Source organism: Pseudacidovorax sp. DMC4, assembly GCF_056314265.1.
Window position 1 is genome coordinate 1 of sequence record NZ_JBQUYR010000016.1, and the last position, 55,488, is coordinate 55,488.

General features: G+C 69.4%; 50 protein-coding genes and 2 tRNA genes (1 of these 52 only partly in view). 26 read left to right on the top strand and 26 right to left on the bottom strand.

Annotated elements, in window-relative coordinates:
• Window positions 1-105 precede the first annotated feature (105 nt).
• The 5 genes from ACT54X_RS24470 to ACT54X_RS24490 are packed head-to-tail and all read right to left on the bottom strand — an operon-like array spanning window position 106 to window position 5,944.
• The gene (locus tag ACT54X_RS24470) at window positions 106-2,484 is read right to left on the bottom strand and encodes a GspE/PulE family protein (RefSeq protein WP_294369190.1); all 2,379 of its coding nucleotides are present in this window, start codon (window positions 2,482-2,484) and stop codon (window positions 106-108) included.
• A 7-nt stretch (window positions 2,485-2,491) separates the two neighbouring features.
• Window positions 2,492-3,304, bottom strand: a complete 813-nt coding sequence (locus ACT54X_RS24475; RefSeq protein WP_234192733.1) for a PPK2 family polyphosphate kinase — start codon at window positions 3,302-3,304, stop codon at window positions 2,492-2,494.
• A 24-nt stretch (window positions 3,305-3,328) separates the two neighbouring features.
• Window positions 3,329-3,760, bottom strand: coding sequence for an RNA-binding S4 domain-containing protein (locus ACT54X_RS24480; protein ID WP_114803393.1), 432 nt, complete (start codon window positions 3,758-3,760; stop codon window positions 3,329-3,331).
• 53 nt (window positions 3,761-3,813) lie between these two features.
• Window positions 3,814-5,232: a sensor histidine kinase gene (locus tag ACT54X_RS24485; protein ID WP_294369182.1), complete on the bottom strand. Its 1,419-nt coding sequence runs from the start codon at window positions 5,230-5,232 to the stop codon at window positions 3,814-3,816.
• 28 nt (window positions 5,233-5,260) lie between these two features.
• Window positions 5,261-5,944, bottom strand: coding sequence for a response regulator transcription factor (locus ACT54X_RS24490; RefSeq protein ID WP_294369179.1), 684 nt, complete (start codon window positions 5,942-5,944; stop codon window positions 5,261-5,263).
• Between the two features lie 112 nt (window positions 5,945-6,056).
• On the opposite strand from ACT54X_RS24490, the gene ACT54X_RS24495 reads away from it, so the two are divergent.
• The 3 genes from ACT54X_RS24495 to ACT54X_RS24505 all read left to right on the top strand — a co-directional run bounded on the left by ACT54X_RS24495 (window position 6,057) and on the right by ACT54X_RS24505 (window position 9,146).
• The gene (locus ACT54X_RS24495) at window positions 6,057-7,016 is read left to right on the top strand and encodes a Bug family tripartite tricarboxylate transporter substrate binding protein (RefSeq protein ID WP_294369177.1); all 960 of its coding nucleotides are present in this window, start codon (window positions 6,057-6,059) and stop codon (window positions 7,014-7,016) included.
• Window positions 7,017-7,086: 70 nt separating this feature from the next.
• Window positions 7,087-7,629 carry a tripartite tricarboxylate transporter TctB family protein gene (locus ACT54X_RS24500; RefSeq protein ID WP_294369175.1) on the top strand — a complete coding sequence of 181 codons (543 nt, stop codon included), beginning with the start codon at window positions 7,087-7,089 and terminating at the stop codon, window positions 7,627-7,629.
• 2 nt (window positions 7,630-7,631) lie between these two features.
• Window positions 7,632-9,146, top strand: coding sequence for a tripartite tricarboxylate transporter permease (locus ACT54X_RS24505; RefSeq protein WP_294369171.1), 1,515 nt, complete (start codon window positions 7,632-7,634; stop codon window positions 9,144-9,146).
• Window positions 9,147-9,222: 76 nt separating this feature from the next.
• On the opposite strand, the gene ACT54X_RS24510 is transcribed toward ACT54X_RS24505, so the two are convergent.
• The gene (locus ACT54X_RS24510; RefSeq protein WP_294369169.1) at window positions 9,223-9,453 is read right to left on the bottom strand and encodes a hypothetical protein; all 231 of its coding nucleotides are present in this window, start codon (window positions 9,451-9,453) and stop codon (window positions 9,223-9,225) included.
• Between the two features lie 280 nt (window positions 9,454-9,733).
• Here ACT54X_RS24510 and clpS point away from each other — a divergent pair, with 280 nt between their 5' ends.
• From clpS to ACT54X_RS24540, 6 genes are all read left to right on the top strand, one after another.
• Window positions 9,734-10,099, top strand: a complete 366-nt coding sequence (clpS, locus tag ACT54X_RS24515; protein ID WP_043113328.1) for an ATP-dependent Clp protease adapter ClpS — start codon at window positions 9,734-9,736, stop codon at window positions 10,097-10,099.
• Window positions 10,100-10,159: 60 nt separating this feature from the next.
• On the top strand, window positions 10,160-12,481 hold the full coding sequence (gene clpA / locus ACT54X_RS24520; RefSeq protein WP_017762185.1) for an ATP-dependent Clp protease ATP-binding subunit ClpA: 2,322 nt from the start codon (window positions 10,160-10,162) through the stop codon (window positions 12,479-12,481).
• 124 nt (window positions 12,482-12,605) lie between these two features.
• Complete coding sequence (gene cls, locus ACT54X_RS24525) at window positions 12,606-14,057, top strand: cardiolipin synthase (RefSeq protein ID WP_294369164.1); 1,452 nt, start codon at window positions 12,606-12,608, stop codon at window positions 14,055-14,057.
• A gap of 43 nt (window positions 14,058-14,100) precedes the next feature.
• Complete coding sequence (gene sbcB / locus ACT54X_RS24530) at window positions 14,101-15,546, top strand: exodeoxyribonuclease I (RefSeq protein ID WP_294369163.1); 1,446 nt, start codon at window positions 14,101-14,103, stop codon at window positions 15,544-15,546.
• A 130-nt stretch (window positions 15,547-15,676) separates the two neighbouring features.
• A complete protein-coding gene (locus tag ACT54X_RS24535) occupies window positions 15,677-16,729 on the top strand; it encodes a GGDEF domain-containing protein (RefSeq protein ID WP_294369161.1) in 1,053 nt (350 codons plus the stop codon).
• Window positions 16,730-16,782: 53 nt separating this feature from the next.
• The gene (locus ACT54X_RS24540; protein WP_294369158.1) at window positions 16,783-17,892 is read left to right on the top strand and encodes a GGDEF domain-containing protein; all 1,110 of its coding nucleotides are present in this window, start codon (window positions 16,783-16,785) and stop codon (window positions 17,890-17,892) included.
• 99 nt (window positions 17,893-17,991) lie between these two features.
• On the opposite strand, the gene ACT54X_RS24545 is transcribed toward ACT54X_RS24540, so the two are convergent.
• The 4 genes from ACT54X_RS24545 to ACT54X_RS24560 are packed head-to-tail and all read right to left on the bottom strand — an operon-like array spanning window position 17,992 to window position 20,581.
• Window positions 17,992-18,825 carry an alpha/beta hydrolase gene (locus tag ACT54X_RS24545; protein ID WP_476349139.1) on the bottom strand — a complete coding sequence of 278 codons (834 nt, stop codon included), beginning with the start codon at window positions 18,823-18,825 and terminating at the stop codon, window positions 17,992-17,994.
• A complete protein-coding gene (locus ACT54X_RS24550) occupies window positions 18,822-19,682 on the bottom strand; it encodes a sterol desaturase family protein (RefSeq protein WP_476349140.1) in 861 nt (286 codons plus the stop codon). Before ACT54X_RS24550 ends, ACT54X_RS24545 begins: the two co-directional genes overlap by 4 nt.
• Window positions 19,683-19,698: 16 nt before the next feature.
• Complete coding sequence (locus ACT54X_RS24555; RefSeq protein ID WP_294369151.1) at window positions 19,699-20,010, bottom strand: EF-hand domain-containing protein; 312 nt, start codon at window positions 20,008-20,010, stop codon at window positions 19,699-19,701.
• Window positions 20,011-20,035: 25 nt separating this feature from the next.
• Window positions 20,036-20,581 carry a hypothetical protein gene (locus ACT54X_RS24560; RefSeq protein WP_476349143.1) on the bottom strand — a complete coding sequence of 182 codons (546 nt, stop codon included), beginning with the start codon at window positions 20,579-20,581 and terminating at the stop codon, window positions 20,036-20,038.
• Between the two features lie 250 nt (window positions 20,582-20,831).
• Here ACT54X_RS24560 and ompR point away from each other — a divergent pair, with 250 nt between their 5' ends.
• Both ompR and ACT54X_RS24570 read left to right on the top strand, forming a co-directional pair.
• A complete protein-coding gene (gene ompR / locus ACT54X_RS24565; protein WP_354322340.1) occupies window positions 20,832-21,560 on the top strand; it encodes an osmolarity response regulator transcription factor OmpR in 729 nt (242 codons plus the stop codon).
• Window positions 21,557-22,924: an ATP-binding protein gene (locus ACT54X_RS24570; protein WP_476349146.1), complete on the top strand. Its 1,368-nt coding sequence runs from the start codon at window positions 21,557-21,559 to the stop codon at window positions 22,922-22,924. Before ompR ends, ACT54X_RS24570 begins: the two co-directional genes overlap by 4 nt.
• Before the next feature lie 67 nt (window positions 22,925-22,991).
• On the opposite strand, the gene pbpC is transcribed toward ACT54X_RS24570, so the two are convergent.
• The 7 genes from pbpC to ACT54X_RS24605 all read right to left on the bottom strand — a co-directional run bounded on the left by pbpC (window position 22,992) and on the right by ACT54X_RS24605 (window position 30,620).
• A complete protein-coding gene (pbpC, locus tag ACT54X_RS24575) occupies window positions 22,992-25,205 on the bottom strand; it encodes a penicillin-binding protein 1C (protein WP_476349148.1) in 2,214 nt (737 codons plus the stop codon).
• On the bottom strand, window positions 25,202-25,597 hold the full coding sequence (locus tag ACT54X_RS24580; protein ID WP_476349150.1) for a PIN domain-containing protein: 396 nt from the start codon (window positions 25,595-25,597) through the stop codon (window positions 25,202-25,204). Before ACT54X_RS24580 ends, pbpC begins: the two co-directional genes overlap by 4 nt.
• A 16-nt stretch (window positions 25,598-25,613) precedes the next feature.
• Window positions 25,614-25,859: a type II toxin-antitoxin system VapB family antitoxin gene (gene vapB / locus ACT54X_RS24585; protein ID WP_294369139.1), complete on the bottom strand. Its 246-nt coding sequence runs from the start codon at window positions 25,857-25,859 to the stop codon at window positions 25,614-25,616.
• A gap of 60 nt (window positions 25,860-25,919) precedes the next feature.
• Entirely contained in the window at window positions 25,920-27,374 is a 1,455-nt protein-coding gene (locus ACT54X_RS24590; RefSeq protein ID WP_354322336.1) for an amidase, read from the bottom strand.
• A gap of 71 nt (window positions 27,375-27,445) precedes the next feature.
• A complete protein-coding gene (locus ACT54X_RS24595) occupies window positions 27,446-28,195 on the bottom strand; it encodes an aspartate/glutamate racemase family protein (protein WP_476349152.1) in 750 nt (249 codons plus the stop codon).
• Window positions 28,192-29,115 carry a polysaccharide deacetylase family protein gene (locus tag ACT54X_RS24600; protein ID WP_476349154.1) on the bottom strand — a complete coding sequence of 308 codons (924 nt, stop codon included), beginning with the start codon at window positions 29,113-29,115 and terminating at the stop codon, window positions 28,192-28,194. Before ACT54X_RS24600 ends, ACT54X_RS24595 begins: the two co-directional genes overlap by 4 nt.
• Window positions 29,112-30,620: an amidohydrolase family protein gene (locus ACT54X_RS24605; RefSeq protein ID WP_476349156.1), complete on the bottom strand. Its 1,509-nt coding sequence runs from the start codon at window positions 30,618-30,620 to the stop codon at window positions 29,112-29,114. The genes ACT54X_RS24600 and ACT54X_RS24605 overlap by 4 nt, the downstream gene beginning before the upstream one ends.
• Before the next feature lie 38 nt (window positions 30,621-30,658).
• On the opposite strand from ACT54X_RS24605, the gene ACT54X_RS24610 reads away from it, so the two are divergent.
• Window positions 30,659-31,165: a nucleoside deaminase gene (locus ACT54X_RS24610; RefSeq protein ID WP_476349158.1), complete on the top strand. Its 507-nt coding sequence runs from the start codon at window positions 30,659-30,661 to the stop codon at window positions 31,163-31,165.
• Window positions 31,166-31,224: 59 nt separating this feature from the next.
• Here the strand turns inward: ACT54X_RS24610 and ACT54X_RS24615 are convergent, their stop codons facing one another.
• From ACT54X_RS24615 to ACT54X_RS24625, 3 genes are read right to left on the bottom strand one after another with little or no spacing between them, the layout of a single operon-like run.
• On the bottom strand, window positions 31,225-32,100 hold the full coding sequence (locus tag ACT54X_RS24615; RefSeq protein WP_476349160.1) for an ABC transporter permease: 876 nt from the start codon (window positions 32,098-32,100) through the stop codon (window positions 31,225-31,227).
• The gene (locus ACT54X_RS24620) at window positions 32,093-32,950 is read right to left on the bottom strand and encodes an ABC transporter permease (protein ID WP_017762100.1); all 858 of its coding nucleotides are present in this window, start codon (window positions 32,948-32,950) and stop codon (window positions 32,093-32,095) included. The genes ACT54X_RS24615 and ACT54X_RS24620 overlap by 8 nt, the downstream gene beginning before the upstream one ends.
• Before the next feature lie 5 nt (window positions 32,951-32,955).
• On the bottom strand, window positions 32,956-34,047 hold the full coding sequence (locus tag ACT54X_RS24625; protein WP_476349162.1) for an ABC transporter ATP-binding protein: 1,092 nt from the start codon (window positions 34,045-34,047) through the stop codon (window positions 32,956-32,958).
• A gap of 279 nt (window positions 34,048-34,326) precedes the next feature.
• On the opposite strand from ACT54X_RS24625, the gene ACT54X_RS24630 reads away from it, so the two are divergent.
• The 3 genes from ACT54X_RS24630 (at window position 34,327) to ACT54X_RS24640 (ending at window position 36,952) form a co-directional block, all read left to right on the top strand.
• Window positions 34,327-35,382 carry an ABC transporter substrate-binding protein gene (locus ACT54X_RS24630; RefSeq protein ID WP_083715768.1) on the top strand — a complete coding sequence of 352 codons (1,056 nt, stop codon included), beginning with the start codon at window positions 34,327-34,329 and terminating at the stop codon, window positions 35,380-35,382.
• A 74-nt stretch (window positions 35,383-35,456) separates the two neighbouring features.
• Complete coding sequence (locus tag ACT54X_RS24635) at window positions 35,457-36,158, top strand: maleate cis-trans isomerase family protein (RefSeq protein WP_476349262.1); 702 nt, start codon at window positions 35,457-35,459, stop codon at window positions 36,156-36,158.
• A 71-nt stretch (window positions 36,159-36,229) separates the two neighbouring features.
• Window positions 36,230-36,952 carry a GntR family transcriptional regulator gene (locus ACT54X_RS24640; RefSeq protein ID WP_114803412.1) on the top strand — a complete coding sequence of 241 codons (723 nt, stop codon included), beginning with the start codon at window positions 36,230-36,232 and terminating at the stop codon, window positions 36,950-36,952.
• A gap of 306 nt (window positions 36,953-37,258) precedes the next feature.
• On the opposite strand, the gene ACT54X_RS24645 is transcribed toward ACT54X_RS24640, so the two are convergent.
• The 4 genes from ACT54X_RS24645 to ACT54X_RS24660 all read right to left on the bottom strand — a co-directional run bounded on the left by ACT54X_RS24645 (window position 37,259) and on the right by ACT54X_RS24660 (window position 40,943).
• Window positions 37,259-38,131, bottom strand: a complete 873-nt coding sequence (locus ACT54X_RS24645) for an LOG family protein (RefSeq protein ID WP_114803413.1) — start codon at window positions 38,129-38,131, stop codon at window positions 37,259-37,261.
• Window positions 38,132-38,255: 124 nt separating this feature from the next.
• Complete coding sequence (gene efp / locus ACT54X_RS24650; RefSeq protein WP_043117915.1) at window positions 38,256-38,810, bottom strand: elongation factor P; 555 nt, start codon at window positions 38,808-38,810, stop codon at window positions 38,256-38,258.
• Window positions 38,811-38,976: 166 nt separating this feature from the next.
• Window positions 38,977-40,053: an elongation factor P maturation arginine rhamnosyltransferase EarP gene (gene earP / locus ACT54X_RS24655; protein WP_476349165.1), complete on the bottom strand. Its 1,077-nt coding sequence runs from the start codon at window positions 40,051-40,053 to the stop codon at window positions 38,977-38,979.
• Window positions 40,050-40,943 carry a LysR family transcriptional regulator gene (locus ACT54X_RS24660; protein ID WP_294369103.1) on the bottom strand — a complete coding sequence of 298 codons (894 nt, stop codon included), beginning with the start codon at window positions 40,941-40,943 and terminating at the stop codon, window positions 40,050-40,052. Before ACT54X_RS24660 ends, earP begins: the two co-directional genes overlap by 4 nt.
• A gap of 129 nt (window positions 40,944-41,072) precedes the next feature.
• Here ACT54X_RS24660 and ACT54X_RS24665 point away from each other — a divergent pair, with 129 nt between their 5' ends.
• Genes ACT54X_RS24665 through ACT54X_RS24680 form a run of 4 tightly spaced genes read left to right on the top strand, consistent with a single transcriptional unit; the run spans window position 41,073 to window position 45,355 of the window.
• Window positions 41,073-42,296, top strand: coding sequence for a CaiB/BaiF CoA transferase family protein (locus tag ACT54X_RS24665; RefSeq protein WP_354322192.1), 1,224 nt, complete (start codon window positions 41,073-41,075; stop codon window positions 42,294-42,296).
• Entirely contained in the window at window positions 42,293-43,276 is a 984-nt protein-coding gene (locus tag ACT54X_RS24670) for a hydroxymethylglutaryl-CoA lyase (protein WP_476349168.1), read from the top strand. Before ACT54X_RS24665 ends, ACT54X_RS24670 begins: the two co-directional genes overlap by 4 nt.
• Before the next feature lie 37 nt (window positions 43,277-43,313).
• Window positions 43,314-44,315, top strand: a complete 1,002-nt coding sequence (locus ACT54X_RS24675; protein ID WP_294369091.1) for a Bug family tripartite tricarboxylate transporter substrate binding protein — start codon at window positions 43,314-43,316, stop codon at window positions 44,313-44,315.
• Window positions 44,316-44,371: 56 nt separating this feature from the next.
• A complete protein-coding gene (locus ACT54X_RS24680) occupies window positions 44,372-45,355 on the top strand; it encodes a Bug family tripartite tricarboxylate transporter substrate binding protein (protein ID WP_476349170.1) in 984 nt (327 codons plus the stop codon).
• 114 nt (window positions 45,356-45,469) lie between these two features.
• On the opposite strand, the gene ACT54X_RS24685 is transcribed toward ACT54X_RS24680, so the two are convergent.
• Complete coding sequence (locus tag ACT54X_RS24685) at window positions 45,470-47,452, bottom strand: gamma-glutamyltransferase family protein (protein ID WP_476349172.1); 1,983 nt, start codon at window positions 47,450-47,452, stop codon at window positions 45,470-45,472.
• Between the two features lie 154 nt (window positions 47,453-47,606).
• Between ACT54X_RS24685 and uvrC the strand changes: the two genes are divergently transcribed.
• The 6 genes from uvrC (at window position 47,607) to ACT54X_RS24715 (ending at window position 53,251) form a co-directional block, all read left to right on the top strand.
• Window positions 47,607-49,616, top strand: a complete 2,010-nt coding sequence (gene uvrC, locus ACT54X_RS24690) for an excinuclease ABC subunit UvrC (RefSeq protein WP_476349174.1) — start codon at window positions 47,607-47,609, stop codon at window positions 49,614-49,616.
• 74 nt (window positions 49,617-49,690) lie between these two features.
• Window positions 49,691-50,266: a CDP-diacylglycerol--glycerol-3-phosphate 3-phosphatidyltransferase gene (gene pgsA / locus ACT54X_RS24695; RefSeq protein WP_476349176.1), complete on the top strand. Its 576-nt coding sequence runs from the start codon at window positions 49,691-49,693 to the stop codon at window positions 50,264-50,266.
• Between the two features lie 219 nt (window positions 50,267-50,485).
• Window positions 50,486-50,758: an HU family DNA-binding protein gene (locus ACT54X_RS24700; RefSeq protein ID WP_017757574.1), complete on the top strand. Its 273-nt coding sequence runs from the start codon at window positions 50,486-50,488 to the stop codon at window positions 50,756-50,758.
• 14 nt (window positions 50,759-50,772) lie between these two features.
• Window positions 50,773-50,848: transfer RNA gene (locus ACT54X_RS24705), tRNA-Val, on the top strand.
• Between the two features lie 351 nt (window positions 50,849-51,199).
• Entirely contained in the window at window positions 51,200-53,128 is a 1,929-nt protein-coding gene (locus tag ACT54X_RS24710; protein ID WP_476349178.1) for a SurA N-terminal domain-containing protein, read from the top strand.
• A gap of 47 nt (window positions 53,129-53,175) precedes the next feature.
• Window positions 53,176-53,251: transfer RNA gene (locus ACT54X_RS24715), tRNA-His, on the top strand.
• Window positions 53,252-53,955: 704 nt separating this feature from the next.
• Here ACT54X_RS24715 and ACT54X_RS24720 read toward each other — a convergent pair.
• Window positions 53,956-54,591, bottom strand: coding sequence for a recombinase family protein (locus ACT54X_RS24720; protein ID WP_294369073.1), 636 nt, complete (start codon window positions 54,589-54,591; stop codon window positions 53,956-53,958).
• A 270-nt stretch (window positions 54,592-54,861) separates the two neighbouring features.
• On the opposite strand from ACT54X_RS24720, the gene ACT54X_RS24725 reads away from it, so the two are divergent.
• Window positions 54,862-55,488, top strand: partial view of a hypothetical protein gene (locus tag ACT54X_RS24725; RefSeq protein ID WP_294369071.1) — the 5' portion only. The gene runs 63 nt beyond the window's last position; only the first 627 of its 690 coding nucleotides appear in the window; the start codon lies at window positions 54,862-54,864; its stop codon lies off the right edge, out of view.

Below are 55,488 nucleotides of genomic sequence, written 5' to 3' on the forward strand. Positions count from 1 at the left end.
GTCTCCCAGCCGTGGGAGCGCAGATGCGCCAGCAGCATCGGCACCATCTGCCGCAGCTTCGCCGCCACCGCACTGCCGACCTGCGCCCTTGGCGGCGGCCTCGACTCAGCTGTTGCTGGTCGCCCTGACTTCCTCGATGGTCGTTTGTCCCGAAAGCACTTTCTCGATGCCGTCCTGGCGAAGTGTGCGCATGTCCTGTCGCACGGCCGTGGCAAGCAGCGCCTCCACGCGAGCACCGCCCTGGATCAGCTCCCGCAGTTCGCGAGAGATCACCATCAATTCATGCAGCCCCACGCGGCCCTTGAAGCCGGTCTTTTCGCAGACCGGACAGCCGGGACTGTGGTGGAACTGGAGTTGGCCCTCGATGCCGTAGCGAGTGCGCCAGCGGGCAAGCAAGGCCTCGCGATCCTCCACGTCTTGCGCAGCGCCATAGGCGTGGAGGTAATCGTGAACCAGTTCGTCGATTTCCGCGGGGGAAGCAGGCCTGCTGGTTCGACAGGATGGGCAGAGGCGCCGGACCAGACGCTGCGCCAGCACGGCCAACAGCGAATCGGCAAAGTTGAAGGGGTCCATGCCCATGTCGAGCAGACGCGTCACCGTCTCCGGGGCGCTGTTGGTGTGCAGGGTGGACAGCACCAAGTGCCCCGTGAGCGAAGCCTCGATCGATACCCGGGCCGTTTCTTCGTCGCGGATTTCCCCGACCATGATCACGTCGGGATCTGCTCGAAGAAAGGCGCGCAGCGCCCGTGCAAAAGTCCAATCGATGCGTGCGTTCACCTGCACTTGGCGAAGACCCGTCTGGGTGATTTCGATCGGGTCCTCGGCCGTCCAGATCTTGCGCTCGGGCGTGTTGATGTGGCTGAGCGCCGAGTGCAGCGTCGTGGTCTTGCCCGAGCCTGTCGGACCCACGCACAGCACCATGCCGTAAGGACGTTCGATGGCCGCGCGCAGACGCTGGTAGTTGCCGTCGGTCAGCCCCAGCTTGTCGAGCGGCAGTGGCTTGGCCGAAGCCAGGATCCGCATCACCACGTCTTCGAGGCCATTGTTGGTCGGGATCGTCGCGACACGCAGTTCGAGCCGGTGCTTGGGCGAAAAGCGCGCGAAGTTGATCTTGCCGTCCTGCGGCTTGCGTCGCTCGCTGATGTCCAGGTCGGCCATGATCTTGATGCGGGCGATCACGGCATTGCGGTAGTTGTGCGGCAACTCCAGGTAGGTCCGCAGAAGACCGTCCTTGCGGAAGCGGATGCGGATCTTCTCCTTGCCGGGATAGCTCTCGACGTGGATGTCGGACACCCCGCCGGTGAAGGCCTCCAGGATCATGCGGTTGATCATCCGCACGAGCGAGTTGTCGGACTGCTCGATCGGCCGGTCATCGTCCGATTCGAGGCCCGTCTGGTTCTCCTTTTCCAGCGATTCCAGCAGGCTGCTGGTGTCGGTGGTCTCGAACTCCATCGCCTGTGCCTGGGAGGGCGTCGGCTTCGCCTCCGAGGCCGCGCCGATCTTGTCGTAGGCGGCGAACACGCAGGCCTCGAAGTCCTCGCATTGGCCGAGCACCGGCGCGATCTTCATCTGGGCGATGAACTCCGCCTCGTCCAAGGCGCCGTGGCGGTTGGCGGGGTCGTCCATCGCCACGACCAGACGGCCATCCGCGACGATCAGTGGGAGCAGTTGCAGGCGCCGCGCCACGGCGTGGCTCAGGCGGGTCAGCGCATCGGGCTCGGACTCGAAAGCCTGAAGATCCACAACCGGATACCCCATCTTGCGGGTGAGCGCGACCTTGAGGTCGGCGGCCGACACGGCTCCCATCCGCACCAGGAGTTCGCCCAGCGGCAGGCCGTTGTCCATCTGCCGCTGCGCCGCGAGGGCTTCGTTGAGCTGCTCCTCGTTGATCATGCCCAGCGATATGAGCGCTTCCCCGATACGCACGATCGGGGCGCTGGCCTGGCGCTGCAGCGCCTGAAGCAGTTCACTGCGCCGGGTGGCCACCTGGGACAGCGTGCCGCCCGCAGCGGCGGCGTCCGTCTCGATGCGCTCATAGGCGGCATGGGGCACGAAGAGCCGCCGGACGCGGCCTTCCTCGTCGCCCGGGAAAAGGAACACACCGAATGGCGTCTGCACATGGCCGGCGCTGCGACCGCCCAGTTCGCCGCCATCGCCTTTCCACACGATGCGGTAATCGGCCCACTCGACCGGGGTGTCGTCCAGAGGACGCAGCGGATCCAGCAGCAGCAGTGACCGGAACTGGTCGAAGCGCAGTGGCACAGGCGCACGTGTGCGCAGCAGATGGATGTGGACCAGCTGCGCGGAGGGCGAGAACAGGTTCATCACCCCTTCGCCGTGGCGGCCTGCCAGATTGCTGATCTCGCAGCGGACGGTGCTGGTGTTGGGAACGCGGAAATGGCCTTGGGGCGGCAGAGGCCACGCGAAGGTGTCGGGCGCGACGGCGTCGGCAGTAGGGGAGACGGGGAGAGCGGGATTCGACATGACCGAGTCACTGGACCTTCAAGCCGGCATAGGCCGGGTTGGCAGGCGCAAGGCTGATTTTCATGTCCCGCAGCACCTTGATGAGCAGCCGGGCAATCATCAGATTGCGATGGTTCTTGTGGTTGGCGGGCACGATGTACCAGGGGGCGTGCGCGGTGGAGGTGGCGGCGATCGCGTGTTCGTAGGCCTGCTGGTAGGCGTCCCACTTCTGGCGTGCGGCCAGGTCGCCCATGCTGAATTTCCAGTGCTTGCTCGGATCGTCCAGTCGGGCCTGGAGGCGTTTGCGCTGCTCCTCCTTGTCGATGTGCAGCATGCACTTGACCAGGACGGTGCCGGTCTCGGCCAGCAGTCGCTCGAAGTCATTGATCTGGGCATAGCGCCGGCGCAATTCGGCCTTGCCGATCCAGCCCTCGACCCAGGGGACGAGCACGTCTTCGTAGTGGCTGCGGTTCCACACGGCGATTTCGCCGGCCCGTGGCACGACCGCATGGCAGCGCCACAGGAAGTCGCGCGCGCGTTCCTCATCCGTGGGTGCCTTGAAGGCGGCGACGCGAACGCCCAGTGGAGAGGTGCGCGAGAACACCCAGCGGATGGTGCCGTCCTTTCCGCTCGTGTCCGTGCCCTGCAGCACCAGCAGCAGCTTGCGCCGCCCTTCCGCATGAAGCAGGTTCTGCCAGTGGTCGAGTTCGTCGGCGAGCAGCTCCAGCGACTCGCGCTGGTGATGTTCCTCGGCTGGCAGGAAGGGCGTTTCTCCAGGATCGATGTCGGCCAGACGGAAGGGGGCGTCGGGCTTGACGCGATAGTGCTTGAGCCGGGTCATCCGCCGAGCCTAACGCATGACCTGTCAGCGCCCCGCGCCGTCGTCGTCGACCGAGGCGCTCCAGCGATCCCCCCAGCCCACCTCGCGGGCGGTGTCGAGGTGGCGCCGGTCCCGTTTGGTGGGGCGGCCCTGCACGATCGCATGGGCGGGCTCGCGGGCCAGGCGTCGCTCTTCCCGTGCGGCCGACAGAGCGGCGATGCTTTCTGCTGTTTCTTCGTAGAGCAACTGCGCCACCGGCGCCGGCCCGCGTTGCATCGACAGTCCCCGCACCCGCACCGTGCGCGTGTCCGGCCCCTGGCGCAGCTGCACGAGGTCGCCCGCCCGAACTTCGCGCGCCGGCTTGACCACATCGCCGTTGACCTGCACGCGGTGGCGGTCGACCTCTTCTGCGGCGAGCGAACGGGTCTTGTAGAAGCGAGCGGCCCACAGCCACTTGTCAATGCGCATGCGCTCCATGAATGTCGGAAGAATGAGAGGAGTTTCAAGCAAACAGCGCCTGGCTGGTGCTGTCAATCGGACGTGGCCGGATTCGCGGTGGGCAGCCGCACCCGCGCATCCAGCCCGACGACGCGGCCGTCCGCATCCAGGCGATTGTCCAGGTGGATGCTCCCGCCCAGAGTGAGCACGATCTCGCGGCAGATGGCCAGGCCGAGCCCCGAGCCGCGTGCCGTGTCGCCGGCCGCGAAGGGGGCGAAGAGCCGCTGCCGGAGTTCGGGCGCAATGCCGGGCCCCGCATCGCGCACGCACAGGTTGACAGCGCCCATGCCATCTGGAGAGACCTGCACGGTGAGCATGCCGCCGAGAGGGCTGTGGCGGATCGCGTTGTGGAGCAAGTTGCGGCTGAGTTCGAGCAGCATCCAGGCATGGGCGTCAACCTTGGCCGGGACCACGTCCAGCTCGAAGTCCAGGGCCTTGTCCGCGATCAGCGGCGAGACGTCCAGCGCCACCTGCCGCACCATCTCGGCCAGGTTCAGTTGCTGCAGTTCCGGCCGTTGGCGCAACTGCTCGATCTTGGCCAGGGCGAGCATCTGGTTGGCCAGCTGGGTGGCACGGTCGACGGTGGCATCGATTTCGCGCAGCGCCTGCGCCGCGGGCACGTCGCCCCGGCGCGCGGATTGCACCTGGGCCTTGAGCACGGCCAGCGGCGTGCGCAGCTGGTGGGCGGCATCGCGCACGAAGCGCTTCTGGTGATCGAGCAGGCCGCGCAGACGCGCCATCACCGCCGTGGTGGCATCCACCAGCGGACGCAGCTCGCGGGGCGCATCGGGTGCGTCGATGGGCGAGAGGTCGTCGGGCGCCCGCTCGGCGATGGCCTCGCCCAACCGCCGCACGGGGCGCGTGGCCTGCTGGACGACAAAGACGGTCACGCTGGCCACCACCGCAACCAGCAGCAGCTGCCGCCACAGCATGTCCACGAGCAGGCGGCGCGCCAGCGCCTCGCGCAGCTCCAGCGTCTCTGCCACCTGGACGACGGCCATGCCCAGGCCGCGTGCACTGGCCACCGGCTGCAGCAGCACGGCCATGCGCACCGGCTGGCCGCGGAATTCCGAGTCGTAGAAGTCCACGAGGGCGGCATAGGGCGGCTTGGCCGGGAGCGTGCCGCGCCAGAGAGGCAGCTCGGCGAAGCCCGAGATCATCTCGCCGTGGGTCGTGGAGACGCGGTAGTACATGCGGCTCTGCGCATCGGCCTCGAAGGCCTCGAGTGCCGAGTAGGGCACGGTGGAGCGCAACGAGGCCAGTTCGTCGTAGCCCTCGACGTCGAGCTGTTCGCCGATGGTCTTGGCCGAGGCGAGCAGCGTGCGGTCGTAGGCCGTGGTTGCCGCCGCCAGCGCCTGCCGGTAGACGCTCACGCTGTTGATGAGGATGAACAGCACGACCGGCGCCAGCAGGCCCAGCAGCAGCCGGAAACGCAACGAGCGCGACCTCATGCGGGTGGCGCAGGGCGGTCAAGCACCATCAGCGGGTCTGCTCTTCGCGCAGCAGGTAGCCCAGCCCGCGCAGGGTCATGAGCGTGCAGCCCGTGCCCGCGAGCTTCTTGCGCAGCCGGTACGCCACCACTTCGATGGCCTCGTACTGCACCTGGGTCTCGCCGGGAAAGACCAGTTCGAACAGCCGCTCCTTGGTCACCGCATTGCCCGGGCGGGCGGCCAGTGCGCGCAGCAAGGCGGCTTCGCGGGGGGTGAGTTCCAGGGCCTCGCCACGCAGGTAGAAGGCGCCGCTGGCCGGCTCCAGGCGCAGTGCGCCGATCTCCACCGGCGCGGCGGCGACGGCCGGATCGGCGGGCGAGCGCCGCCGCAAGGCGCGCAGGCGCGCTTCCAGCTCATCGAGGTCGAAAGGCTTGGGCAGGTAATCGTCGGCGCCGGCGTTCAGGCCCAGGATGCGGTCACCCACGGTGCCGCGGGCGGTGAGCATTAGCACGGGGGTGCGCAGGCCGCTGGCCCGTGCACGGGTGAGCACTTCCAGGCCATCCATGCCGGGCAGGCTGAGGTCCAGCGCCACCACGTCGGGCTCGATCGCCTGCCATTGGGCGAGCGCCTCGGCACCATCGTCGCAGACGCGGACATCGATCTGCCGGCGCCCCAGCGTGCGTTGCAGGGTGGACTGCATGGAGGGATCGTCTTCGACCAGCAGCAGCTTCATGAGGCTCCGGAGGCTCGGTGTTTACCCCGAGTGGCGCGACAGCCAACTGACAGCGGGGCCGCGCATCATAAGCCGCACCAAAACATCCATCGGAAGCAAGAAGGAGACCCCCATGCGCAGAGACGAGTTCCTCAAATCCCTGGCGGCACTGGCCGCCGTGGGCGCCTTGCCGCTGTCCGCCCAGGCGGCCACCAACATCAAGATGATGATCCCCGCCAATCCGGGCGGCGGCTGGGACACCACAGGCCGCGCTTTGGGCAAGGCCATGATCGACGCCAAGGCGGCCGACACGGTAAGCTACGACAACAAGGGCGGCGCCGCCGGCGCGCTGGGCCTGGCCCAGTTCGTCAACGGCTCCAAGGGCGATGGCAACGCGCTCATGGTGATGGGCGCCGTGATGCTGGGCGGCATCATCACCGGCAAGCCGCCGGTCAACCTGTCGCAGGCCACGCCCATCGCCCGCATCACCAGCGAATACAACGTGTTCGTGCTGCCGGCCAACTCGCCCTTCAAGACCATGGCCGACGTCGTCGCCCAGCTCAAGAAGGACCCGGGCAGCGTCAAGTGGGGCGGCGGCTCGCGCGGCTCCACCGAGCACATCGCCGCGGCCATGATCGCGCAGAAGGTGGGTGTCGATCCGTCCAAGATCAACTACGTCGCCTTCCGTGGGGGCGGTGAGGCCACGGCGGCCATCCTCGGCGGCAACGTGACCATCGGCGGCAGTGGCTACAGCGAGTTCGCGCCCTACATCGCCGACGGCAAGATGAAGCCGATCGCCGTCACCTCGGCGCAGCGGCTGCAGAGCGTCAACGTGCCCACGCTCAAGGAGTTGGGCATCGACGTCGAGATCGGCAACTGGCGCGGCGTGTACGGCGCGCCCGGCATCTCCGAAGAGCAGCGCAAGGCGCTGACCGAGCGCGTGCTGACGGCCGTCAAGAGCGCCTCGTGGGCCGAAGCCCTCAAGAAGAACGACTGGACGCCTGCCGTGCTCACCGGCCCGGCCTTCGACAAGTTCGTGGACGACGAATTCGCCAGCCTGCGCGCCATCATGACGCGCTCCGGCATGGTCTGAACGCACTTCCTCAGCGCCCCGCGCCGCCGCACTGCTCTCGGTGCCGCGGCGCGGCCGCATGGAGACCCGCATGACTGCTTCTTCCCCTTCCTCGCCGGGCGCGCCAGTGCGCGCCAACATGATGCAGACCCTGGTGGGCCTGGGCGTCGTGTTCGTCGGCCTGGCCATGGCCTTCGGCGCCATCGGCATTTCTTCCGAAGCCGGCTACGGCGGCGTCGGTCCCAACTTCCTGCCCTGGCTGGTCTCCGTCGGCCTGACCATCTGCGGCGCCTGGATCACCTGGGAAGCGCGCACCGGCGGCTTCCGGGCGATGGACGAGGCCGACGGTCCGGCCGAGCCGGCCAACTGGCCCGGCTTTGTCTGGCTGTCGGCCGGTCTTCTGCTCAACGCCGCGCTGATCGAGCACCTGGGCTTCATCCTCAGCTGCGGCCTGTGCTACCTGCTCGCGGTGCAGGGCCTGCGCCGCGCCAGCGGCCAGCCGGCGGCTGGCAAGCCGCGCACCTGGGCCATCGATCTGGTCACCGGGCTCGTCATCGCGGCACCCGTGTACTGGATGTTCACGCAATTCCTGGCGATCAACCTGCCGGGCCTCACCACCACGGGCTGGATCTGACCATGGACATCTTTGGCGCCCTGCTGCAGGGCTTCGCGCAGGCCATCACGGTCAGCAATCTGTTGTGGTGCCTGGTGGGCTGCGCCCTGGGCACGGCCGTGGGCGTTCTGCCCGGTATCGGCCCTGCCGTGGCGGTGGCCATGCTGCTGCCCATCACCGGCAAAGTCGACGTGACGGCCTCGATGATCTTCTTCGCCGGCATCTACTACGGCGCGATGTACGGCGGCTCGACCACGTCGATCCTGCTGAACACGCCGGGCGAGACGGCCAGCATGGTCACCGCCATGGAGGGCAACAAGATGGCCAAGAGCGGCCGTGCCGGCGCGGCACTGGCCACCTCCGCCATCGGCTCTTTCGTCGCCGGCACCATCGCCACCATCGTGGTCACGCTGTTCGCGCCCTATGTGGCCGAGTTCGCCGTCAAGCTCGGTCCCCCCGAGTACTTCATGCTGATGCTGCTGGCCTTCACCACGGTGAGCGCTGTGCTGGGCAAGAGCACGCTTCGGGGCATGACGGCGTTGCTGATCGGCCTGGCGGTCGGCTGCATCGGGCTGGATCAGATCTCGGGCCAGGGCCGCTACACCGGCGGCATCCCCGAGCTGCTGGATGGCATCGAGATCGTGCTGGTGGCCGTGGGCCTGTTCGCGGTGGCCGAGGTCATCTACGCCGTGCTGTACGAAGGCCGGGTGGTCGAGACGCAGAACACCATGAGCCGGGTGCACATGAGCGCGCGCGACTGGAAGCGCTCGATCCCCGCCTGGCTGCGCGGCACCGCCATCGGCGCGCCCTTCGGCTGCATCCCGGCCGGCGGCACCGAGATCCCGACCTTCCTGAGCTATGCCGCCGAGAAGAAGCTGACCAAGAATCCCGAGGACAAGGCCGAGTTCGGCACCACCGGCGCCATCGAAGGCGTGGCCGGCCCGGAGGCCGCCAACAACGCCACGGTGACGGCGGCACTGATCCCGCTGCTCACGCTGGGCATCCCCACGTCGAACACCACGGCCATCCTGCTGGGCGCCTTCCAGAACTACGGCATCCAGCCCGGGCCCCAGCTGTTCTCGACCTCGGCCGCCCTGGTGTGGGCGCTGATCGCCTCGCTCTACATTGGCAACATCATGCTGCTGGTGCTGAACCTGCCGATGGTGGGCCTGTGGGTGAAGCTGCTGAAGATCCCGAAGCCGCAGCTCTATGCCGGCATCCTGATCTTCGCGACCGTGGGTGCCTACGGCATGCGTCAGAGTTCCTTCGACCTGGTTCTGCTCTATGCCATCGGCGTGATCGGCGTGCTGATGCGCCGTTTCGACTTCCCGACGGCCCCGGTGGTGGTCGGCATGATCCTGGGCCCGCTGGCCGAGGCCCAACTGCGCAACGCCATGTCGATCGGCGAGGGCAGTGCGGTGATCTTCCTGCAACGGCCCATGTCGGTGGCGCTGATCATGGTCGTGCTGGCCGTGCTGGTGCTGCCGCGCCTGGCCAAGCGGCTGTCGGCCCGCAAGCTGCGGATGCAGACGGCCTGACACGCCGGCCCCGGCATCCTGGGCCCGCCACCGGGATCGGTGGCGGGCTTTTTTGTGGGCGCCCGCTCAAGGGCGGTCACGACAGCGGATCCACCTCCACCCACCCCTCGATGCCTTCCAGCGTGCACACCTTCTGCGTGTCCAGGCGCACCCCTTCGTAGCGGTGCCAGAACACCGGACGGCCGTGGAGGGTGTGCGTGACGAGCAAGGCGCCATCCGGTGAGTTCTCGATGCGAAAGCCGTCGAAAGGCAGGCGCTGGTCGGTCACCAGAGCGTCGGCCCAGGGAAGGATGGCGTGTGAGGTCATGGCGGGCTCCAGTGGCGCGTGTCGAGGCTTTGGCGGTGGCTTGCGTCATTCCGGTTCGGCGCCTCCGTTGGTTGGGGCGCCGGCCCATTGTTGGGCGGCACGTGGTGGTCTGCCCGGGCCGCGCCGGGAAGCCGGGAGGCGCGCCCCGGCATCACGTTTTCTCCCGGATCGCCTGCTTGGCGGTCCGCAAGCAGGGCGCGGCGGCACCTTTTTTGCGAGCAGGCCCCCTGCGGCGCGCTTGAATTCCGCCCCCACGCCACGAGTTTCAGTGCTCTATAGAATGAATTTCATGGCCACGAAAAATCCCTCGGCACCCCCTCCGGCGCCGGTTCGCCCCCAGAGGGACGACGGTGGCTCCGTGGTGGCAGAGCGGCGTCCGCAGCGGACGGCGCCCCCCCGGATGTACCAGGTCGTCATGCTCAACGACGACTACACCCCGATGGAATTCGTGGTGGTCGTCCTGCAGGAGTTCTTCAACAAGGACCGCGAGACGGCCACCCAGATCATGCTGAAGATTCATCTCGACGGCCGGGGCGTGTGCGGGGTCTACCCGCGCGATGTCGCGGCCACCAAGGTCAATCAAGTGATGGAAGCCGCCGTCCAGGCGGGCCACCCGCTCCAGTGCGTCAGTGAACCGGTTGAATAAACCGCGATCCGACCCATCTGAAGTCTTCAGAAGTATTCACAGCAAGGCAAAGGAAATCACATGATTGCCCAGGAACTGGAAGTCAGCCTGCACATGGCCTTCGTCGAGGCCAGGCAGCAACGCCATGAGTTCATCACCGTCGAGCACCTGCTGCTCGCCTTGCTGGACAACCCGAGCGCCGCCGAAGTGCTGCGAGCCTGCTCGGCCAACATCGACGACCTTCGTTCGTCGCTGACCAATTTCATCAAGGACAACACGCCCCAGGTCGCCGGCACCGACGATGTGGACACCCAGCCCACGCTGGGCTTCCAGCGCGTGATCCAGCGCGCCATCATGCACGTGCAGTCCACGGGCAATGGCAAGAAGGAAGTGACCGGCGCCAACGTGCTGGTCGCCATCTTCGGCGAGAAGGATTCGCACGCCGTCTACTACCTGCACCAGCAGGGCGTGACGCGGCTGGACGTCGTCAACTTCATCGCCCACGGCATCAAGAAGAGCGACCCGCCCGAGCAGCCCAAGAGTGGTGGCGAAGCGCCTTCCAGCGAAGGCGAAGAGGGCGGCGCCGAGAAGAACGAGAAGGCCTCGCCGCTGGAGCAGTTCACCGTCAACCTCAACGCCCAGGCCAAGGACGGCAAGATCGATCCGCTGATCGGCCGCGAATACGAGGTCGAGCGCGTCATCCAGATCCTGTGCCGCCGGCGCAAGAACAACCCGCTGCTGGTGGGCGAGGCGGGCGTGGGCAAGACGGCCATCGCCGAGGGCCTGGCCTGGCGCATCACGCAAGGTGATGTGCCCGAGATCCTGGCCGACTCGCAGGTCTATTCGCTCGACATGGGCGCGCTGCTGGCCGGCACCAAGTACCGCGGCGATTTCGAGCAGCGCCTGAAGGGCGTGCTCAAGTCGCTGAAGGAAAAGCCCAACGCGGTGCTGTTCATCGACGAGATCCACACGCTGATCGGCGCGGGCGCCGCCTCGGGCGGCACGCTGGACGCGTCCAACCTGCTCAAGCCGGCGCTGTCCAGCGGCCAGCTCAAGTGCATCGGCGCGACCACCTTCACCGAGTACCGCGGCATCTTCGAGAAGGACGCGGCCCTGTCCCGGCGTTTCCAGAAGGTGGACGTGGTCGAGCCGACCGTGGCCGAGACGGTGGAGATCCTCAAGGGCCTCAAGAGCCGCTTCGAGGAGCACCACAGCGTCAAGTACGCCACCGCGGCCCTGCAGGCAGCGGCGGAGCTGTCGGCCAAGTACATCAACGACCGGCACCTGCCCGACAAGGCCATCGACGTGATCGACGAGGCCGGCGCGGCCCAGCGCATCCTGGCGGCCAGCAAGCGCAAGAAGACCATCGGCAAGGCCGAGGTCGAGGAGATCGTCGCCAAGATCGCCCGGATTCCCCCGGCGAACGTCAGCAACGACGACCGCAGCAAGCTGCAGACCATCGAGCGCGACCTCAAGAGCGTGGTGTTCGGCCAGGACAAGGCGCTGGAGGTGCTCGCTTCCGCCGTCAAGATGTCCCGCTCGGGCCTGGGCAAGGGCGACAAGCCCATCGGCTCCTTCCTGTTCAGCGGCCCCACCGGCGTCGGCAAGACCGAGGCGGCCAAGCAACTGGCCTACATCCTGGGCATCGAGCTGATCCGCTTCGACATGTCGGAGTACATGGAGCGCCATGCGGTGTCGCGCCTGATCGGTGCGCCTCCGGGCTACGTGGGCTTCGACCAGGGCGGCCTGCTGACCGAAGCCGTCACCAAGAAGCCGCATGCGGTGCTGCTGCTCGACGAGATCGAGAAGGCGCATCCGGACATCTTCAACGTGCTGCTGCAGGTGATGGACCATGGCACGCTGACGGACAACAACGGACGCAAGGCCGACTTCCGCAACATCATCATCATCATGACGACGAACGCGGGCGCCGAGACCATGAACAAGGCCACCATTGGGTTCACCAACCCGCGGCAGGCCGGCGACGAGATGGCCGACATCAAACGCCTGTTCACGCCCGAGTTCCGCAACCGCCTGGACGCCATCGTCAACTTCAAGCCGCTGGACGAGCAGATCATCCTGCGCGTGGTCGACAAGTTCCTGCTCCAGCTGGAGACGCAACTGGCCGAGAAGAAGGTCGAAGTCTCCTTCAGCGACAAGCTGCGCAAGCACCTGGCCAAGAAGGGCTTCGATCCGCTCATGGGCGCCCGCCCGATGCAGCGCCTGATCCAGGACACCATCCGCCGGGCGCTGGCCGACGAACTGCTGTTCGGCCGCCTGACCGACGGTGGTCGCCTCGAGGTCGACCTCGACGACAAGGACGAGGTGCAGCTGGACATCACGCCGCTGCCCAAGAAGGAAGGCAAGTCCAAGCCCGAGGCCGAGGAAGCCGCCGCCGGCTGATCGACCACGCCAGCAAGGCGTCCGCCCCCACGGGCGGTGCCACACAAGGCCGGTAGCATCGCGCTCCCGGCCTTTTTTCTTGGCCGCTTCCCGCTGCATGGCCGGGAGCGTGCCGAGCCCCTGGATGACCCTGCCCGAGTTCCACCTCAGTCCCGCCTGGACCACCGGCCTGTCGCTCGCCTGGAGCGCCTACATCGCCGTGCTCTCGGTGTGGATCGTGATGCAGAAGCGCGCACCGGTTTCCACGATGAGCTGGATCCTGTCGCTGGCGCTGCTGCCCTACCTGGGCTTCTTCGTCTATTACTTCCTGGGGCCGCAGCGGCTGGCCAAGCAGCGGCTCAAGCGCTTGCGCAGCCGGGTGATGGCGCAGGCGCCCGCCGACATGGCGCTGCTGCGCGAAGCGGCCGAGGACGCGCCGCCCGCGCTGCACCAGCTGGCCACGCTCGGCCTGGCCGCCTGCGGCTTGCCGGTGTCCAGCGCCCGTTCGGTGCAATTGCTCTCGGGCGGCGCGGCGACGTTCGACGCCATCTTCGAAACCATCCGCGGCGCGCAGGACCACGTCCACCTCGAGTACTACATCTTCGAGCCCGACCGCATCGGCACCGCGCTGCGCGACCTGCTGATCGAGCGGGCCCGCGCCGGCGTGCAGGTGCGCCTGCTGATCGACGCGCTGGGCGCCAAGCGGGTGGGGCGGCGCTTCCTGGCGCCGCTGCGCGAGGCGGGCGCTCAGGTCGTGTTCTTCCACGACACGCGCATCGGCCGCCGCCTGCGGCCGGTGACCAACTACCGCACCCACCGCAAGATCGTGGTCTGCGATGGGGTCGTGGGCTTCACCGGCGGCGTGAACATCACGGACGAGGAAGACCGGCGCACCCGCCCCGACGCCTACCACGACGTCCATCTGCGCATCGAGGGCAGCGCCGTGCGCTGGCTGCAGACCACCTTCCTGGAGGACTGGGTCTATGCCACCGGCGAGCCCTTGCACGGCATCGGCAGCCTGATGGCGCGGCTCATGCCGCCCGTGGAGGCCGGCCCGGTGGCGGTGCAGATCGTCACCAGCGGCCCCGACACGCCCTTGGAGGCCATCCACCGCATGCATGTGGAGGCCATCCACGCCGCCACCGAGCGGGCCTGGCTCACCACGCCGTATTTCGTGCCGAGCGAGCCGGCGCTGATGGCGTTGACCAACGCGGCCCTGCGCGGCGTGGACGTGCGGGTGCTGGTGCCGCGGCGCAGCGATTCGCTGGTGGTGAGCGCGGCCGCCCGCTCCTACTACGACGAGCTGCTGGCCGCCGGCGTGAAGGTGTGGGAGTACAAGGCCCGCATGCTGCATTCCAAGACGCTGGTGGTGGACGACCACTGCGCCATGATCGGCACGGCCAACTTCGACAACCGCAGCTTCCTGCTCAACTTCGAGGTGATGGCAGTGGTCTATGGCCCCGCGCTGGCCGGGCCGCTCGTGGCGCAGTTCGAGACCGACCTGCAGAGTGCCTCGCCCGTGCGCACGCACCGCCACCGCAGCTTCTGGCTGCGGCTGGGCGAGGCCGTCGCGCGGCTCTTCTCGCCCTTGCTGTGAACCTGCTGGCCGACAATGGCCGGCTGCTTTCCGACCCCGACCCATGGCCGACGCTTCCCACACCTTCCTCTGGCACGACTACGAAACCTTCGGCGCCAACCCGCGCCGCGACCGGCCTTCGCAATTCGCGGCCGTGCGCACCGACGCCGAGCTCAATGAGGTGGGCGAGCCGATCATGCTGTACTGCCAGCCGGCGCCCGACTTCCTGCCCAGCCCCACGGCCTGCCTGCTGACCGGCATCACGCCCCAGCACTGCCTGGCCGAAGGCGTGCCCGAGCACGAATTCGCCGCCCGGATCGAGGCGGCCTTCTCCCAGCCACGCACCATCGGCGTGGGCTACAACACCATCCGCTTCGACGACGAGGTCACGCGTTTCATGTTCTGGCGCAACCTGATCGACCCGTATGCCCGCGAATGGCAGAACGAATGCGGCCGCTGGGACCTGTTGGACGTGGTGCGTCTGACCTACGCCCTGCGCCCCGAGGGCATCGAATGGCCGAAGCATCCCGACGGCAAGCCCAGCTTCAAGCTGGAGGACCTGACCCGCGCCAACGGCCTGGTGCATGAGGCGGCGCACGATGCGCTGTCGGACGTGCGCGCCACCATCGCCATGGCCCGGTTGATCCGCCAGAAGCAGCCGCGCCTCTTCGACTTCGCGCTCGCGCTGCGACGCAAGGAGCGTGTGGCGCAGGAGCTGGGCCTGCCGGCCTCGCCGCAGACGGCGCGGCCCTTCGTGCATGTCTCCGGCATGTTCGGCACCGAGCGCGGCTGTCTGGCCCTGATGTGGCCGCTGGCCAGCCATCCCACCAACCGCAACGAACTGCTGGCCTGGGACCTGTCGCACGACCCGGCCGAACTGGCCGATCTGGACCTGGAGACGATGCGGCTGCGCCTGTTCACCCGCAGCGCCGATCTTCCCGAGGGCGTGGCGCGGCTGCCCATCAAGTCGATCCACCTCAACAAGTCGCCCATGGTGGTGGGCAATCCCAAGATGGTGGAGATGGCCGCCGGCCGCTGGGGCATCGACCTGGCGCAGGCCGAGCGCCATGCCGTCACCGCCGCCGGCCTGCCTGATCTGAGCGAGCGCTGGCGCGAGCTCTTCGATCGGCCTCGCGGCCCGGCGCTGGATGTGGATGAAGACCTGTATGGCGGCTTCATCGGCCCGGCCGACCGCCGGCGCCTCAACCAGTTGCGCGCGCTGCCGCCCCAGGAGTTGGCCCTGGCGCGCGCTGGTTTCGACGATGCGCGGCTGGCCGAGCTCGTGCTGCGCTACCGGGCGCGCAACTTCCCGGCCACGTTGAGCCTGGAAGAAGCCGCCCAGTGGGAGGCGCTGCGCACCGCGCGCCTGGTGGAGGGCGAGGACGGCTGGTTGAACGTGGACCGCTATTTCGCTGAGATCGACGCGCTTGCCGAGAACGCCGACGAGCGTGCAGAGGCGCTGCTGGGCGAGCTCTACGACTACGCCGAGGCGGTTGTTCCCCAAGGATGAAACACCCTGGGGAAGCTGGCTGACACAGCGCGCCCCCGTTCCTGTCTAACTTGCGTCCGGCCATGCTGGAAACAAAGTTTTGACAATCAATGGTTCACATTCCCGGGGGGAGCGCTCGCTGGCGCACGCCTTGGCTGCACGCAGCCAGACCGGCGCGGCCGCGCAAAAGGCGCGCCGCCTGGACGACGACGTGGTGCTGCATCTGCGCAAGCCGGCCCGCGTGCTGGCCTGTGCCGCCGCTTTCGCCTGGCTCGTGTCGCTCTGGGTCTCCTGGCCTGTGCTGTCCGCCTTTGCGCTGCCCCTGTTCTGCTGGACCTTCGTGCAGGCGGTGGGGCTGGCGCTGTGCATGGGCGCGCGCGACGCCGCCGGACATGACAGTGGCGTGGGGCTGATGACCGTGGCGATGGCCGCCGGCTGCCGCTTCCAGCTCGACGTGCTGGGCGGCGGCGAACTCTGGGTGCTTCCGCTGTGCCTGATGCTGTCGCTGGTGCTGGGCCTGGTGCAGGTCCGCCTGCGCAGCTATGTGCTGTGCAGCCTGACGGTCTGGCTGGTGCTGCTGCCGGGCGCGGCCTTCGCCCCGTGGCCCGCGGGCCAGGCACTGCGTGGGGTACTGGTGGTGGGCGGCTTCACGTTGGCGCTGCTGCTCCACCGGGGCGTGGCGCTGGCGCGGCGTCGGCGCGTGGCGGCCGCCGCCTCGCTGGCCGTCCTGGCCTACCAGGACGCCCTGACCGGCGTGGCCAATCGCCGCGGGTTCCTGGAGGTGGCCATGGAGAAGCTACAGGCGTCCGGGCCGCAGGGCCTCATCGCGCTCGACGTGGACGACTTCAAGCGCATCAACGACCGCCATGGCCACGAGGTGGGTGACCGACTCCTGCATGCCGTGGGCCGGCTGCTGCAACGCCTGCCCGGCGAGGCGCTCGCGGGCCGCACCGGCGGCGAGGAGTTCTGCGTGCTGGTGCCCGCGGCCTCGCCAGCGGCGCTGCTGGCCTTTGCCGGCGGTGTGCTGGAGGCGGCGCGGCGCGTGTCGGCCCAGGGGGTGGGTCTCACGCTGAGCGCCGGCGCGGCGCTTGTGCAGCCCGGCGAGGCCCTCGAGCAGGCCATGCGCCGTGCCGACACGGCCCTGGGCGATGCCAAGCGGACGGGCAAGAACCGCGTGGTTCTGGCGCCCGAGGCGGCGGGGTGATGCCGCTGCGGATGCTGCTGTACCGGCGGGCGCGCCGCCTCTGGCGTTGGTTGGTGCCTTCGGTTCCCGCCGCGCAGGCCCAGGCGCTGCGGCGCGCGCTGCGCCAGGAGGTGCGTTCGCTCGCCCTGGCCTGCGAGGCGACGGGCGTGCTGATCTGGCTGATGACGCTGATGGTCTCCGTGCCGGGTGGCGGCGCGCATCTGTCCGCCGAGCTCCTCTGCACCGCCGCGGCGGGCCTGGGCATGCTGCTGTCGCTGCGGCCCCGGCCGGCCTGGCTGCTGAGCCTGGGTGGGCTGATGGTCACGGTGTCGTTGGCCATCGCCTTCCGGTTGAACCTGGAAGGCAGTGCGGCCCAGGCCTTCTGGACGCTGCCGCTGCTGATGCTCTTCGGCATGTGCCTGGCGCTGTGCCATGTGCGGCTGCGCGACTTCCTGGCCGGCATCGGGGCGGTGGGCCTGGTCTTCGTCGATGGCGCACTGATGCGCAGCGTCGCGCCGGCCCAGCGGCCGGTGCTGGCCTTCTTCGCGGCGGGCGCTCTGGCGCTGTGCCTGCTGGCCCACCTGGCGTTGTCGCGCGAGCGGCGCAGCGGCCATGTGCTGCAACTGCGGCTGGCGGCGCTGGCCTATGAGGACGCGCTCACCGGCCTGCCCAACCGGCGCGCCTTCCTCGAGCGGACCCAGGCGGCGCTGGCCGCCATGCCGGCGGGCGCGTTCAACGTCGTGCTGCTGGACGTGGACGACTTCAAGCGCATCAACGAGCGCCTGGGCCACGAGGGTGGCGACCGGGCATTGCGCGCGGTGGCGCAGGCGCTGCGTCGCGCCAGTGCGCCGCACCTGTGCGCCCGCCTGGGTGGCGAGGAGTTCTGCATCTGGATCGAGGACGCCTCGGCATCGCCGGCCGACGTGGCAGCGGCCTGCGTGTCGGCAGTGCATCACTTGCGCGTGGGCGGGCTGCGCCTGTCGGTGAGCGCCGGCGTGGCCACCGTCGAGCCGGATGTGCCCTTGCACCGCGCATTGGCCCTGGCCGACGAGGCGCTCTACCAGGCCAAGGCGCGGGGCAAGGACACGCTGGCGGTGGCGCCGCCTTCCGGCCGGATGCCGTTGATCCCTGCCGCGCCCGAACGGCGGACCTGGCGGCCCTGGCGCGCCATGCGGCGCCCCTGAACGGCGCCGCAGCCACCGGGATAGGGCAGCGCCGCCGCTTCAGCCCCCGGCCCGGTGCCTCTCCTGCCGACTCCGCGCCGGCGCCGGTCAACGGTGGGCTCAGCGCACCGGGGCGGCCAATCCTTCGATGAACCGGTCGACCGCCTGCGTGTAGCCGCCCGGCGTTCCGAGGTGCGCATTGATCTCGCCGTGCGACAGCGGCTGGGGCAGCACAGTGGCCTGGCCACCTCCTGTGCGCACCAGGGAGGCGAACCGGGCGCTCTGGCCGCACGAGTCGTCGCGACGTTCGCTGGCGCACACCAGCAGCATCGGCAGGCTGCCAGGGGCCAGACGTGCCGTGGGCGACACGGCGCGCCAGAGGGCCGGGTCGGCGCCGAAGGCCCGGTCGTAGAAGCGCAGATGCCGGCGTTGCATCAGCCCTTCGGTGTCCAGGGCCGCACTGTCGAGCACCACCGTGCCGCGCCAGCGGCGGGCGCGCTGCGCGGTTGCGAGTGATGGGTCGGCGCTCAGCAGCGCCACGAGGTGGGCACCGGCCGAGTGGCCCATCAGCACCAGCCGGTCCGCGTCCGCGTGCCAGCCCGGCGCCAGCCGCTGCACTTCGGCGAGCGCATGGGCCACGTCATGGGCCTGTGCGCGCACATCCACCTGCGGCACCAGCCGGTAGCCCACCGAGACGAAGACGAAGCCGCGCTCGCGCACCCAGTGGGCCACCTTGGCGTCCACCACGTTCGGCGCATCGGGCCGGCCGAACATCCAGGCACCGCCATGCACCATCACCAGGATCGGGGCACCGTGTGGCTGCGCGGGCAGGTAGACGTCCAGCCGCTGGGCGGGATCGGGGCCGTAGGCCAGCTGCCGGTCGGGGGCGGCATGGGCCAGGGCGGCGGTCAGCAGCAGGGCGATGGCGGGCAGCCAGCGTCGGATCGGGGTCATGGCTGGGCTCCAGGTGGGCCGAAGAGGATGCGCACCCGCTGCTTCAGGCCGCGGGCCTGGCGCAGGTCCTGCGCCAGCCGCGCCCATTCGTGGAAGGCGATGCGCAGCGGATTGTGGGTGTGCAGCGGCGTGGTCAGGCCGTAGCGGGGCGGCAGGTCTGCGCGCAGGTCGACGAAGGTGCCGAACAGCCGGTCGAAGACGATCAGCACGCCGCCGTAGTTGCAGTCCAGGTATTCCGGGTTGGAGGCGTGGTGCACCTTGTGATGGGTGGGCGTGTTCAGCACCCATTCCAGCGGCCCCAGGCGCGGCAGCCAGGGCGCGTGCAGCCAGAACTGGTAGAGCAGGTTGGCGGCCAGCGTCCCCATCACCGCCGTGTGCGAGAAGCCCAGCCACACCAGCGGGGTGAAGAACAGCGCCGTGCCGGTGAGCTTGCCCGTCCATCCCAGGCGCAGCGCCGCAGCCAGCGTCAACTCGTTGGGCGAATGGTGCACCGCATGCGTGGCCCAGAACCAGCGCACGCGATGGGCGGCGCGGTGATAGGCGTAGTAGCACAGCTCCTGCCCCAGGAAGAGCAGCGCAAAGGCCGTGGGGGTTGAGAGCGGCAGCGTGGTCAGCCGGTGCGTCCAGGCCAGCGCCAGCAGCGGCGCGGCGATGGACAGGCCCAGCGCATCCACGGCCCGGCGGCCTGCCGTGTCGGCCAGCGACGCCGCGTAGGCCCGCCAGTCGTAGGGCTGGCGGCGCACGAAGGTCTGTACCAGCCCTTCGGCCGTGGCCGCGACGAGCACCAGGCCCAGCAGGGCCAGCAGCCAGGGCAGGGCCTCCGGGCCCAGGGCGTGGCGAAGTAGGTCGGCCTGCATGGTGCGTGCGACGGCTTCAGGGGGCGCCCGCGCCGCGCTTGCCGCGCTGGCTGGCCAGGTGGGCCTCGATCTGCGCGAGGGTGATGCTGCCGGCATGCGTGCGGTCGATGGCGTCGAAGGCGCGGTAGACGCGCGGCATGCCGGCCTTGGCCTCGTCGCGGCTCAGGCGTCCGTCGCCGTTGGTGTCGGCGGCGGTGAAGCGCTGCGTCAACTCGCTGCGCAGGGCTTCTCGGCGCGAGGCGTCGGGCAGCGCGCTCTGGGCGTGTGCGGCGCCCACGACCAGGCAGGCCAGGGCGGTGGCGAGGCGGCGGGAATTCTGAGGGGTCATGGGAGCTCCTTCGGCGTGGCCGGCCTCAGCGGCAGGCGATGGTGGCACCGCTGGCGTCGAAGCAGGTGGCGCTGTGCGTGAGCCCGGTGCCGCTGCTGTACTGGGTGCTGCGCTGCACGCTGTTGCCGGTGGTGGCCTGGGTGGCGCTGCTGCTGCGGCTGGCCTCCACGGTGCCGTCGGCGCTGCGGGTGGCATTGCCGGTGGACTGCAGGCTGCCTCGGGCGTTGCTGGCCGACAGCGTGCCCTGATGCTGGGCGGAGCCGTCGGCATGCACCTGCGTCCTGCCAGCCCGCTGGGCCAGGCCGCCGGCGGGCCCATGCAGGCGGCTGGCGCTGCCGGCCACCACGTTGCCCCGGCCATCGGTCGCCACGCCGCGTGCAGCGCCGAAGCGGCCGCCCTCCGGCCCCTGGCGGCCCGCGAGCCGGGTGGCCGTGGTGCCGCCCGCGGCGTTGGGCCGCACGACGCGGCGGCCCTCGGCATGGGCCGCGGGGACCGCCGCCAGCAGGCTGGATGCGACCAGCAGGGCCGCGAGCGTCGGGGTGTGCGGCCGATGGGGCCGGACGGTGTTCATGGCAGGCATCCTTTCGGTGAGTGGATGCCGCCACTGTCGGGCCGGGTTGTCACGCACTCGTCACGGCGCAGCCCCCGCTCATGACCAGCCATGACGGGCGTCCAGGCCTGTCATCGTTTGTCATGATTTCGGGGGGCCGCCGGGACGCCAGCGCTGTCTACGATGCCGCCATGTCCCTGTTGCCGTGCCCGTTGCTTCCTGCCCTGCCGCCGTCCCGCGTCGCGGCGCGCCCTGCGCCGGTCGCCGTCTCATGACCGAGCCGCTTGCCCGCATCCTGGTGGCCGACGACGAGGCCGACCTGCGTGCGCTGCTGCAGCGCTACCTGGGCGACCAGGGCTACGCCGTGCGCACCGTCGAAGGCGCGGCCGCCCTGGACCGCCTGCTCGCGCGCGAGCGCTTCGACGTGCTGGTGCTCGACGTCATGATGCCGGGCGAGGACGGCCTGTCCGTCTGCCGCCGCCTGCGTGCGCAGGGCGAGACCATCCCCATCCTGATGCTCACGGCGCGGGGTGATCCGGTCGACCGCATCGTCGGCCTGGAGATGGGCGCCGACGACTACCTGCCCAAGCCCTTCAACCCGCGCGAACTGCTGGCCCGCATCCAGGCCATGGTGCGGCGCCAGCGCATGCTGGGCGCCCACACCGGCCCGGCACCCGACGAGGGCGAGTTGCGCTTCGGGGCCGACTTCGTGCTCGACCTCGGCCGCCGCCGCCTCAGCCGCGCGGGCCAGGATCTGCCGATGACCACGGGCGAGTTCACGCTGCTGGCCGCCTTCTGCCGCCACCCGGGACGCCCGCTCGGCCGCGACCGCCTCATCGAGCTGGCGCGCGGCCGCGAGCACGAGGCCACCGACCGCAGCATCGACGTGCAGGTGATGCGGCTGCGCAAGCTGATCGAGGCCGACCCGGCGCAGCCGCGCTTCATCCAGACCGTGTGGGGCGTGGGCTACGTCTTCGTACCGGATGGGGAGGCCCGATGAGCGCTCGCACCGCGGGCGACACCGAGGCAGGCGCGGTCGATGCCCGGGCCGCCATCGCGCGCTGGCCGCGCAGCCTGCTCGGGCGCCATGCCTTGCTGATCGTGCTGCTGATCCTGATCGGCCAGATCGGCAGCGCGCTGCTTCTGCGCGAGATGGTGCTCAAGCCGCGGCTCGCCCAGGCGGCCGATGGCGTGGCCACCAACCTGCTGGCCGTGCGCGCCGGGCTGGCCAGCCTGCCGCCCGCCCAGCGCGCGGCGTTCGTGACGGCCTTCAACCGCCGTCCGGATGGCGGAAACGTGGCCAGCGACGCGGACGCGTCCCCGCGGCTCACGGCCCTGGAACGGCGCTTCATCCGCCGGGTGTCGCAGCGCTTGGGCGAGGCCGGCATGCAGGCCCTGTGGCGCCGCGCAGGCGACGGTGGCCTGGCCCTGCGGGTGGCGCTGGACGGCGATGCCCACTGGCTGGTGCTGCCCGGCGTGCTGCCCGCGCGGGAGTTCACCGGGGCCTGGCTGGCCGTGAGCGCGGGCAGCGGCCTGCTGGCGCTGGCGGGTGCGCTGTGGCTGCAGCGTCGGCTCGATCGGCCGCTGTCCCGTCTGGTGCAGGCAGCGGGCAGCCTGGGCGCCGGCCGCAGGCCGCCGCCGCTGCCGGAGGACGGGCCCAGCGAGATCGCCACCGTCAGCCGCAGCTTCAACCGCATGGCCGACAGCCTGGCCCGCCAGGAGCGCGAGCGGGCGCTGATGCTGGCGGGCATCTCCCATGACCTGCGCACGCCCCTGACCAAGCTGCGCCTGGCCGTGGAGATCGTCGGCGACGCAGCCGACCCCGCCACCCGTGCCAGCATGGTGCGCAGCGTGGAGGAGATGGACGGCATCGTGGGCCAGTTCCTCGACTACGCGCGCGCCGCCGACGAGCCCGGCCTGCGCGAGCCGGTGGACCTGAATGCCCTGTGCGCCCGCGTGTGCGCCGACTTCGCCGACCACGGACAGCCCGTGCAGTGGCAGCCGGCCCGTTCCCTGCCGGCCGTCAGCGGCCGGCCGGCTGCCCTGCGGCGCATGCTGGCGAATCTGCTGGAGAACGCCCATCGGCACGGCGCACCGCCGGTGCTGCTGCGCACCTGCGCGCAAGGCGGCCGGGTGTGGCTGGAAGTGATCGACCATGGGCCGGGCATCGACCCCGCCCAGGCCGACTGGCTGCGCCAGCCTTTCCACCGTGCGGGCGATGCGCGCGCCGGTGGCTCGAGCGCCGGTCTGGGCCTGGCGATCGTGGAGCGCATCGCGGGCGAGCACGGCGGCGAGCTGGCGCTGCTGCCGGCAGAGCGCGGCGGGCTGTGTGCACGCGTGATGCTGCCGCGTGCCGAGCCCTGACGGCGGCGACTCCGGCGCCAGACACCGCGGCTCGCGACGGGACGCCCGCCGATGCGGCGGCCCTGCCTCAGCGACGCGGCGGCGGTCCCACCACGCCCGCACCGCGGACCTCGATGCGGATGCCGTCCAGCACCTGGCCGCGCGCATCGGCCAACTCCAGCCGGTGGCGGCCGGGCCAGGGTAGCCAGTCGGCCGCCGTGCCGCGCGCCAGCGTGCGGCCATCCAGCCGCCACTGCACGTCGTTCGGCGCGCCGTCGGCGACCAGGCGCACGCGCTGGTGGCGCGGCGGGATGTCCGGGTCCAGCGCGAGGATGGTGCCGTCGGCCGGGGCCGTGATGCGCGCTGTGCGGCTGGCCGCACCGTCGGTCGCACCGGCGCGGATGGCCGAGGGCGTGAACAGCGCCTGCTGCGTACCGGACAGGAACCATTCGCTGCGGGCGGCTTCGAGCGGCGTACCGCGCTCACTGCCGTCCGCGGCGGCGTAGCGCACGGCCTGCTGCACCACGCCCGGCGGCGGCGCGGGCGCGCGGCTGGGCTCGCGCTGGTGCAGCTGGCGCATCAGCTCGGCCCAGACCGGCGCCGCGCCGCTGGTGCCGCTCACGTCCCACATCGGCGAGCCGTCGGCATTGCCCACCCACACGCCCACGGTGTAGCGCTGCGACCAGCCGATGGCCCAGTTGTCGCGCATGTCCTTGCTGGTGCCGGTCTTTACCGCCGTCCAGAAGCGGGTGGCCAGCAGGCTGTCGGGGCCGAAGGTGCGTACGCGCGCGTTCGGGTCCGACAGGATGTCGCCCACGATGAAGGCGGCGCCGGCATCGAGCACCGGCCTGGGCGGCTCGGCCGCGGCCTCGGGCAGCAGGCGCGTGGGCGTGTAGCGCCCGCCATTGGCCAGCATGCGGTAGGCATTGGTCAGCGCCAGCAGGTTGACTTCGGCACTGCCCAGGGCCAGGCTGTAGCCGTAATAGTCCCCGCTCTCGCGCAGCGCGAGGCCGGTGGCCTGCAGGCGGCGCGCGAAGGCATCGGGCGAGACCATCACCAGCGTGCGCACCGCCGGCACGTTGAGCGAGGCGGCCAATGCGGTGCGGGCCGAGACCAGGCCCTTGAAATGCCGGTCGTAGTTCTGCGGGATGTACAGGCCGCCCGGCGTGGCGATCTGCGCGGGCGAATCCTCCAGCAACGAGGCGGCCGTCAGACGCCGCTCGGCAATCGCCTGCGCATAGAGCAGTGGCTTGAGCGTGGAGCCCGGCTGGCGCGGCGCCAGCACGGCATCGACCTCGGCCGCGCGGCTGTGCGCGCCCGAGGAGCCCACCCAGGCGAGCACCGCACCGCTGGCGTTGTCCAGCACCACGGCGGCGCCGTCCTGCACGTTGCGGCCGCGCAGTTCGCGCATCTGGCGGTCCAGCGCTTCGACGGCGGCGCGCTGCAGCGGCGCGCGCAGCGTGGTGCGCAGCGTCGGCGCATCGCCGCTGCGCTGGCGCAGCGCCTGGCGGGCGAAGTGCGGCGCGATGCCTTCGCTGGCGTCGAAGGCGCGGCGCTGCAGCGCGGCCTGGGTGAAGAAGGCCAGGGATTCGCAGTCCGGCGCCGGTGCCGGTTGCATGGCGCGCAGCACCTCGCAGGCGCGGCGCGCCACCTGCGCGGCCGAGGCGTTGGGCGCGCGCACCAGGGCCGCGGCGATGGCGCCTTCGCGCGTATCCAGGCCATGCGGGGCCTTGGCGAAGAGCGTGCGCGAGAGGGCGTCGATGCCCACCAGCTCGCCGCGGAAGGGCACAAGGTTGAGGTAGGCCTCCAGGATCTGGTCCTTGCGCCATTCACGCTCCAGCTGGGCAGCGCCGAAGACCTGCTCCACCTTCTGGCCCAGGCTGCGGCCGCTGGCGCCGCGGCGCAGGTCCTCGTCGAGCAGGCCGGCCAGCTGCATGGTCAGCGTGGAGGCGCCACGGGTGCGCGTGTTCCAGAGGTTGCCCCAGGCGGCGGCCGAGACGGCACGCCAGTCGACGCCGCTGTGTTCGTAGAAGCGCTGGTCCTCGCTGTAGATCAGCGCATGGCGCAGCGCGGGCGAGATGTCCGCCAGGCTGATCCACTGGCCGCGCCGCACGGTGGCATCGGTGCGCACCCGCTGCACCAGCGCGCCGCCCTGGTCCAGCACCTGCACGTCGGAGGGCCGGAAGTCGCGGCGGACGTCGTCGAAGCGGGGCAGGGCGAGGGCGGCGGCGGGCAGCAAGGTCAGCACGAGCACCAGAAGGCCTGTGCGACGTCGGGCACTGCCTGGCTTCACCGACTTCATGGCGCAAGGGTCCAGTTCTCGACCGCCAGGCCCGGATAGCCCATGAAGTCGGCCTCGTTGTTGGTCACCAGCGTCAGGCCCAGGCTGCGCGCATGGGCGGCGATCAGGCGGTCCAGCGCGTTGCGTCGGCGCTCTGGCACGGCAGCACGCAGTTCGCCGTAGGACGCCGCGGCGCGGTCTTCGAAGTGCAGCACGGGAATGCGTTCGGCCAGCAGGCCCAGCACTCGCTCGTCATGGGTGCGCAGGGCCGGCTGCATCTCCAGGCCCGCGCGCAGTTCGGCGAAGGTGATGGCGGACATGACCACGTCGCCCACCCGCTGGGTCCGCATGCGCCGCAGCACCTCGACGGGCTGGCCTTTGATGAGGTAGATGCAGATGTTGGTGTCGAGCATGTAGCGCACGGGCCGCTCACCCCTTCCCGCCCCACGGCCGGTCCTGCTCGGGGGCTTCTTCTCGGCCCCCCGCCATGTAGCCGGGGCTGAACTGGGCCAGCACGTCGCCCAGGTCCGCCAGGGTGGCCTGCTGGACAGGGCGCAGCATCAGGGCATCGCCCACGCGCTCGATCTCCACCTCCTGCACGTCGTCGGCAAAGGCCAACTCGCGCGGAATGCGAACAGCCAGCGAATTGCCGCTCTTGAAGATGCGCGTCTGCATGGCCCGCCTCCGGATGGTTGATGTATATACAGTATATACATCGCACGAGACCGCAAGACTTCAGTCGGTCGTCGTCTCCACCACCGCGGCGAAGCCCAGCACCCGCGCATCCTCGTAGCGTGGCGCCACCACCTGCAGGCCGACCGGCAGGTCGCGGACGGTGCCGGCGGGGACGGAGCAGGCCGGCACGCCGCAGTAGTTGAAGAGTGGCGTGAAGGCCGCATGGCCGCGCGGGCCGGCGGGCTGGCCGCCGATGACGGGTGGGCCCAGCTGTTCCAGCGGCCAGGCGGTGACCGGGGCGGTGGGGCACAGCAGCAGGTCGTAGTGCTCGAAGAAGCCCGCCAGCGCGTGCGCGATGCGCTCGCGCAGGCGCAGGGCGCGTGCGACATCGGCGGGCGCGATGCGGGCACCGGTCTCGATCTGCCCGCCCAGCACCGGATCGATGCGGGACGGGTCGGCGGCCCACTGCTCGCCGTGGAGTGCATGCAGGCCCGCATGCTGGAGGGCGATCAGCGGGTACTCGCGCGCCTCGGGCGGCCAGGGTGGATCGGCGTCGGCGATCTGCCAGCCGGCGGCGCGCAGGGCGTCGATGCGTGCCTGCAGTTGGGCCAGCACGTCGTCGTCGATGGCGAAGTCGCAGCCCAGGCGTGGGCTCCAGGCGATGCGCAGGTCGCGCTGCGGCGCCCCGGGCGCCGGCTGCGTGAGGCCGCTCGGGATCGGCACGCCCGCCGGATCGCCCGCGTCATAGGCCGCGAGCAGGTCGAAGGCCCAGGCGCAGTCGGCCACGCCACGCGCCAGCACGCCGATGACCGACAGGCCATAGTTCGGCTCGGCAAAGCCCCACGGATGCGGGATGAGCCCGGGGCTGGGCTTGAGCCCCACCAGCCCGCAGTGCGCGGCCGGCCGGCGCGTGGAACCGCCGGCATCGGTGGCCAGCGCGAGCAGGCCCAAACCGCTCGCCAGCGCCGACACGGCGCCGCCGGAGGAGCCGCCGGGCGTGAGCGATGGGTCGAGCGGATGGCGCGTCGCGCCGTAGAGCAGGTTGCTCGTCACCCCCTTGCAAGCGAATTCGGAGCAGTTGGTGATGCCCAGCACCACGCCGCCCAGCGCCCGCAGGCGGGCCACGGCCCAGGCATCGCGCGGGGCGACGAAGTCCTCGAACAGGCGCGAGCCCTGGGCGATGCGGTAGCCCTCGACCCAGAGGTTGTCCTTGACGGTGAAGGGCACGCCGGCCAGCGGCAGCGGCTCGCCCGCGGCCAGGCGCCGGTCCACCGCCTCGGCCTCGGCGAGAACGCGCGCCGGATCGAACTGGACGATGGCGTTGAGGGCGGGGTTGAGCGCCTCGACGCGGGCGATGAAATGGCGGGCGACGTCGGTGGCCGTCAGTTCGCGGCGTGCGACGCGGGCGGCCAGTTCGCGGGCGTCCATGTCGTGCAGCGGCGGGATCGACGCGGGTGCGCCCTCCTGCCCTTCGACGGGCTCAGGGCGAACGGAGGAGGCGGCGAGGCGGTTCACGTCCGTTGGACGACCTTGTGCTTCGACGGAGCCTGCGGCAGGCGCGCCTTGCGCAGTGGCAGGGCCGGCGCTCATGCCGCTGTGCCCCGGAAGCTCGCCGCCAGCGCCGGCGTCACGCCCGTCACGTCCCGCCCGCGCAGCGGCGCCAGGCTGCCGGCACGGGCGGCGGGCAGCGCCAGGTCCACGCGGGCCTGGGCCAGGGCGACGGCGCAGGCCACGCCGTCGAGCAGCGGCACGCTGGCGCGCGGCTGCAGCACCGGCGCCATCGAGGCCATGGCCGCGCCGGCCAGCAGCACGGCCTCGGCGCCGTCGCGCTGCACCAGCTGTTCGATGCCGGCGAGCACGGCCTCCTGCACGCGCAGCGGCGCCTCGAAGGTCTGCTGCGGTGTCACCTCCAGCGTCTCGATGCCGGCCAGGCGCGCGGCCATGCTGTGCTGCTCGACCAGCTCGCGGTACAGCGGCGCCATGCGCGCGCCATAGGTCAGCACGCCGATGCGGCCGGCCAGCGTGGCGCCCATCAGCAGGCCGGCCTCGGTCATGCCGACGACGGGCACATCGAAGAGCTCGCGGCAGGCCCACAGCGCACTGTCGAGCGAGACGCCGAGCACGATGGCGTCCACCTCGGGTGCGTGCTGGGCGGCCAGCTCCAGCACTTCCTGCTGGGCCAGCGCGTTCTCGGCGCGTGACGCAATGATGGCCGGGCCCTGCCGGCCGGTGACGGCCAGCAGCTCGGTGCCCGGACGGGCCGCCGTGCGCGCGGCCGCCAGCACCGCGTCGGTCACGGCCTGGGTGCGGTTGGGGTTGATCAGCAGCAGCTTCATGCAGCGTCCTTTGCAGCGGGCGGCGGCACCTCGGCCAGCCAGTGGCAGGCGATCTGCTCGCGCGTGGCGAGCCACACGCCCGAGGCGCCACGGATGTGCTCGACCAGCGCTTTCAAACCGCCGATGCGCCCGGGCCGGCCGATGATGCGGGTGTGCAGGCCGATGGACATCATGCGCGGTGCCTCGTGCGATTCGGCCCGCAGCCATTCGAAGGCATCGATGGCATAGCGCGCGAAGTCCTCGCCGGCCACGAAGGCATGGCTGTCGAAGAAGCGCATGTCGTTGGTGTCGAAGGCATAGGGCAGCACCAGGTGCGGCCGGCCGGCCACCTCACGGTAGTAGGGCAGGTCGTCGTTGTAGGCGTCGCTGTCGTAGAGAAAGCCGCCGTGCTCGACCAGCAGCCGGCGCGTGTTCACCGAGGGCGAGGACTTGGTGTGCCAGCCCACCGGCGCACGGCCCGTGAGGCGGGTGACGGTCGCCACCGTGCGGGCGATGCGCGCGCGCTCCTCGTCCTCGGCCAGGTGGGCATGCGACTCCCAGCGCCAGCCGTGGCAGCACAGCTCGAAGCCGCGGCGCATGGCGTCCTCGGCGATCCAGGGTGTGGCCTCCAGCGCGCGGCCGCAGCAGTTGAGCGTGAGCGGCACGCCCGCCTCGGCCAGCAGCCGCACGATGCGCCGGTAGCCCACGCGGCTGCCGTATTCGAAGTGGCTTTCCATGCACAGGTCGGGCACGCCGCGGATCTCGTTGTTGACCTCGTGGCAGCCTTCGTTGCGTTCGTCGCCCGCCGACAGCGCGAACTCCGCGCCTTCCTCGATGTTGAGCACGAAGGAGACGGCCAGCCCGGCGCCGCCGGGCCAGCGCATGGCGGGCGCGTCGTCACCGTAGCCGGCGAAGTCGCGGGGAGGCAGTGAAGGGCTCATGGCAGGCGTGCAGCAAAGGTGTCGGGCGCGATGGGCGTGGCCAGCCCCTCGCGGTGGATGCGTTCCATGGCCGCCAGCACTGGTGCCATGTCGGCTTCGGCGCGGGCGTACTGCGGCATCAACTCGGCGAATTCGTGCTGGATCTCGGCCAGCAGCGCGGCTTCGTCCACGCGCACCAGCCGGCCGTCCTGGATGGCGATCTCGCCATCGACCATCGAGAAGTCCAGCCCCGCGCCGCGTTCGGCATAGACGAGCTGGCGCACCGGGTCGCTCATCGGCGTGAAGGTGACGGTGTCGGTGCGATAGGCGACCAGGTCGGCCATGGCGCCCACGCGCAGGCTGCCCAACTGGTCGCCGAAGCCCAGGGCGCGTGCGCCCGCCACGGTGCCGGCATGCAGCGCTTCCTGCGCGCTGAGCCAGCGGGCATGGTCGTCACCGCGGATCTTGGAGAGCGCCGCGGCGCTGCCCAGCACGTTGAGCATGTTCACGGTGACTGTGGAGCAGGAGCCGTCCGAGCCCAGGCTCACGTTCACGCCCGCGTCCAGCAGTTCGCGCACCGGCTGGATGCCCGAGCCCAGCAGCAGGTTGCTCCAGGGGTTGTGCTGGGCCGTGGCGCCGGTGCGGGCCAGCGCCTCAATCTCGCGCGGGTTGAGCCACACCGCGTGGATCAGGCTGGTGGCCGGCTTGAGGAAGCCGATGCGGTCCAGGTACTCGACCATCGGGCAGCCGTAGAACAGCTGGCCGGTAACCACCTGCAGCCGCGTCTCCTGCACATGGGTGATGACCGGCAGCGCCAGCTCGTCGGCCAGCGCGCGCACCTGCATCAGGAAGGGCTCGGTGCAGCGCTGCGGGGCCGAGGCCGACACCAGCACGCCCACGCGCCGGCTGTGCGGATGGCGGCTCGCGGCCAGCTCGCGTACCAGGGCCAGGCAGTCCTGCGGGTCGGGCCGGCGGCCGGCGCGCATCTCCTCGGCCAGCGCGGGCGGCATGTGTTGCGCCAGAAAGGGAAAGTTGTCCACGATGGGCTTGTCCATCATCGCGAAGCCCACCAGCGCGCGGATGCCGGCATCGTCGTAGGCCTGCAGGCAGGCCTCGATGAGCGGGCGGTCGATGGCCGCGCCCAAGGCCATGTCATCCACCAGCGTGGTGCAGCCGGTGCGCAGCGACTCGATGGCGCCGATCATGGTGCGCAGGTAGACCTGGCGAGGCGTGAGCGGCACCGGCATGCGGGTGCGCACCAGGTGCATCCAGAGTTCCAGCGGCAGGTTCTCGGTGCGGCCGCGCTGGAAGTGCTCGTGTGAATGCTGGTGGCCGTTGACCAGGCCGGGCACCAGCAGGTGCCGCGACAGGTCGACTACACGGTCTGCACCGCCCAGCGTGCCCATTGGCTCGATCGCGGCGATGCGCCCGTCCTCGACCAGCACATCCAGCGGGCGCGGTTCATGCTGGTGCCGGTCGCCCAGCAAGGCCTGGGCGCCGCGCAGCAGGGTTCGCTTCTTGCTCATGCGTGTGTGTCTCCATCGAACAGAAAGGGAAGGACCCGATGCCCATTGCCGCCATGCCCGCGTCGCCGATGACGCAGGAGGCTGCCGACATCCACTGGATGCGTGCCGCACTCGCCGAGGCGCTCGATGCCCATGCCCGCGGCGACTGGCCGACGGGCGCGGTGCTGATCAAGCAGGGCCGCGTGCTGGCCTATGGGCAGAACCGCCAGAACACGCGCGGCGATCCCACGGCGCATGCCGAGACCGACGCGCTGCAGAGTGCCTTCCGCGCGCACGGCCCGCAGGCCGCCGAGGGGGCCACGCTGTACTGCACGATGGAGCCGTGCCCCATGTGCGCGGGCGCGCTGCGCATCGCCGGCGTGCAGACGCTGGTGCTGGCCCTGCGCCATGCGCGGCTGCGGCGGGTGGACCTGGGCGACTACAGCATCGAGCGCTTCTGCCACCTCACCGACTACCCGCTGGAACTGCGCGACGGCGTGCTGGAGGACGACTACCTGGCGCTGCGCCTGCGCTGGGGCGGCGACCGCGTGGCGCCCGCGCCCTGAGAGGCAGGGCGCGCCGGACATCGCACCGGTCGCGCCCTGCGCATGCCCGCAGGAGCCGCTCATCGCATGTGCCGCGAGATGCCGGCCACGCGCTCCATCACCACCATCAGCACGATGGTCGCGGCGATCAGCACGCCCGACACCGCCGCGGCCCGCACGTCCAGGCTCGACTCGATGATGTGCCACATGCGGATCGGCAGCACCTCGCTGCGCGCGTCCGACAGGAAGAGCGACACCGCCACGTTGTCGAAGGAATACATGAAGCCGATGAAGGCGCCCGCGGCCACGCCGGGCGCGATGAGCGGCAGCGTCACCGTGCGGAAGGCGAACACGCCCGAGGCGCCCAGCGAATGCGCACTCTCCAGCAGCGCGCCGTCCATCTGCGCCAGGCTGGCGGTGGTGGTGCGCAGGATGTAGGGCGCCGTGATGGCCACATGGCCCAGCACCAGCGTCGTGAACGACAGCCCCGTGCCCGCCAGGTTGAACAGCATCAGCAGCGACAGGCCGATGGCCAGCGCCGGCAGCATCAGCGGCGAGAGGAACAGTGCCTCGGCCGCCCGTGCCCAGGCCTCGCGCCGGCGGGCGAGCGCCAGCGCCGCAGCCACCGCCAGCACGATGGAGATGGCCGTCGCCGTGGCCGCCAGTTCGAGCGAGAGCACGAAGGCCTCGATCAGCTCGGGCGACTGGTCCCACAGCGCCTGGTACCAGCGGGTCGAATAGCCCGGCGGCGGGAACTTGAGCGAATAGCCGCTGGTGAAGGAGGTGATGACCACGATCACCGTCGGTGCCAGCAGCAGCAGCGCCGCCATCAGGCCCAGCAGCCCGAAGACCAGCGTGAACGACAGGCGCTCGGCGCGGCCGCGCGGGTCGGCCTTGGCCGTGGGCGCCGTCGGAGTGACGGGCACCGGCGTGCCGGAAACGAAAGCCTCAGCCATGGACGAACCCCTTGCTGCGCCGGCCCAGCGCGTTGATGGCGGCCACCACCCCCAGCACGCACACCAGCAGCAGCATGGCCACGGCAGCGGCAAACGGGTAGTTGTTGGCCTGGATGGCCTGCTGGTACATGTAGAAGGGCATGAACATCTGCTGCCCTCCGCCCACCAGCGTCTGCGTGACGAAGGCGCTCACGCTGCTGGCAAAGACCAGCAGGCTGCCTGCCAGCAGGCCCGGCATGGCCAGCGGCAGCGTCACCTGCCAGAAGGTTCGCCAGTGGCCCGCGCCCAGCGCCAGCGAGGCCTGGCGCAGGTTGCCGTCGATGTTGGCCAGCGCGGTGATCAGCGGCAGCACCATCAGCGGCAGCTCGATCTGCGCCAGCGCCACGGTCACCGCCCCGGGCGTGTAGAGCAGCTTGAGCGGATCGGCGATCAGCCCGAGGTCCAGCAGCACCGTGTTGACGATGCCCTGGCGCCCCAGGATCACCACCCAGGCGAAGGTGCGGACGACCGAGCTGGTGAGCAGCGGCAGCAGCACCAGCAGCAGGAGCACGCCCTGCCAGCGCGGCGGCGCCTGGGTGTAGAGGTAGGCGAGCGGAAAGCCCACCACCGCCGCCAGCAGCGTGACCTTGAGGCCCAGCCACAGCGTGCTGCCCAGGATGCCCAGGTTGAAGCCGTCGCCGAGGAACTTGGCGTACTGGCCGACGCCGAACTGCGTCATGGCCGTGTCGTTGTGCAGGCTCACCCAGGCCAGCAGCAGCATGGGCGCCAGCACGAAGACGGCGAAGAACAGGCCCAGCGGCAGGCCCAGGGCCAGCGGCGGCGTGAGGCGGGGATTGGCAGCGGCAGCCATGGCGATCACCCCGCGAAGACGCTGGCGGGCGAGCCCTGGCGCAGCCGCAGGCCCACGGCCTGGCCGGCCTCGAAGCGTGGCTGTTCGGCCGTGCGCGGCTGCGTCACCTTGGCGGTGGTGCCGCCGGGCAGGCGCAGCTCGTAGACCAGCGAGGGCCCGAGCGGCAGCACCATCTCGACCGTGGCGGGCAGGGCGTCGGCGGCCGGTGCACCCAGGGCCAGGTGTTCGGGCCGGGCGGCCAGCACCACGGCGCCCACGCGCGAGCAGGGCTGGGCCTCGGTCAGCGGCAGGCGGCCACCGCCTTCGCAGTCGACCGCGAAGCCGGCCTCGCCCTCGCGCGCCAGTCGCCCCGGCAGCAGGTTGGCCGTGCCGATGAAGGTGGCGACGAAGAGCGAGGCGGGCCGGTCGTAGATGGCCTCGGGCGTGTCGAACTGCTCGACACGGCCGGCATGCATGACGGCGATGCGGTCGGCCATGGACATGGCTTCTTCCTGGTCGTGGGTGACGAGGATGGTGGTGATGCCCAGCTCGCGCTGGATGCGGCGGATCTCGATCTGCATGTCCAGCCGCAGGTTCTTGTCCAGCGCGGCGAAGGGCTCGTCCAGCAGCAGCACGCGCGGCTGCACGGCCAGCGTGCGGGCCAGGGCCACGCGTTGCTGCTGGCCGCCCGAGAGTTCGCGCGGATGGCGCTGGGCGAAGGCGCTCATCTGCACCATCGCCAGCATGCGCTCGGCGGTGGCGCGGGCCTCTGCCGCGGCCACGCCGCGGGCACGCAGGCCGTAGGCCACGTTGGCCAGCACCGTCATGTGCGGGAAGAGGGCGTAGTTCTGGAACACGATGCCCGCGCCGCGTTCGTTGGTCGGCAGCGCGTCGACCACCTCGCCGCCGATGCGCACCTGGCCGCCGCTCTGGCGCATCAGGCCGGCCACGATGCGCAGCAGCGTGGTCTTGCCGCAGCCGCTGGGGCCCAGCAGCGCCACCAGCTCGCCGGGGCGGATCTGCAGCGAGACCGATTCGACCGCCACCGAGCCCGCATAGCGGTGATGGATCTGGTCCAGCTCGACGGCGGTGGCTGCGGCGGCGGGAGAAGAAGGCATGCGCATGGGTCCTGGTTTCGCGGGAAGGGCCGCGGCTGTCTTCTTCAAGATCCATGCCAATGACCGAGGCACAAAACCTCGATGAATTGGATACAAAACCAAGATTGACTGTGCACGAAATGGTGCGCGCCTGACCAAGTTGGCGCAGGCCGCCGCCCGAAATGGGGACGCCGGTATTGGATACGGCGTCTTTCGATGGCGTGGGTCCATGGCACGGAGCTTGCGCAGGCCAGCCGCATCCGGCCGAGGTGGCCGGCTCCGACTGAAAGGAAAAGATCCATGAGCCTGCTTCTGTCCCGCCGCCGTCTTCTGCAGGGTGCCGCCGGCGCCGGTGCCGTCCAACTCGCCGGACATGCCGGCCTGGCCCTGGCGCAGGGCAAGTCGATCTCGGCCACCACCTATCCGGGCGCCTGGGAATCGGCGCACCGCGGCATCCTGCTGCCGGCCTTCACCAAGGCCACGGGCGCCTCGGTGAGCCTGGTGCCCTCGCTGGCGGTGGACACGGTGTCGAAGGTCGCCGCCTCCAAGGCCAACCCGCCCTACGACGTCATCATCCTGGACGAGGGCCCGTACCTCGCCGCGCTGTCGCAGGACATCTTCGAGAAGATCCCCGCCGACAAGATGCCCTACCTCAAGGACGTGCCGGCCAAGCTGGTCGACCCGCGTGGCCTGGGTGTGTTCGTCTCGGGCCAGATCATCGGCATCGCCTACAACACCGAGAAGATCAAGACGCCCCCGAAGTCCTGGAACGACCTGCTCAAGCCCGAGTTCAAGGGCCGCGTCGGCCTGGCCGGCATGGGCTCGACGCTGATGTCGGCCTGGATGGTCGAGATGGCGCGCCTGAACGGCGGCAGCGAGGAGAACATGGAGCCCGCCTTCCAGTTCGTGAAGAAGCTGCTGCCCAACGTGAGTGCCGTGGCCAGCAACCCGGGCTCGCTGGCCACGTTGTTCCAGCAGGGCCAGATCGACATCTCGGTGCACTACAACAACAACGTGGGCGACCTGCAGGCCAAGGGCGTGCCGGTGGCGCTGGCCAAGCCGGACACGGGCTGGATCCACATCAAGAGCGTGATGCACATCGTCAAGAACACCAAGAACCCCGACCTGGCCGCCGCCTACATCAATGCCGCGCTCAGCCCCGAGGTGCAGACGAAGATGGCGGCCGAGCCCTACTTCGTGGCGCCGGTGAGCACCAAGGCCCAGTTCAGCCCCGGCCTGCAGGCCTACGCCAAGAACATGGCCGAGATCGAGCAGATGAACGGCGTCGACTGGGCCAAGCTCAACCCGCGCCGTGGCGAGTACATCGACCGCTTCAACCGCGAGATCAAGGTCTGAGCACGGTGAGCGACATCGCTTCGTTCACACCGCCCGCGGCGCCCGGGGCCGCGCCCCGGCGTGTGCTGTTGGGCATGCTCACGCCCTCGTCCAATACCGCGCTGGAGCCCATCACCTCGGCCATGGTGGCCGGCCTGCCCGAGGTGTCGGCGCATTTCGCGCGCTTCCGCGTCACCGAGATCTCGCTCTCCGACCAGGCCCTGGGCCAGTTCGACGAGACGCCGATCCTGGAGGCGGCGCGCCTACTGGCCGACGCGCGGGTGGACGTGATCGCCTGGAACGGCACCTCGTCCGGCTGGCTGGGCTTCGAGCGCGACGAGGCGTTGTGCGCGCGCATCACGGCCGAGACGGGCATTCCTGCCTGCACCTCGGTGCTGGCGCTGAACGAGGCCATGCGCCTGGCCGGACGCACGCGCTTCGGTCTGCTCTCGCCCTACCTGGCCGAGGTACAGCAGCGCATCGTGGCCAACTACGGCGCGAGCGGCTTCGACTGCGTGGCCGAGCAGCACCTCGGGCTGTCGGTCAACTTTGCCTTCTCCGAGGTCACGCCGGACCAGATCGAGGCCATGGCCCGCGCCGCCCTCGCCAGCGGCGACGTGCAATGCCTGACGACCTTCTGCACCAACCTGCGCGCCGCGCACCTGGTGCCGCAGCTGGAGGCGGCGCTCGGCGTGCCGGTCTACGACACCGTGGCCACGGCGGTGTGGAAGTCGCTGCGCATCGCCGGTGTGGACACGCGCCGCGTGACAGGCTGGGGCAGCCTGTTCGCGTTGTGAAGTGCGCCTGTAACGGTGTGCGCCTTGGTGCGCGCCCTTGCCTACACTCGCCGAACGCCCGAACCGACGCCATGCCCATCCCCACGCCCCGCCAGGTCCTGAAGGCCACCGGCAAGTCGGCCTCCAAGGCCGACATCTACCAGCGCATCTACGACGCCATCGTGGAGCACCGCCTCATGCCGGGCACCAAGCTGTCGGAGGAGCGTGTGGCCGAGCTGTTCTCGGTCAGCCGCACGCAGGTGCGTGGCGTGTTGCAGCGTCTGGCGGTGGAGCAGCTGGTGACGCTGATCCCCAACCGCGGCGCCTTCGTCACCACGCCCAGCGTGGACGAGGCGCACGACGTGCTGGAGGTGCGCCGAACGCTGGAGCCGGCCATCGTGCGCCGGGTGATGGACCGGATCGTTGCCGGCAAGGCGCCGCAGGCCATTAAGCAACTGCGGGCGCTGGTCAAGCGCGAGCAGCAGGCCCATGACAACGGCGACCGGCGCTCGGCGGTGCGGCTGTCGGGCGAGTTCCACGTGCTGCTGGCCGAGTTGTCGGGCAGCAGCCTGCTGACGCGGATGATGCGCGAGCTGACGCCGCTCACCTGCCTGGCCATCCTGACCTTCGAGGCGCCCACGGGCGCGGCCTGTCCCAACGACGAGCACACGCTGCTGATCGACGCCATCGAGGCGGGCCGCAGCGACGAGGCCCTGGCGCTGATGGCCGAGCACCTGCACCACATCGAGAAGTCGCTCAACCTGCATCAGGAGGAGGAGCCGGAGATCGACCTGGCGGAGGCGCTGCTGGGTTGAGCTCGTCGGGCAGGCGCTACATTGACCCTTCTCGACGCGGGCGCGTGCGGCGCGCATGTTCTGGCCGGCACGAGTGGTCCGGCCGCTGACCCGGCAGAGGACGCCGGCATGCGCGCTCCCGGTGCACGCTCGCGCTGACCGACTTGTTGCACAAGACGGGGTGCTCGCCTTCAACCGATGTGCCTGGGGCACTGCACGGCGCCGCGAATGGCACCTCCGCACGCATACCGGCATCCTCTGCCTTGACGTTGCGCCCGAGCGCTCCGCCCTTGCCCTGGTGGGTGTGCGGCGGGCAGCGCTCCTATTTCATAACTCGTAGAAGCGCTTGATCTCGGTCCACGCGTCTTCCGGCGTGTCGACATACCGGAACAGGTCGATGTCTTCCGGCGAGATCACGCCTTCGTCCACCAGGAACTCGAAGTCGATCAGCCGCCGCCAGTATTCCGATCCGAACAGCACGATGGGCACCGGCTTGGCCTTGCGGGTCTGCACCAGCGTGACCACTTCGAACAGCTCGTCCAGCGTGCCGAAGCCGCCGGGAAAGGCCACCAGCGCCTTCGCCCGCATCATGAAGTGCATCTTGCGGATGGCGAAGTAGTGGAACTTGAAGCTCAGCGCGGGCGTGACGTAGACGTTCGCGGCTTCTTCCATCGGCAGGGCGATGGCCAGCCCGACCGACAGGCCGCCGCCCTCGTAGGCGCCGCGGTTGGCCGCCTGCATGATGCCGGGGCCGCCGCCGGTGCAGACGAAGAGCTTGTCCTCGGGTTCCTTGTCGTTGCTGTAGTGCGCGACCAGCTTGCCGAAGGCGCGGGCCTGCTCGTAATAGTGGCTGCCGCGGGCCAGGCGCTTCCAGCGCGCGGCGGCCTTCTCGTCGCCGGCGGCCTCGGCCTGGGCGATGAGGGCCGTCATCTCCTCCTCGCTGCGGAAGCGCGCGCTGCCGAAGACGACCACCGTGTTCTCGATGCCGTGGGCACGCATCTCGATGTCGGGCTTCATCAGCTCGAGCTGCATGCGCAGGCCGCGGGTTTCGCGGCGCAGCAGGAATTCGGGGTCGGCGAAGGCGAGGCGGGAGGGGTCCGGGTCCAGCGGCAGGCCGCGGTCGGAATGGGCCTGAAGCGTGGCCCAGGCGTCGGCCAGGCGCTTGTTGTGAAGGTCGTGCGTGCTGTCTTTGGGGCTCATTCGGCGCTGTGGAAAGTGGCCAGGGGATTCTGCTCGCTGCAATCCTCGGGCCAGCGGCCAAAGAAAAAGGCCCCGGTGGGGCCTCGTGCTGCAGGAGCGATGCGGGAGTCTGCCGCCGGCAGGCTCAGACGCGCTTGCGGTATTCGCCCGTGCGGGTGTCGATTTCGATCTTGTCGCCCTGGTTCACGAACAGGGGCACGGCCACTTCGAAGCCGGTCGACAGCTTGGCGGGCTTGAGCACCTTGCCGGAGGTGTCGCCCTTGACGGCGGGCTCGGTCCAGGTGATTTCACGCTCGACGCTGGTGGGCAGTTCGACCGAGATGGCCTTGCCTTCGTAGAACACCACTTCGACCGGCATGCCGTCTTCGAGGTAGTTGAGGGCATCGCCCATGTTCTCGGCTTCGACTTCGTACTGGTTGTATTCGCTGTCCATGCAGACGTACATGGGGTCGGCGAAGTAGGAGTACGTGCACTCCTTCTTGTCCAGGACGATCTGGTCGATCTTGTCGTCGGCCTTGAAGACCACTTCGGTGTTGAAGTTGGCGATCAGGCTCTTCATCTTCATGCGCACGGTGGCGCTGTTGCGGCCGCCGCGGCTGTACTCGGTCTTGAGGACGACCATCGGGTCCTTGCCGTGCATGATGACGTTGCCGGCGCGGATTTCTTGAGCGATTTTCATAGGTGCTGGAGTTGAGGCCGCTCGGCGTGCCCCGGACCGTCACTCCCGCCCGGAAGGACGTCGGTGGCGGCGGCAAAAGCAGGTTCCCGCGGCGGGTTGGCGGCTCCGTGGGGGCGCACCGGCTGGTGCACGCGCCGCGGCGGAGATTTCCGCAAAGCCCGCGATTTTAGCTTTTTTGGGCAATGAAACGGAGGAGCCGGGTCAGCAAATCGTCCTGGGCGAGCAGCCGCGCGCGCGCCGCCTGCATCATGCGGGTCGCGTCGCCCAGCAGCGCGTCGTCCAGGGCCGGCAATGCCGGCGCGCCCGGCCGGTCGTTCCATGCGGCGTGGAAGGCACGGACCGAGGCGGGCGCGTCCAGCGCATCGAGCCAGGCGCCCAGCTTGTCGTGGTGCACGCCATCGTCCTGCGGGTAGATGTGCCAGACCATCGGCTTGCCGGCCCACAGGGCGCGCACCAGCGAATCCTCGCCGCGCACGGCGTTGAAGTCGGCGGCCCACAGCAGGTGGTCGAAGTCGGGCTGGGGCAGGTGCGGCAGCCAGTCGATGTGCAGGGCGCCCCGGTAGGCGGGTAACTGCGGCAGCACTGCGCGGACGGCCTCGGCCGTTCGGCCGGCCGCCACCAGCACCCGCGTCGGACGGGCGCCCCCGCACAGGCCCGCCAGCCAGTCGGCCAGCGCTGGCGGCTCGTAGCAGAACAGGCTGGCGATGCGCTCGCCCTGCCAGCCGACGCCTTGCGCCGCCAGCCAGGCGCCGCGGTCGAAGGCGGCCTGGCGCTGCGCCAGATCGGCTTCGCGCAGCAGCCCGCCCGTGCGATCCGTGAAGCCGGGATAGAAGAAATGCTTGGTGCAGCCGCGGCCCGGGCCGCTCATCACCGGTGAGGGCAGACCGTGCAGGCCTTCGACGAAGTCCTCGGCCGACAGGTATTCGAGGTTGAGCCAGATGCCGCCGGGCCGCGCGGCGAAGCGGGCGACGAGTTCGGGCGCGGGATCGCAGCCGAAGGCCTCGATCAGCACATCCGGATCCGGGCCGGCGGCCGCAGCGTCGCGTACGGCGGCGGGGTCGGACCAGTCGATCACCTGCACGCCCGGCTGGCCCTGCGGCGCCATCCAGGCGAGCGCGTTGGCGTCGTCCACCCACAGGCGCACCGGCTCGCCGCGCTCGACGGCGATCTGCCGGGCGAGCCGCCAGGTCACGCCCAGGTCGCCGTGGTTGTCGATCACGCGGCAGAAGATGTCCCAGTTCATGCCTGTGCCTCCGCGCGCAGGTGGTCGACCAGCAGTTGCGCCACGCTGGACAGGCCTTCGTCCGCCCGCACGCACAGCGCCAGCCGGCGTCGTGCCCAGGGCTCGGTGAGACCCACGATGCGCAGCGGCAACGCGCCGCGGAAGAGGGCGGCACTGCCGCGCGGCAGCACGCCCACGCCCAGCCCGGCAGCCACCATCTGGCACAGCGCGTCGTAGCTGCTGACCTGCATGCGCAGCCGCAGCGCCCGTCCGCGCTCGGCGGCGGCCCGGGTGAGCTGCTGGTTGATCGCGCTGCCTGGATGCATGCCGACGACGTCGTGGTCCAGCAGGGCACCGATGTCCACCTGGCGGCGCCGCGCCAGCGCATGGCCCTGCGGCACGACCAGCACGAGTTCATCCTCGCGGTAGGGCAGCAGGCGCACGGCATCGCCGTAGTCGCCGTCGTTCAGGATACCCAGGTCGGCCGCGTTCTCGGCCACGCTACGGGCCACGGCGCTGCTGATCTGCTCCTGCAGCCGCACGTCCACCTGCGGATGCCGAGCCAGGAAGGTCTGCAGCTCGCGCGGCAGAAACTGGGTGATGGCCGAGATGTTGGCCACCACCCGCACCTGGCCGCGCGTGCCGCGGCCGTAGTCGCGCATCTGCTGGGCGATGCCTTCCATCTCGTTGATCAGCCCGCGCGCCAGGTCGCGCAGCGCGAAGGCGGCCGGCGTGGGCGCCATGCCCTTGTTGCTGCGGGCGAACAGGGGCACGCGCAGCACGTCTTCCAGCTCGGCCAGGCGGCGGCTCACGGCCGAAGGCGCAATGTGGTGCTGCGCGCCGGCGGCGGCGATGGTGCCGTGCTCCATCACGGCCACGAACACGCGCAGGGAGACGGGGTCGAGGTTCATGGGAGGGGCGATGCTACCTGCCATGCCGGATTGCGATGGTGGCCTCGCGCAACGGCGCTTTGCGGGCGGATGTCCAGCCGCCATGATCCGCACCCGATCGGCCCGCCGGGCCTTGCCAGGAGACATCACGTGGACAGCGGCCCTCCATCCCTCTCCCTCATCGGCGGCGACGCGCTGCAGGGCGTCCGCATCGTCGAGATGGGCCAGCTCATCGCCGGGCCCTTCTGCGGCAAGACGTTGGGCGAATTCGGCGCAGAGGTCATCAAGATCGAACCGCCGGTCACCGGTGACCCGCTACGCAACTGGCGGCTGCTGCAGAAGGGCACCTCGGTGTGGTGGCAGGTGCAGTCGCGCAACAAGCGTTCGGTGGCGCTCGACCTGCGCGCGCCCGAGGGCCAGGAGGTGGCGCGGCGCCTGATTGCCGAGGCCGACGTGCTGATCGAGAACTTCCGCCCCGGCATGCTGGAGGAATGGGGCCTCGACCCCGAGTCGCTGCAGGCCGCCAACCCGGGACTGATCGTGCTGCGCATCTCCGGCTTCGGGCAGACCGGGCCTTACCGCGACCAGCCGGGCTTCGGCGTGATCGGCGAGGCCATGGGCGGCCTGCGCCACCTGACGGGCGAGCCGGGCCGGGTGCCCGTGCGAGTCGGCGTCTCGCTGGGCGACACCCTGGCGGCGCTGCATGGCGCCATCGGCGTGCTGGCGGCGCTCTATCACCGGCAGGCCCATGGCGGACGCGGGCAGGTGATCGACGTCGCGCTGCACGAGGCGGTCTACAACGTGATGGAAAGCCTGATCCCCGAATACAGCGCCTTCGGCGTGGTGCGCGAGGCCGCCGGCAGCGCACTGCCGGGCATCGCGCCCAGCAATGCCTATCCGTGCACCGACGGCTGGGTGCTGGTGGCCGGCAATGGCGACAGCATCTTCAAGCGGCTGATGCAGGCCATCGGCCGCCCGGACTTGGCCGCCGCGCCCGACCTCGCCAACAACGCCGGCCGCGTGGCCCGCGTGCAGGAGATCGACGCGGCCATCGCGCACTGGACCACGGGCCGCACGGTGCGCGAGGTGCAGCAAAGCCTGGCCGCCGCCCGCGTGCCGGCCGGCAAGGTCTACACCGCCCGCGACATTGCCGAAGATCCGCACTACCGCGCCCGCGACATGCTGCTGACCCAGCAGACGCGCGATGGCGACACGCTCACGGTGCCGGGCATCGTGCCCAAGCTTTCGGCCACGCCGGGCCGCGTGCGCAGCAGCGCGCCGCGCCTGGGTGATGACACCGACGCCGTGCTGGCCGAGGTGGGCCTGAGCGCCAGCCAGATCGCACAACTGCGCGAGAAGGGAATCATCCAATGACGGCCGTGCGCAGTGCCTGGCAGGGCGCCGGCCGCCGCATCCACATGCAGGAAGTCGGCCCCCGCGACGGCCTGCAGATGGAAGCCGCTTTCGTGCCCACCGCGGACAAGATCGCGCTGGTGAACCAGCTGTCGGCCGCGGGGCTGGACAAGATCGAGGTCAGCGCCTTCGTCTCGCCCGCGGCGGTGCCGGCGTTGCGCGACGCCGAGGTGGTGCTGCGCGAGATCGAGCGCCACCCCGGCGTCGTCTATGCCGCGCTAGTGCCCAACGTGCGCGGCGCCGAGCGCGCCATCGAGTCGAAGGTGGACGAACTCAACCTGGTGATGTCCGCCAGCGAAACCCACAACCTGGCCAACCTGCGCATGACGCGGGCGCAGTCCTTCCGCGCGCTGGCCGAGGTGGTGGCGCTGGGCCATTCGGCGCGGGTGGCGGTGAACGTGTCGCTGTCCTGCGTGTTCGGCTGCCCCATGGAGGGCGAGGTGGCGGTCGACGAGGTGTTCGACCTCATCGAGCGTTTCGACCAGTTGGGCGTGCACGGCCTCACGCTGTGCGACACCACGGGGATGGCCCATCCGGCGCAGGTGGTGCGCGTGGTGGCGATGGCGCGGCTGCGCTGGCCCTGCCAGACCTTCACGCTGCACTTCCACAACACACGCGGCATGGGCCTGGCCAATGTGCTGGCCGCCATCGACGCCGGCGCGGACCGCTTCGATGCCTCCATCGGCGGTCTCGGCGGTTGCCCCTATGCGCCGGGTGCCACCGGCAATGTCTGCACCGAGGAGATCGTGCACGCGCTGCAGTGCATGGACTTCCATGTGCCCGTGGATCTTGCGATGGTGATGCACGCTGCAGCCCGCCTGCCCGCCCTGGTCGGCCACGAGGTGCCCAGCCAACTGCTCAAGGCCGGCCCCCGGCTGCAGTTGCATCCGCCGCCGGCCGATTTCGCGGCCGTGCGCGAGCGCGCCCTGGCCCGCACCTGACGACCTGCCCGACCCTGACGACAACGGAGACAAGACCATGACGACGACCACCTTCCCCGCCATCGCCCGCCGCCGCATCGCGGCCGGCATCGGCACCGCGCTGCTCTGCGGCGCTGCCGTCCCGGCCGCCTGGGCCGAGGACGCCTACCCCAGCAAGCCCATCACGGTGGTCGTGCCCCAGGCCGCGGGTGGCGCCAACGACGTCATTGCCCGGGTGGTGGCGCAGCGCCTGTCCCAGCAGCTGGGCCAGACTGTGCTGGTGGACAACAGGCCCGGCGCAGGTGGCACCGTGGCCACGGCAGCGACGGCCCGTGCCAAGCGCGACGGCTACACGCTGCTGCTCACGGCCGACAGCGCGCAGGTGACGAGCCCGGCGCTCTACCGCAACCCAGGTTTCGATCCGGTCAAGGACTTCGAGCCCATCGCGCCCATTGCCACCGCCGGCTATGTGCTGGTGGCCAACCCGTCCTTTCCGGGCCAGAACATGGCCGACCTGATCCGGCTGGCCAAGGCGCAGCCGGGCGCGTATTCGTACGCGTCGGCCGGCAACGGCACGCTCAACCACCTGATCGGCGAGATGGTGCAGAAGGCCGCAGGCATCAAGCTGCAGCATGTGCCCTACAAGGGCTCGGCGGCAGCCGCGACCGATGTGGTCGGCGGGCAGGTGCCGCTGTCGGTTCAGAGCCTGCCCTCGGTCATCGCCTTCATCAAGTCGGGCAAGCTCAAGGTGCTGGGCGTGGTCAACCCGCAGCGCATCAAGGCGCTGCCCGATTCGCCCACCATCGGCGAGACGCTGCCGGGCTTCGGCCAGGCACCGTGGTACGCGCTTTTCGCGCCGGCCGGCACGCCCGTGCCCATCGTCACCCGGCTGCAGGCCGAGGTGAACAAGGCACTGGAAAGCCCGGACGTGTTGGAGAAACTGGCCAGCGTGGGCTGCGAGCCTTTCAAGGGCAGCTCGGCCCAACTGGCCGCGCTGGTGCAGTCGGACCTGCGCAAGTGGGCGCAGATCGTGAAGGACACGGGCGCGACGGTGGATTGATGCCGCGGCCGGGCGTTCCGGCCGCCCAGTAGCCAATCAAGAACATGGAGACACGCATGCACCTTACCCGCCAGCGCTTCCTGGCTGCCGCTGCAGCCGCCTGCCTGCTGCCCTTGCCGCTCGCCAGTCTGGCGCAGGGCGCCTATCCGTCGCGGCCGATCTCGCTCGTGGTGCCCACCGCCACTGGTGGCACCACCGACCTGTCGGCACGCATGCTGGCGCAGCCGCTGGGCGTGGCGCTGGGCCAGTCGCTGGTGGTGGAGAACAAGGGCGGCGGCAACGGCGCCATTGCCGCCGCCTTCGTCAAGCGTGCGGAGCCGGACGGCTACACGCTGCTGATGCAGTACTCCGGCTACCACGTCATCACGCCGGTGGTGAGCAAGACGCCGCTGCCCTGGGCGCAGAAAGACCTGCGGCCGGTCGCCAACGTGCTGTCCGCGCCGCAGATCATCGTGGTGCGGGCCGACCTGCCCGTGAAGACGCTGGCCGATCTGGGGGCCTACGCCAAAGCGCATCCGGGCAAGCTGAACTACGCCTCGTCGGGCAACGGCTCGTTGCAGCACGTGACCGGCGCCATGCTGGAGCAGCAGGCCGGCGTGCAGATGGTGCACGTGCCCTACAAGGGCACCGGCCCGGCCCTGCAGGACCTGCTTGGCGGGCAGGTGGACCTGACTTTCGGCACCGCGCCGCCCTTCATGCCGCACATCCAGGCCGGCAAGCTGCGTGTGCTCGCCGTGACCGGCGCCAGCCGCCTGCCCAGCCTGCCGGACGTGCCCAGCACCGCGGAAGCGGGCTTTCCGAAGCTGGATGCCAGCTCATGGTTTGCGGTCTTCGCACCCGCGGCCACGCCGGATGCGGTGGTGCAGAAGCTCGCGGGCGAGATCGGGCGGGTGGTGAACACGCCCGCCTTCAGAAAGCTGGCGCAGGACCAGGGCGCGACGGCGGACTTCCAGGATCCGGCGCAACTGGCCGCGCGGGTGACGGCCGACCTCGCGCGCTGGTCGCAACTGGCGAAGACGGCGCGTATCGAGGTGGACTGAAGCCGAGGGAAGCGCGCAATCGCCGCTGAAGGAAAAAGGGCGGTGCCATCGGCACCGCCCTTTGTTCTGAGGAGAGGCCCGGCTAGCGCCGGCGCCTCGTGCGCATCCCGCGCATCACGGCGTGAAGGTGTCGCCGAGCACGATGCCTTCGCGGCGGGGGTCTGCGCCGCCGCTGAGCACCGTCTTGCCGTTCACCTGCGTGCGGACCACCGTGCTGATGCCGCTGGACTGGGCGCTGACCGAGACCGTGTGACCCAGGGTGCGCAGGCCGGTCACCAGCGGATCGTTGGCACCGTTGCTGGTGGCGTCGATGTTGGGATGCTCGCCGCCCACGTTGGTGGTTACCGAATTGGAGGCGCCGAAATCGACCATCGACGTGGCCTGCTGCGCGTCGAGCTTCCAGTCCAGGGCGCCGACCAGCGTCTTGACCACGTACTGGATGATCGTGCCGCCGCCGGGCGAGCCGGTGGCCATCACGAAGTCGCCGGGCGCACTGCCGTTGAACACCATGGTCGGGGCCATCGTGCTGCGCGGGCGCTTGCCCGGTGCGACGCGGTTGGCCACGGGCAGGCCGTTGCTGTCGGTGGGCGAGGCCGAGAAGTCGGTCAACTGGTTGTTCAGCAGGATGCCGCGCGCCATGTGGTACGAGCCCATGGACGACTCCACCGTGGTCGTCATCGTGACCACGTTGCCTTCCTTGTCGACGATGGTCAGGTGCGTGGTGCCGTTCTCGGGCGTCTTGTCGATACCCAGTGGCACGGGGCCCAGGTCGCCGGCCTGCGCCGTGCCCATGCTCTTGGTGAAGTCGATCAGGTTGGCGCGGGTGCGCATGTAGGTCTTGTTGAGCAGCGTGTCCGGGCTGTTGCCGGGCAGGGGCACGAAGTCGGTGTCGGCCACGTACTTGTCGCGGTCGGCATAGGCCAGGCGTTCGGCTTCGGAGACCAGGTGCACGCCCATCACGGTCGGCTTGCCGCCTTCGATGTCGACGGCGGTGGGCGCATGCAGCGCCATGTTGAAGTTCTCGAGGATGCCCAGCGTGGACAGCACGCCGATGCCACCGGAGGAGGGCGGCGACATGCTGCAGATGTAGTAGGTGCGGTAGGTCACGCACACCGGGTCGCGGCGCTTGGGGCGGTAGTTCTTCAGGTCGTCCAGCGTGGTCAGACCCGGGGTGATCACGGAGCCATCGATGCCGGCGGTGATGCCGATCTTGGCGACGATGTCCTGGGCGATCGGGCCGGTGTACATGGCATCGGCACCCTGCGAGGCCATGGCCTTGAGCACGCCGGCATAGGCCGGATTGGTCAGCGTGGCGCCCAGGGGCTTCGGATTGCCAGAGGCGTCGAGAAAGTAGGCGGCTGCCTCGTCGTCGCGCTTGAGGTTGGAGGCCGAACCCGCGATGGCTGCGGCCATGCGTCCACCGATCTTGAAGCCGTTGGTGGCGAGGTTGGTGCCTTCGCCGAACAGGTCCTTCCACGCGAGCTTGCCGTGGTCGCCATGCGCGAGTTCGAGCATCCGCATCACGCCGGGGGTGCCGATGGAACGGCCGCTGGCGCGGGCACTGGGCTTGGGCGTGGTCTTGTCGGCGTCGCTGATGTAGCGCAGGTAGTCGGCCGTGGCTGCGGCCGGGGCCGTCTCGCGGCCGTCATAGGCTTCGACCTTCTTGGTCTTGGCGTCGAAGTGCAGCAGGAAGGCCCCGCCGGCGAGGCTGCTCGACTGCGGCTCCACCAGGCCGAGCACGGCCTGCACGGCCACGGCCGCGTCGACCGCGCTGCCGCCTGCCTTGAGGATGTCGCAGCCGGCCTTGGTGGCCAGCGGGTGGTTGGCGACCACCATGTAGGTCTTGGCATAGATGACCTTCTTGCCCGGCACATAGCCGGACGCCGGCTCCGGCGCGGCCGGGTCGCCCTGCAGGCCCGAGCCCACCACCACCGGCGATCCGGTGCTGGTGGTCTGGCAGCTGTAGTCGGGCGCGGCGGGAGCCGGCGCGGGCGCAGGTGCTGGGGTGTTGAGGTTGGCGGCGATCAGGGCCGCCGCCACGGCCTGCTGGTTGTTGTTGTCCGAGCCGCCGCCGCAAGCGGCGACCGAAACGGCCATGGCAAGGGGAGCGAGGACCCACAGGCCTCGCTTGTCTTCAGAAGTTCTCACGGGGATTCCGACTCTTGTAGTTGAACGGGAACGCAAATCATCCTTGATATTGCAAGTTTGTGTAGCAGGATTCGTTCCGGGGTCGCGGGCCACAATGGTGCCCATGTCCGAGGTGCATTCCGAACAACTATTGGCCGAGGTGGCCGCGCTTCCTTCACTGCCGGGGGTCTATCGCTACTTCGACGCCGCCGGCGCCGTGCTGTACGTGGGCAAGGCGCGCAATCTCAAGCGCCGCGTCTCCAGCTACTTCCAGAAGAACCATGGTGGCACGCGCATCGGCCACATGGTCGGAAAGATCTCTCGCATGGAGACCACGGTGGTGCGCTCCGAGGCCGAGGCGCTGCTGCTCGAGAACAACCTGATCAAGACGCTCAAGCCGCGCTACAACATCCTGTTCCGCGACGACAAGAGCTACCCCTACCTCAAGATCACCGGCGTGCGCGATCGCGATGGCAGCGACGGGCTGACACCGGCCAGCATCCCGCGCCTGGCCTATTACCGTGGCGCGACCGACCGGCGACACCGCTACTACGGCCCGTACCCCAGCGCCTGGGCGGTGAAGGAGTCGATCCAGCTGCTGCAGAAGGTGTTCAAGCTGCGCACCTGCGAGGACACGGTCTACGGCAACCGTACCCGGCCCTGTCTGCTCTATCAGATCAAGCGCTGCAGCGGTCCGTGCGTGGGGCATGTGGCGCCGGCCGACTACGCGCATGACGTGGCCAACGCTGAAGCCTTTCTGCGCGGCGAGACGCAGCAGGTGCTGGCTGAACTGGAGGGCCGCATGATGCAGCACGCCGAGCGGCTGGAGTTCGAACAGGCAGCAGAGCTTCGCAACCGCATGTCGGCCCTGTCGCGCGTGCTGCACCAGCAGTCGGTGGAGATCGTGGACGACAAGGACGTCGACATCCTGGCCGTGAAGGTGCAGGGCGGCAAGGCTTGCGTCAACCTGGCCATGGTGCGCGGCGGCCGGCATCTGGGCGACCGGGCCTATTTCCCCGCGCATGTGGAGGATGCCTCGCTGCTGCAACAGGACGTCGCCGCCGCCGACGACGGCGGACCGGCCGAAGGCGTGGACGAAGATGCGCAGGTGCCTTCGGTCGAGCGTCAGGTGCTCGAAGCCTTCATCGCCCAGCACTACATCGAGGCGCCGGCGCCCGCCACGCTGGTGCTGGGCGAGGTGGTCGGGCGCGAGCTGATCGAGGCCATCGCGCAGCAGTCCAGTCAGCGTGTCACGGCCGTCTTCCAGCCCCGGTCGCAGCGGCGCCTGTGGCTGGAGATGGCGCAGAAGAATGCCGACATCCAGCTCGCCCGCCTGCTCGCCGAAGAGGGCTCGCAGCAGGCCCGCACGCGCGCATTGGTCGATGCGCTGGAGCTGGCGCCGGACGACCTGACCCAGTTCCGCATCGAGTGCTTCGACATCTCGCACACGGCGGGCGAGGCGACGCAGGCCTCGTGTGTGGTCTTCGAAGCCCATGCGATGCAGAACCGCGAGTACCGCCGCTACAACATCGAGGGCATCACCCCCGGCGACGACTATGCCGCCATGCGCCAGGTGCTGATGCGGCGCTACGGCAAGATCGCCGAGGCCATGGCTGCCGAGGCCCAGGCGCCTGCGCCGGGCGATGGCGGCGGCGCGGATGCACCGCCCGGCACGGCGGGTGCGCGCATGCCCGACCTGGTCCTGGTCGATGGCGGCAAGGGCCAGGTGTCGATGGCCCGCGAGGTCTTCGTCGAGCTGGGCCTGCCGCTGTCTCTGATCGTCGGCGTGGAGAAGGGCGAAGGCCGCAAGGTGGGCCTCGAGGAACTGGTCTTTGCCGATGGGCGCGAGAAGGTGTACCTGGGACGGGATTCGGCGGCCCTGATGCTCATCGCCCAGATCCGCGACGAGGCGCACCGCTTCGCCATCACCGGCATGCGCGCCAAGCGCGCCAAGGTGCGTGTGGGTGGCAGCCAGTTGGAGGACATCCCGGGCGTGGGCCCGAAGCGGCGGGCCCGGTTGCTGCAGCGCTTCGGCGGCATCCGCGGCGTGGCGGCGGCCAGCGTGGAGGACCTTGCCTCCGTCGACGGCATTGCGCGTGACCTGGCTGAGGAGATATATCGCGCGCTTCACTGATCCCCGCGCGCACGCGGCCTTATGACTGCATCGGCAGCGTCAAGCGGGTGGTGACCTCATGCCACAATCTCCTGATGTTCTGGACCCTGCCCACCATCATGACCTGGACGCGCATCGTCGCGATTCCCCTGATCGTGGGCGTCTTCTACCTGCCGTTGCCCGAGGGCATGCGCAACCTCATCGCCACGGTGATGTTCATCGTCTTCGCAGCCACCGACTGGCTCGACGGCTTCCTCGCACGGCGCCTCAACCAGACCTCGGCCTTCGGCGCCTTTCTCGATCCGGTCGCCGACAAGTTCCTGGTGTGCGCTTCGCTGCTGGTGCTGGTGCACCTCAACCGGGCCGATGTGTTCGTGGCCCTGATCATCATCGGGCGCGAGATCGCCATCTCTGCATTGCGTGAATGGATGGCCCAACTGGGCGCTGGCAAGAGCGTGGCCGTGCACATGATCGGCAAGGTCAAGACCACCGTGCAGATGGTCGCCATTCCCTTCCTGCTCTACCAGGGCATGCTGTTCGGAACCATCGACACGGGCCGGTGGGGACGTTGGCTGATCTGGGCCGCCGCGGTGCTCACCGTGTGGTCGATGGTGTACTACCTGCGCAAGGCGATCCCCGAGATCCGCGCGCGCACCGAGGCCCGTGGCTGAACTACTTTGTGAAGTTGTTGTGCAATCTGTTTGCAGATGATGGCAGCGCGGCCACGGCTTATTGACACTCCTTGACCGCATGGTTGTAATCGGCCGCTCGGCCGCCAGGGCCGATGTCCTCGGAACCGCCTCCCTCCCTGTTTGACGACCACGGCGCATGCCCCCGGAGGGCCTGCTCGCGCTTCCGATTGCTGATCAACCTTCCGCCAAGAGGCCCTTGTGAACAAGACCGAACTGATCGAACACATCGCCAAGAACGCCGACATCTCCAAGGCTGCGGCCACGCGGGCGCTGGAGTCCACGCTGGGTGCGATCCGCACCACGCTGAAGAAGGGCGGCTCGGTGTCGCTGGTCGGCTTCGGCACGTTCGCGGTGGGCAAGCGGGCGGCGCGCACGGGGCGCAATCCGCGGACCGGAACTGCGATTAAGATCAAGGCCGCGAAGGTTCCCAAGTTCCGTCCCGGCAAGGCGCTCAAGGACGCACTGAACTGAATCCGAACCATCGGGGGTGCTTAGCTCAGTTGGTAGAGCGGCGCCCTTACAAGGCGTAGGTCGGGGGTTCGAGCCCCTCAGCACCCACCACCCCGATTGATGCGAAGGCCCGGAGCGATCCGGGCCTTTTGCATTGTTAACGCGAAACCGCACTCCCGCTTGGGTTTGCGTGGCACCTCGTCTTCGTGCGGCCTCGTCGCATTGGCGTTTGTCGGCGGCAATGCGCGCAGGCGCCGCAGCTAGAATCCGCCCGCCGGTTCGACCAGCCGGCGTCAGGGCAGGTGCTGCAAGCAGTCGTACAACAACATCTCTTGCCAGCCAAGGTCAGGGATCGTCCCCGAGCATTCACCCCCTCCGTGACCGGTGGCGGACGTCATGTTCGCCTTTGTTTCTCGTCGTCTCCGCGGGCGCTGTGGCGTCCGATCCTAGAGGTGTGCAGGCATGTTTGATTTCTTCCGCAAGTACAACAAGATCGTGATGATCGTCCTGTTCTTGCTGATCATTCCCTCGTTCGTGTTGTTCGGCGTGCAGAACTACACCAACAACGGCGACCGTGGCGACGTGGTCGCCTCCGTCGATGGGCAGTCGATCACTCGTACCGAATGGGAGCAGCAGCATCGCAACGAGACCGACCGGTTGCGCCAGCAGATGCCCAGCCTCGATGTGTCGGTCTTCGATTCCGACGCTGCGCGCTATGCCACGCTGGAACGCATGGTCCGCAATCGTGTGCTCACGGCGGCGGCCCTCAAGACCCACATGACCGTGTCCGACGGCCGCCTCACCCGTGTCTTCACCGAGGATCCTGGGCTTGCCAGCTTCCGCGACGACAAGGGCAACTTCGACCGCCAGCGTTTCATCATGGCCACGGGTCGCACGCCCGAACAATTCGAGGCTGCGGTGCGCGCGGATCTCTCCACGCAGCAACTGCTCGGCGGCGTGACCGGCTCGGCCGCGCCGAACCCTGCGCTGCTCGACGTGCTGAGCAATGCGCTGCGCGAGCGCCGCGAGGTGCAGGTGGCACGTTTCGGGCCCGCCGACTTCGCCGGCAAGGTGTCCGTGTCCGATGCCGACCTGGAGTCCTATTACAAGAGCCACACGAGTCGCTACCAACTGCCCGAGCAGGCGGATGTCGAGTACATCGTGCTGAACATGGATGCCGTCAAGAAGACCATCGCTGTGCCCGAGGCCGACCTCAAGGCCTACTACGACCAGAACAAGGATCGCTTCGGCACCAAGGAAGAACGCAAGGCCTCGCACATCCTGATCGCCGCGGGCAAGGATGCGCCGGCCGCCGAACGCGCCAAGGCCAAGGCCCGCGCGGAGGAACTGCTGGCCGAGGTCCGCAAGACGCCGGCCAGCTTCGGTGACCTGGCCAAGAAGAACTCGCAGGATCCGGTGTCTGCCGCGCAAGGCGGTGCACTCGACTTCGTGACCCGCGGTGCGATGGTCAAGCCTTTCGAGGATGCGATGTTCGCGCTCAAGAAGGGCGAGATCAGCAATGTGGTCGAAACCGAATACGGCTACCACATCATTCGCCTGGACGACATCAAGCCGGCCGTGGTGCCGCCCTTCGAGCAGGTGCGTGCCCGTATCGAGGACGAGATTCGCGGCCAGCAGGCCTCGCAGGCCTTTGCCAAGCAGGCCGAGGTCCTGTCCGACTTGGTCTACCAGCAGGCCGACAGCCTGCAGCCCGCGGCGGATGCGCTCAAGCTGCAGATCCAGAAGGCACAGGGTGTGGGTCGCACGCCCGTGCCTGGCGCGCAGGGTCCCCTGGGCAACCGCAACTTCATCAATGCACTGTTCGCGGCGGACACCCTGGAGCGCAAGCACAACACCGAGGCCATCGACCTGGGCGGCAACCAGCTCGCAGTCGGTCGCGTGACGCGCCACGTTCCGGCGCGCACGCAGACCTTCGACGAAGTGAAGGCGCGTGTACGCCAGGAACTGGTCGCCGAGCGCGCGGCAGCGGCCGCCAAGACCGAGGGTGAGGCCAAGCTCAAGGCCTGGGAGGGAGCTGCGGCCGGTGCCGTGCCTGCCGGTCTGGGCCAGCCCATCGCCGTGTCACGCAACGACAACGCCAGCTCGCAGCCGTCGGCTGTGGTCGAGGCGGCCCTGCGTGCCGATCCCGCCAAGCTGCCCGCGTGGGTCGGCGTGGATCTCGGTGCCGAAGGGTATGCCGTGGTGCGCGTCAACAAGACGCTGCCGCCGGCCGAGGTGCCCGCGGACCAGCGTCAGCAAGAGCGGACGCAGCTTTCGCAAGCCATGGCGGGCGCGGAGGCCGAGGCCTACTATGCGATGCTCAAGGACCGCTTCAAGGCCACGATCAAGGTGCCGCATCCCTCCGGCGCTCCTTCAGTGGTCGTGAACTGATTTTCGTGAGAGTCGGGATTTTTCCGCTATACTCCGAAGTTCTCTCGGTGGCTGTAGCTCAGTTGGTAGAGTCCCAGATTGTGATTCTGGTCGTCGTGGGTTCGAGTCCCATCAGCCACCCCATCGAATACGTATAGAACACGGGCACTTAGGTGCCCGTTTCTGTTTTCGGTCAGCATTCCCTGCGCACGGAGGCGTTGCGTTGGATTGCAAGCCGCTCCCCTCCTCATCTCGCGCACCACACGCCGTTTATGCCGTGGCATGGGGCGGTTCCAGCTTCCAGATCAGTGAGCTATGCCGGCGGGTTCGCCTTGCGCGCAATGCGCATCCTTGACGAGCTATTTGAAGCGCTGTCATCCCTCGGGCCAAAGACGTCTTGTCACCAAGCAGTCCAGCGCAATCATTAACTTATTTGATTTAGATCAAGTACAGAACGCGGGCCGTCGGCTACCGGCCCCGTATTACGCTCGACTGAAATTGCCGGTGCTCAAAGAATGCGCCGTCTAATGGGTCGGCGCATTTGCAACGGCAGAGCGTCGGCAGTTACCGATGACTTTCGAGCGCACTGACGTGGCGTGCGCTGTGGCCGTACGCGCAGACTCGGCGAGGTCCAACGTCCGTCATTTGCGGCGTTTTGCCCGGTTCGCACGCGAATCACGCCTGTATCGTCCACGGACCTTCCGGGGCGCGTGGACGGCCATCTTCGAGATGCTCCAATGCCGCAGACCATTGTTCTGCCGTCAAGGCGTACCCCTTCGCCGCATATGACCGGCGCCGGTGGGTAAGTGGTGGATGCTTGGCCTTTACCCCGGTCCCCGGGGACCGCTTCAGCAGTCCGGATAGTCGGGGGGAGGGGGCGCCGGAGTGAGCAGCGGCAGTTCCCCCTTCTTGGCGGCCCCAAGGTCGTCGAAGGATTCCAGGGAGCGCATGTAGCGCCGCAGCGTGCGGATGTGAACGCCGAACCTTTCTGCGAGGGCACCCAAGGGTTCCCGTCCCAGGTAGAGCGTCAGCTCGTCAAGCTGCTCGGCTGTGAGGGCGCGGGGACGCCCGACGTGCCGTCCCAGCCCGCGCGCGGCTTCCATTCCGGCCTTGGTGCGCTCGCTGATGAGCGAGCGCTCGAACTCCGCCAGTGCGCCCATCAGATGAAAGATGAGCACGCCCCCCGCAGTGCCGGTGTCAATGCTCTCGGACAAAGAGGCGAATTGAATCTTTCGTCGCCCGAGGGAGGCGACCACCTGGACCAGCCCGTTGACCGAGCGTCCCAGTCGATCCAGCTTCCAGACGACCAGGGTGTCGCCGGGTTTCAAGCGCCGTAGCGCTCTCGCAAGCCCAGGGCGGTCGAACACCGCGCCGGACACGCCTTGGTCCGTGTAGAGAACATCACAGCCCGCGCGCTCCAGCGCCCGAAGCTGAAGCTCAACACTTTGTTCATCGGTTGAAACGCGTGCGTAGCCAACTTTCATGATCCGGGTGAGGGGTGCGCACCCACCTTTGGGGCATGGGCGCGTCACTTGCCTGAGAAGTAGTTAACGAGTTGGGAGTCTAGGGATTGACAAAAGGGTACCCTTTTGTTTGCTTCATTTACAGCCCCTAAAAGAAAAGAGACAAAGAGTAAGAGACGTCACTGAGGGATGATTCTTAAGTATTAGGGCGTAACGGTACCCTTTTGTCCATCACGACGAATACGTACGCCGATACGGGGCGTCCGCCGCGCCCGGCGCATGGGGGCTGGCATGACGCCCGAGGTCGACCTGCCCCAACGGCTGAAGCCCGGCCGGTTCGACCGTTTCGGCCTTGATCGGCTGGAGCGGGAACTGCGCGAGATGCTCAACACCATCTGCGCTTACCGTGACGCGATCGGCGACTACGGCCTGGTTGGCGGCCGCGCCGACGCCTCGGCGAATGACGCAGCACATCCCCCCCAACGCAACGACGACATCCTCGTCCCCTCGCGCGACCTGCCGCCGCCGTCGGCGTTGCCCGAGCACGCGACCGAGGGCCCTCTGGGCGATACCGGTTGGGTGCTGCTCGGCGATGGGTGGCTGCTTCGCGCCCCGGACGGCTACCGCCTTCGCCTGAACATCTGCGAGCGCGCACTGCTGCTCGCTCTGGCGAACGCCAACGATCACGCGATCTCCTTCGACGCGTTTTTCCAGCTCATGGGCACGACCCGCGCGGTGTATGGGCAGAAGCCGCTTGCCGTCACCAGCAAGCGAATGATCCTCATGCGGCTCATGAAGAAGCTCGCGTGCTCCACCTCACCGGGCCCGCTGATGTCCGTGTACGGCTGGGGCTACCGCCTGCGTGCAAAGGACGAGTTGCTGCCTCAGCCCGAGCCGAGCAACCCGATCCTGGGCCGA

Bases quoted from the DNA above. Each gene is read 5' to 3' on its own strand.
- ACT54X_RS24470 (WP_294369190.1), bottom strand. From the start codon at position 2,484: ATGTCGAATCCCGCTCTCCCCGTCTCCCCTACTGCCGACGCCGTCGCG.
- ACT54X_RS24475 (WP_234192733.1), bottom strand. From the start codon at position 3,304: ATGACCCGGCTCAAGCACTATCGCGTCAAGCCCGACGCCCCCTTCCGT.
- ACT54X_RS24480 (WP_114803393.1), bottom strand. From the start codon at position 3,760: ATGGAGCGCATGCGCATTGACAAGTGGCTGTGGGCCGCTCGCTTCTAC.
- ACT54X_RS24485 (WP_294369182.1), bottom strand. From the start codon at position 5,232: ATGAGGTCGCGCTCGTTGCGTTTCCGGCTGCTGCTGGGCCTGCTGGCG.
- ACT54X_RS24490 (WP_294369179.1), bottom strand. From the start codon at position 5,944: ATGAAGCTGCTGCTGGTCGAAGACGATCCCTCCATGCAGTCCACCCTG.
- ACT54X_RS24495 (WP_294369177.1), top strand. From the start codon at position 6,057: ATGCGCAGAGACGAGTTCCTCAAATCCCTGGCGGCACTGGCCGCCGTG.
- ACT54X_RS24500 (WP_294369175.1), top strand. From the start codon at position 7,087: ATGACTGCTTCTTCCCCTTCCTCGCCGGGCGCGCCAGTGCGCGCCAAC.
- ACT54X_RS24505 (WP_294369171.1), top strand. From the start codon at position 7,632: ATGGACATCTTTGGCGCCCTGCTGCAGGGCTTCGCGCAGGCCATCACG.
- ACT54X_RS24510 (WP_294369169.1), bottom strand. From the start codon at position 9,453: ATGACCTCACACGCCATCCTTCCCTGGGCCGACGCTCTGGTGACCGAC.
- clpS (WP_043113328.1), top strand. From the start codon at position 9,734: ATGAATTTCATGGCCACGAAAAATCCCTCGGCACCCCCTCCGGCGCCG.
- clpA (WP_017762185.1), top strand. From the start codon at position 10,160: ATGATTGCCCAGGAACTGGAAGTCAGCCTGCACATGGCCTTCGTCGAG.
- cls (WP_294369164.1), top strand. From the start codon at position 12,606: ATGACCCTGCCCGAGTTCCACCTCAGTCCCGCCTGGACCACCGGCCTG.
- sbcB (WP_294369163.1), top strand. From the start codon at position 14,101: ATGGCCGACGCTTCCCACACCTTCCTCTGGCACGACTACGAAACCTTC.
- ACT54X_RS24545 (WP_476349139.1), bottom strand. From the start codon at position 18,825: ATGACCCCGATCCGACGCTGGCTGCCCGCCATCGCCCTGCTGCTGACC.
- ACT54X_RS24550 (WP_476349140.1), bottom strand. From the start codon at position 19,682: ATGCAGGCCGACCTACTTCGCCACGCCCTGGGCCCGGAGGCCCTGCCC.
- ACT54X_RS24555 (WP_294369151.1), bottom strand. From the start codon at position 20,010: ATGACCCCTCAGAATTCCCGCCGCCTCGCCACCGCCCTGGCCTGCCTG.
- ACT54X_RS24560 (WP_476349143.1), bottom strand. From the start codon at position 20,581: ATGAACACCGTCCGGCCCCATCGGCCGCACACCCCGACGCTCGCGGCC.
- ompR (WP_354322340.1), top strand. From the start codon at position 20,832: ATGACCGAGCCGCTTGCCCGCATCCTGGTGGCCGACGACGAGGCCGAC.
- ACT54X_RS24570 (WP_476349146.1), top strand. From the start codon at position 21,557: ATGAGCGCTCGCACCGCGGGCGACACCGAGGCAGGCGCGGTCGATGCC.
- pbpC (WP_476349148.1), bottom strand. From the start codon at position 25,205: ATGAAGTCGGTGAAGCCAGGCAGTGCCCGACGTCGCACAGGCCTTCTG.
- ACT54X_RS24580 (WP_476349150.1), bottom strand. From the start codon at position 25,597: ATGCTCGACACCAACATCTGCATCTACCTCATCAAAGGCCAGCCCGTC.
- vapB (WP_294369139.1), bottom strand. From the start codon at position 25,859: ATGCAGACGCGCATCTTCAAGAGCGGCAATTCGCTGGCTGTTCGCATT.
- ACT54X_RS24595 (WP_476349152.1), bottom strand. From the start codon at position 28,195: ATGAAGCTGCTGCTGATCAACCCCAACCGCACCCAGGCCGTGACCGAC.
- ACT54X_RS24600 (WP_476349154.1), bottom strand. From the start codon at position 29,115: ATGAGCCCTTCACTGCCTCCCCGCGACTTCGCCGGCTACGGTGACGAC.
- ACT54X_RS24605 (WP_476349156.1), bottom strand. From the start codon at position 30,620: ATGAGCAAGAAGCGAACCCTGCTGCGCGGCGCCCAGGCCTTGCTGGGC.
- ACT54X_RS24610 (WP_476349158.1), top strand. From the start codon at position 30,659: ATGCCCATTGCCGCCATGCCCGCGTCGCCGATGACGCAGGAGGCTGCC.
- ACT54X_RS24615 (WP_476349160.1), bottom strand. From the start codon at position 32,100: ATGGCTGAGGCTTTCGTTTCCGGCACGCCGGTGCCCGTCACTCCGACG.
- ACT54X_RS24620 (WP_017762100.1), bottom strand. From the start codon at position 32,950: ATGGCTGCCGCTGCCAATCCCCGCCTCACGCCGCCGCTGGCCCTGGGC.
- ACT54X_RS24625 (WP_476349162.1), bottom strand. From the start codon at position 34,047: ATGCCTTCTTCTCCCGCCGCCGCAGCCACCGCCGTCGAGCTGGACCAG.
- ACT54X_RS24630 (WP_083715768.1), top strand. From the start codon at position 34,327: ATGAGCCTGCTTCTGTCCCGCCGCCGTCTTCTGCAGGGTGCCGCCGGC.
- ACT54X_RS24635 (WP_476349262.1), top strand. From the start codon at position 35,457: ATGCTCACGCCCTCGTCCAATACCGCGCTGGAGCCCATCACCTCGGCC.
- ACT54X_RS24640 (WP_114803412.1), top strand. From the start codon at position 36,230: ATGCCCATCCCCACGCCCCGCCAGGTCCTGAAGGCCACCGGCAAGTCG.
- ACT54X_RS24645 (WP_114803413.1), bottom strand. From the start codon at position 38,131: ATGAGCCCCAAAGACAGCACGCACGACCTTCACAACAAGCGCCTGGCC.
- efp (WP_043117915.1), bottom strand. From the start codon at position 38,810: ATGAAAATCGCTCAAGAAATCCGCGCCGGCAACGTCATCATGCACGGC.
- earP (WP_476349165.1), bottom strand. From the start codon at position 40,053: ATGAACTGGGACATCTTCTGCCGCGTGATCGACAACCACGGCGACCTG.
- ACT54X_RS24660 (WP_294369103.1), bottom strand. From the start codon at position 40,943: ATGAACCTCGACCCCGTCTCCCTGCGCGTGTTCGTGGCCGTGATGGAG.
- ACT54X_RS24670 (WP_476349168.1), top strand. From the start codon at position 42,293: ATGACGGCCGTGCGCAGTGCCTGGCAGGGCGCCGGCCGCCGCATCCAC.
- ACT54X_RS24675 (WP_294369091.1), top strand. From the start codon at position 43,314: ATGACGACGACCACCTTCCCCGCCATCGCCCGCCGCCGCATCGCGGCC.
- ACT54X_RS24680 (WP_476349170.1), top strand. From the start codon at position 44,372: ATGCACCTTACCCGCCAGCGCTTCCTGGCTGCCGCTGCAGCCGCCTGC.
- ACT54X_RS24685 (WP_476349172.1), bottom strand. From the start codon at position 47,452: ATGGCCGTTTCGGTCGCCGCTTGCGGCGGCGGCTCGGACAACAACAAC.
- uvrC (WP_476349174.1), top strand. From the start codon at position 47,607: ATGTCCGAGGTGCATTCCGAACAACTATTGGCCGAGGTGGCCGCGCTT.
- pgsA (WP_476349176.1), top strand. From the start codon at position 49,691: ATGTTCTGGACCCTGCCCACCATCATGACCTGGACGCGCATCGTCGCG.
- ACT54X_RS24710 (WP_476349178.1), top strand. From the start codon at position 51,200: ATGTTTGATTTCTTCCGCAAGTACAACAAGATCGTGATGATCGTCCTG.
- ACT54X_RS24720 (WP_294369073.1), bottom strand. From the start codon at position 54,591: ATGAAAGTTGGCTACGCACGCGTTTCAACCGATGAACAAAGTGTTGAG.